This window comes from Kribbella sp. NPDC026596 (assembly GCF_040638415.1).
In the GTDB taxonomy this organism is placed as follows: domain Bacteria; phylum Actinomycetota; class Actinomycetes; order Propionibacteriales; family Kribbellaceae; genus Kribbella.
The window spans coordinates 1-55970 of record NZ_JBEZYF010000059.1; the positions used below are offsets into that span (position 1 = coordinate 1).

The following is a 55970-nucleotide window of genomic DNA, read 5'->3' on the forward strand; positions in this document are numbered from 1 at the left end:
CAACACCATGACCGGTCCCGGCACCGACAAGGGCGGTACGTCGCTCGGCCACGGGCTGCTCGAACACCAACGGGCGCTGCTCGACTGGCTCGACGCGGTCCAGGCACGGCACTCCGATCTGCTGATCGAGAACTGCGCGTCCGGGGCGATGCGGATGGACTACGCGATGCTGTCCCGACTGCACCTGCAGTCGACCTCGGACCAGCAGCACCCGTTGCTCTACGCACCGATCACCGCGGCCGCACCGGCCGCCGTCCTGCCCGAGCAGGCCGGCCACTGGGCCTACCCGATCAGCGGCACCACGCAGGAGGAGTTCACGCTCGCCCTGGTGAACGGCATCCTCGGTCGGCTCTACCTCTCAGGCCATCTCAACCAGATGACGGCCGCCGAACTGGACCTGATTCGATCCGCGTTGGCCGCGCACCGCGCCGTACTCAAAGACCTCGAGACTCTGGTCCCGCACTGGCCGCTCGGCCTTCCGGCGTGGGACGACGAGTGGCTAGCCCTCGGCCTCGGCGACTACCTGGCCCTCTGGCACCGCACTCCCGGCCCAGCCGAAATCACCCTTCCCCTCCCCCAGGCACCCATCGCGCCCCTGTTCCCGACGGACGCCGACGGCTGGACCTACACCTGGTCCAGCGACGCACTCACCGTCAGAACCGAGCTGACCGAGCCGTCGGCGCGGATCATCCAACTGGGCTAGCTCGCGACACTGCCGCGTGCCGAGAGAGATGGGCTAGTCGAAGCGCTTCGACTGCTGTAGAAAGGGGACAACCACACGAAGGAGTACGACGATGGTCACGATTGGGGACGTTGCTCGGCACGCCGGGGTGGCGGCCAGCACGGTCTCCTACGTGCTCAGTGGGAAGCGGTCGATCTCGTCGGACACCCGTGAGCGCGTGCAGCGAAGTGTCCAGGCGCTCGGCTACCGGCCGAATGCGAGCGCCCGCGCACTGGCCAGCCAGCGGTCCAACGTGCTCGCGCTGGTGATCCCGCTGCGGACCGGCATGCACGTCCCGGTGATGATGCAGTTCGCCGCCGCGGTCGTGACCACGGCCCGCCGGTACGACCACGACGTACTGCTGCTGACCGCTGACGAAGGTCCGGACGGCCTCGAGCGGGTCGCCCAGAGCTCGCTCGTGGACGCGCTCGTGGTGATGGATGTCGAGCTGCACGACGAGCGCGTCCCGGTGCTGCGGGAACTGCCGATGCCGTCGGTGCTGATCGGGTACCCGGACAGCGCCGACGGGCTGACCTGCATCGACCTCGACTTCGTTGCCGCCGGCGCGCAGTGTGTCGACCACCTCGCGGATCTCGGGCACCGGTCGCTGGCACTGCTCGGTACGCCGTCCGCCGTGTACGAACGGCAGACCGGCTTCGCGCAACGCACGCTGACCGGGTTCGCCGAAGCTGCCGAACGGCGTGGGGTGCTCGGGGTCGAGACTCCGTGCGAGCACACCTTCGACGCGATCCTGCACACCGTCGAGCAGCTCCTCCACGACCACCCGGACATCACCGGACTCGTCGTCCAGAACGAGCCGATCATCGGCCCGCTCCTCGACGTCCTGCGCCGGCTCGGCCGCCGGGTGCCCGAGGACATGTCGCTGGTGGCGATCTGCGCGGACGACGTCGCCGAGCGCCAGGTCCCGCAGCTGTCGTCGGTGACCATCCCGGCCGAACAGATCGGCGATCAGGCCGTCGAGTCGCTGATCGCCAAGCTCGAGGGTGGCGACGTACCCGAGCTGACCCTGCTCCCGCCGACGCTTACGGCGCGGGCGAGCACCAGCCAGGCGCGTCACGGCGACCTGAGCACCGCATAACCGCCAGGTGCCAACGGCAGCTCGCCGACGACCAGGTTGGTCCCCTCGGCTGGTACGTCGACCTCCGCATCACCGTGGTTGAAGAGGAAGGTCCACGTGGTGTCGCCGTCGCGTCGCCGGACGATCTCGACGGGCGACGTCGTCAGCCCTAGCAACGTCGCTGCCGTCTCGTCATCCAGCTCGGTCGACACGTACCAGGCCGTGCCCGCGCCCACCTCGCGTCGGGTGATCGCGGGCTTCCCGTCCAGCACTCCCCCGGCGTACCGGTCCACGACCTCGGCCGAGACAGCCCGCACGTCCTCGCTCCACAGCCGCCCGCGCCCACCGGACGACAACGCGACCCCGCCGTCGGCCGGCAACGGATGGAACTCCTCCACCCGCACCCCGAGCAGCTCCGCGAACGCGCCCGGATACCCGCCGAGCCGGACCCGCACGTCGGGATCCACGATCCCGCTGAAGTACCCGACCACCAACTGCCCGCCACCCTCCACATAGGTGGTCAGAGCGGCCGCGGCCTCATCACTCACCACGTACAAGCTGGGCGCGACAACCATCTTGTACGACGAGAGATCAGCACCAGGAGACGCGAAGTCGACCGTCACGCCGGCCCGCCAGAAATGGCGATGTGCGGACCGCACCGCGGCCAGGTAATCCAGCGAGGACGACGGCAAATGCGTCCCCTGCATCGCCCACCAGGACTCGACATCCCACAGGATCGCGACGTCCGCGACGACCGTACTGCCCGCGGCCTCGGCCAGCCGGGGCAGCACCGACCCGAGCTCCACGACCTCCCGGAACATCCGGCTGTCCGCTCCGGCATGCGGAACCATCGCCGAGTGGTACATCTCCGACCCACCACGCGACGCCCGCCACTGGAAGGACAGTGCACCCTGAGAGCCCCGAGCGATGTGCGACAGGCTGTGCCGCGCCATCCGCCCCGGCTCCTTCGCGTGCAGCCGATGCTCGTCGTTGAGCGTCCCCGCCGCCTGCTCCATCAGCAGCCACGGCTTCCCGCCGGCCCACGAGCGCGCGAGATCAGCACCGAAGGCGGTCTGCTCCTCGGCGCCGATCCCGGTCTCGTCCGGATAGTGGTCGATGGCAACGACATCGACCTCGGCCGCCCACTGTGCATGGTTCACCGGCACCCAGCCGCCGAAGACGAAGTTTGTCGTGATCGGCAAGGCCGAACGCTTTCGGAGCTCGGCCTTCTGTTCCCGGTACGCCGCCAGCAGCTCGTCGGACCAGAATCGTTTGCAGTCCAGGAACTGCGTCGGATTCACCAGGTACTGCGTCCTCCGCGGTGGCTGGATGTCCTCCCACTCGCCGTACCCCTGGCTCCAGAACGCCGTCGTCCACGCCTCGTTCAGCCGGTCGAGCGAGCCGTACCGCTCCCGCAACCACGTCCGGAATCGCTCCGCCGCCAAGTCGCAGTGACACGTGGTCCCGTACTCGTTGTGGACATGCCACATCGCTAGCGCCGGGTGATCGTGATACCGCTCGGCCAACGCCCGCGCGATCCCACGGGCGGCCTCCCGGTACGCCGGTGCGCAGGCGCAGTACGTGTCCCGGCTGCCGTGCGTCAGTCGTACGCCGTCAGCCGTGACCGGCAACGCCTCCGGGTGCAACCGGCTGAACCACGGCGGCGGTGAGGCGGTCGGCGTGGCCAGATCGACGCTGACACCGCCTTCATGCAGCCCGTCGAGCACCTGATCGAGCCAGCCGAACTCGTACCGCCCCGGGGACGGCTCCAGACTCGACCACGAGAACACTCCGACGGTCACCAGGTTGACGCCGGCCTGACGCATCAGGTCGACGTCCTCCTTCCACACCGCCGGGTCGCACTGCTCCGGGTTGTAGTCGCCGCCGTACCAAAGTCGCGTCATGCCCCTAGCCTTTCACCGCGCCGATGATGACGCCCTTGGTGAAGTGCCGCTGGATGAACGGGTAGACGAGCAGGACCGGCACGATCGCAATCACCACGATCGCCATCTTGATCGCCAGACCAGGCGCCGGCGCCATCCCGAGACCGACGCCGCTCGCCACCCCGCCGGCTCCGGTCGGCAGCGGTTGCTGCTGGACGATGTAGGTCCGGAGCACCATCTGCAGCGGCCACTTGTTGTTGTCGTTGATGTAGAGGAGCGCGTTGAAGAACGCGTTCCAGTAGCCGACCGCGTAGAACAACCCGACCACCGCGACCACGGCCTTCGACAACGGCAGCACGACCCTCCGCAGGATCGCGAACTCCCCGGCCCCGTCGATCCGCGCACTGTCGATCAGTTCCCCGGGGATCCCCATGAAGAACGACCGCATCACGATCAGGTTGAAGGCCGACACCGCGGTCGGCAGCACCAGGGACGCATAGTTGTCGATCAGTCCGAGCGCGTTGACCACGAGATAGCTCGGGATGATGCCCGGCCCGAACAGGAACGTCAGCAGTACGACGAACAGCAGCGGCCGATGGAACAACGACCCCGGCCGCGACAGCCCGTACGCCGCAAGCACGGTGATCCCGAGGCTGAACGCCGTACCGATCGCAGTGATCACCACGCTGATCATCAAGGCACGAGTCACCACGCCCCCGGACAGCAACTGCACGTACGCCGCCGCCGTCAGCTCCCGCGGTACGACGACCAGCCCGCCGGCCCGGGTCACGGCTTCGGTGGTGGACAGGCTCGTCACGACCACGACGTACAGCGGGAACGCCACCGCAAGCGCGATCAGCGTCAGCACGACCGGCTTGCTCAGCCGACCGACCGCGGTCGGCTCTTCTTCCCAGACAGCCCTTGTCGTCATGAGCGCGAATACACCCCCTGCTCGCCCACCATGTGCGCGAATCGGTTGGCTACCAGGACGAGGATGAGGCCGATGACGCCCTTGAACAGGCCGGCGGCAGCGCCGTACCCGAAGTCGCCGACGAGCAGGCCCTGGTAGTAGACGTACGTGTCCAGCACCTCCGCGGCACCGCCGCCGACGGCGCTGCGCTGGAGGATGAACTGCTCGAAGCCGACCGTCAGCGCGTCACCGAGCCGCAGGATCAGCAGCAGCACGATCACCGGCCGCAGCCCGGGCAGCGTGATATGCCACAGCCGTCGCCAGCGGTTCGCGCCGTCGGCCGCGGCGGCCTCGTAGAGCGCCGGGTTGATGGTCGACAGCGCGGCGAGGAACACGATCATCCCCCAGCCGGCGTCCTTCCAGACCGACTGCGCGGTGACGAGCAGGATGAACGTGTCCGGCTTCGTCATCAGGTCGATCGCCTGGTGACCGTTGTCGCGCAGGGTCTGCGCGAGCAGGCCGGCACCGCCGATCATCTGCTGGAACAGCGACACGACCAGCACCCAGGAGAAGAAGTGCGGCAGGTACACGACGCCCTGGATGAGGTTGCGCAGCTTGCTCGACAGCACACTGTTGAGCAGCAGGGCCAAAGCGATCGGGATCGGGAAGAAGAACACCAGCTGGACGGCGGTGATCGACAGGGTGTTCGCGACCGCCTTCCAGAAGGCCGGCTCGGAGAACATCCGGCTGAAGTTGGCGAACCCGATGAAGTTACTCCCCCGGATCCCGGCGTACGGCGAGTAGTCCTGGAAGGCGATCACGTTCCCGAGCGTCGGGAAGTAATGGAACACCCCCAGCAACACCACCACCGGCAAAACCATCACCAGCAACGGCCAGTCCCGCACGAACCGATGCCGAAAACCCGCCCCGCCACGTTTCGGACGTTTTCTGGATCGGTTGGGCTCTGGGGAACGCTCCGCCTTCAGCGGAGGCTTAACGACCGTTGTCACTGAGCACCTTGGCGTAGAAGTCGCGGCCTTCGTTACCGCCGTTGGTCTGCCACTGCTTGACGGCCGTCTTCAGCTCGCTGACCGGCCGGCGCCCGCGGAAGATGTCCTGCAGCGCGTCGTCGAACGGCTGGTTCAGAGCCGCCATCTTGGCCGGCTGCTCGACCCGGATGCCGTCGAACAGACTCTTCTGCCGGACCTTGGCCGCCGCGTTCTGCCATTCGCTCATCGCCTGCACATACCCCGGATACTCGCTCTCGGTGATCGCAACCGGCCGTCCGCCAAGGAAGATGTAGGTCTGCGACACCTCCTTCTGTCCCAGCGCCGTCAGCTTCGGCGCACCGTTGCTCTGCCGGGTGTAGTGCTTGCCCTCGACCCCGTAGTTGTAGAGCTGGTACTCCTCGGTGCCGAACGGCGCGGCCGTGTAGTTCAGAACCCCGAGCAACTCCTTGATCCGGGCCTCGCCGAGCCCCTTCTTCATGAACGTGAAGATGCCCGCCGGGTCGCCACCCCAGACGATCGGCGCGCCTCCGTCGTGCGCGAACGGCATCACCGGCTGCGGGTTGAATTTCGGGTTGATCGTCAACTGCCGCTGCAAAGCCTCGTGCCAGCCACCCAGACCGTTCTGCCGGATGACAAGTTTGCCGCCCTCGAACAGCGCGTTCTGATCCGCGGACGCGTTCCCGACCACCTCGGGATGCACGTAGCCCGCCTGGAACACCTTGCGGACGAACGCGACCGCCTCCTCGAACTCGGGAGTCTCGATCTTGTTGACCAGCTTGCCGTCCGAGCCCTTGCGCCAGTCGGCCGGCGCCCGGAACGCCCGGACCACCTCGTCGGCGATCGCGCCGAAGGCCCAGCGGTTCGCCTTCGCGTCGGTGAGTTGCTTGCCCAGGGCCAGCAGGTCGTCGGCCGTCTTCGGCGGTTCGGCACCGACCTGGTCGAAGATGTCCTTGCGGTAGAACAGCGCCCACGGGAACCCGTCGCCGGGGAACGGAACCGCCTTCAGCTGCGAGTTCCAAACGCCGTACGCCCAGGCCCGGGTCGGCAGGTTCGCCAGCATCGGGTACGCCGACGCCTTGTCGCCGGCCAGGTACGGCGTGAGGTCCTCGAACAGCTTGTCCGCGGCCTGGCTGAACCGGGTCAGGCTGGAGATGTTCCAGCCCGGGATGCAGAGCAGCTCCGGAACGTTGCCAGCCGCAAGGATCGGGCCGAGCTTGTCGCCGTAGTCGTTGCCGTTCAGGATGTTGAACCGGACCGGCGCCCCGATTCGCTCGTTGTTGGCGTCGTAGTAGGAGTTGTTGCCGAGCCCGGGCGGCAGCGGGCTCCACAGCGGCGTCATCGCCGACACTTCCTTGCCGCTGGGCACCGCCTTGTCCGGCACCGCCCGCTGCAGCTGGCTCGGATACTTCGAGAAGCCCGGTGACGCGCCGTTCTCGCCCGGAAGGTCCGGCTTGACCGACTCGTACGGGATGTACTTCGGCAGCAGACCGGTCAGCTTGTCCTCGGTCTCGGCCCGGCCGGCCGTCGTCGCGGCCTTGCCGTCCGAGCAGCCGGTCAGCGTGACACCGCCGACCGCCGTCGCCGCGGCGCCCGCGCCGAGCAAGGAGATGAACGTCCGGCGGCTGGTGGCGCCGCCCACTGGTCCGGTCATAGTTGATCCCTTAGAATTACTTGGGCTGGTAGCCAAACAAATTAGCTCAGAGCCGACAGCGCGACAAGGTGTAGAACTGACCCAGGACTCAATCGAGGGACGGACCTTGACCACACAGACCGCGGACCACACCGACATCCGCGCCACCAATCTGGCCGCGGTGCTCGGCTACCTGCGCCGCGAGGCTCCCTGCTCGCGGGCCGCGATCGCGTCGGGGACCGGGCTGAACAAGGCGACGGTGACGAGCATCGTGTCCGACCTGCTCGACCGGCGCCTGGTCCGCGAGACCCAGCAGACCCAGAACCACGTCGGCCGTCCGGCGACGCTGCTCGTGCTCGACGGTTCGGCGTACGCCACGATCGGGCTGGAGGTGAGTTCGCGGGGGCTGACCGCGCTCGGCTGCGACACGGCCGGCGAGCAGGTGCTGCGCTGGCACCGCGCCGGACCGGGAGTCGATGCCGGACCGGCGAAGACGATCGCGGCTCTGGCTGCGCTGGCTCGACGGGCGATCACCACGGTCCAGTCGTCGGGCCGGCGGGTCCTCGGGATCACCATCGGCGTACCGGGACTCGTGAATCGCGAGGGCGCCGTCGTACTCGCGGCTGGGCTGGGCTGGCGGGATGTCCCGCTGCGGGCCGAGCTGGCCGCGGCGCTCGGGCGGCCGGACATCCCGGTGACGGTCGAGAACGATGCGTCGCTGGGGGTCCTGGCCGAGCATCTCTACGGCCCACTGGCCGGTACGGCGAACCTGATCCAGCTCACCGGGGACACGGGCGTCGGGGCCGGGATCATCGCCGACGGCCGGCCGCTGGAGGGGCACCTCGGCTATGTCGGCGAGATCGGTCACCTGCGGCTGGTGCCGGACGGGCCGGTGTGCGGTTGTGGGCGGCGCGGTTGCCTGGAGGCACTCGCGAGCCTGCCGGCGATTCTGTCCCGGATCGACGGTCCGGCCGACGCGGATCCACAACTCCAGCTCGAGCAGCTGATCCGACGGGCGGACGCCGAGGACGCGACCGTCACGAAGGTCCTGACCGAGGCCGGCACCCATCTGGGCCACGGGATCGCCGCGCTGGTCAACATCCTCAACCCCGAGGTGGTCCTCCTCGGCGGCGCCTACGCGTTGCTGGCCACCCACCTCATCCCGGCCATCGACAAGGCCCTCCGCGAAGCCACCATCGCCCCCAATGCCGGCGGCTGCACCCTCGCCCCCTCCACCTTCCCCCACACCGCCACCCCCTTAGGCGCCACCGCCCAAGCCCTGACGCCGCTCACCAAAGGCCAACTCCCCACCCGCTAACCCACCTCCCCCGCCCCAACTCCCCACCCGGTGGGGAAAGCGTGTGCCGAGGGAGCTGGTGAGGTCTTGACCTGGGTGGCTGGGAATGCCACGCTCTGTTCACGCCCATCGTCGAAGCGCTTCGATCACCATCTTCGTCCAGTGCTCGAAGCGCTTCGACATAGCCCGTGGAGTCGATCGCCGATGAGCACTCCAGCTCCGCCTCCCCCGTTCCGCGACCCGGCCCGGCCGGTCGGCGAGCGGATCGACGACCTGCTTGCCCGGCTCAGCCCGGACGAGAAGACCGCGCTCCTGCATCAGCACCAGCCGCCGATCGACCGACTCGGTCTGGACGCGTTCCGCACCGGGACCGAGGCCCTGCACGGGGTCGCCTGGCTCGGCCCCGCGACGGTGTTCCCGCAGGCGATCGGCCTCGCGACCAGCTGGAACACCGACCTCGTCCGCGCGGTTGGCGCCGCGGTCGGCGACGAGGTCCGGGTCTTCCATTCCAAGGACCCCGTCGGCGTCGGTCTGAACGTCTGGGCGCCGGTGGTCAACCCGCTCCGCGACCCGCGCTGGGGACGCAACGAGGAGGGGTACGCCGAGGATCCCTGGCTGACCGGCGTCATCGCCACCGCCTTCGGACACGGTCTGGCCGGCGACCACCCGGCGTACCTGAAGACCGCACCGACCCTCAAGCACTTCCTTGCCTACAACAACGAAACCGACCGCTGCACGACCTCGAGCAACCTGCCGCCCCGGGTGCTGCACGACTACGAGCTCCCGGCGTTCCAGGCCCCGATCGAGTCCGGCGCGGCCGTGGCGGTGATGCCGTCGTACAACCTGGTGAACGGACGGCCCGCCCACCTCAGTCCGCTCATCAACGACGCGCTCCGCACCTGGACCACCGACGATCTGCTGGTGGTCAGCGACGCGTACGCGCCCGCCAATCTCTTCGGCCTGCAGCAGTACTACCCCGACGGCCCGACCGCGTACGCCGCCGCACTCAGAGCCGGCGTGGACAGCTTCACGCAGGACGACTCCGACTCCGCTTCGACGATCGAGCACCTGACCAACGCGCTCGAGAGCGGTCTGATCACTGCCAAGGACATCGACGCCGCGGTCCGGCGAGTGCTGGCGATCCGCTTCCGGCTCGGCGAGTTCGATCCACCCGAGCTCGACCCGTACCGCTCGCTCGAGCCGGATCTGGTCAACTGCCCGGCACACCGCCAACTCGCCCAGGACGCCGCCCGGCAGGCCATCGTCCTGCTCAAGCACGAGTGCCAGGTTCTCCCGCTCTCGGCCTCGGAGATCAAGCGGATCGCCATCGTCGGCCCGCTCGCCGGCACCCTGTCGGAGGACTGGTACGCCGGGACCCTGCCGTACCAGATCACCGCGCTGGACGGAATCATCGAGCGACTGGGATCGGACCGCGTCGAGTACTGCGAGGGCGTCGACCGGATCACGCTCCGCGTAGCCGGCTCATCGTCGTACCTGGCTATCGGTGCGGACGCCGTACTGCGGGCCGAGGCCGAGCCTGGTGAGTTCGATCTCTTCGACTGGGGTGGTGATGCATGGGCGCTGAGGTCGGTGCGGAACGGCCGGCACCTGACCGTCACCGACGACGGTGAGCTAGTCGCGGACCAGCCCGGCCCGAACGGGTGGGAGGTCAAGCAGACCTTCCGGCTCGTGCACACGTCTGACCAGTTGACCATCCAGCATCTGCACAGCGGGCGCTATCTCCAGGTCGACACGACCGGCGCCGTCACCCTGTCCGACCAGGCCACCGCCTTCGAGCTCGACATTGTGATCGACGGCGCCACCCGGGCCGCCGAAGCCGCTGCCCGGGCCGACGTCGCGATCGTTGTTGTTGGCAACCACCCGCTGGTGAACGGCCGGGAGACCGAGGATCGTGCCAGCCTCGACCTGCCTGCCGCGCAGGACCGGCTGATCCGTCAGGTCCATGCGGCCAACTCGCGCACGGTCCTGGTGATGAGCAGCAGCTACCCGTTCGGGATCGGCTGGGCGCAGCAGCACCTACCGGCGATCCTCTGGTCGGCGCACGGCGGCCAGGAGTACGGTCGCGCGCTGGCCGACGTACTGTTCGGCGACACCGACCCCGCCGGCCGGCTGACGCAGACCTGGTACCACTCCGCCGCGGACCTGCCCGATCTCCTCGACTACGACATCATCGCGACGGACGCGACGTACTTGTACTTCCGAGGCACGCCGCTCTACCCCTTCGGCCACGGGCTCAGCTACACAACCTTCGCGTACGGCGATCTGCAGCTCAGCGCACCCTCCGTCCCGGCGGACGGCCAGGTCCGGGTCACCTTCACGGTCACCAACACCGGCGATCGCCCGGGCTGCGAGATCGCCCAGCTGTACACCCACCAGCAACGCTCACGCGTCAAGCAACCACTCCGGCAACTCCGCGGCTTCCAGCGAGTCTCCCTGCAGCCCGGACAGACAACAGACGTCGAGCTCACCGTCGCTACGGCCGACCTCGGCTTCTGGGACGCGACCCGGGACCGTCACTGCGTCGAGACCGCGCGCCACAGCATCATGGTCGGCCGTTCCAGCACCGATCTCCGCCTGACCGCAACCCTCGATGTCCGCGGCGAACAGATCCCACCACGTTCGCTCGACCACCTCGCGGCCACCAGCTTCGACGAGTACTGCGCCATCACCATGACCACCGCGTCGCCTGAGCGCGGCGACGCGGTCATCTCCCTGGAACCCCAAGCCTGGTTGGCCTTTCACGACGTCCTGCTGGACGACCGCGAGAGCTGTCACGTCTCAGCCGCCAACCGCGGACCGGAGCCGGCCACGATCGAGCTACGCCTGGACGATCCGCTGCACGGCGAACTGCTGGGCACCATCGCACCGACGGACCAGCTGACCTCGATCGCCACGGAGCTGGCACCGGCGAGCGGAGTCCAGACGCTCTACGTGGTCTTTTCGACGGCGTCCGTCGTACTGGAGAGCGTGACGGTGTAGCCGTCGCAGACACCCTCCACCACCCGGGACTCGACCTCGCCGTCGTGGAGGGTGAGCTCGATCGCCGCGGCCACTCCCCCGTTGGCGTCCGGCAGTTCGACGGTAGTTGTGAGGCCCTCGGATGGGGCGAACCAGCGGAGGTCGACGCCGTTGGCCCAGTCGTATTCGGGTCGGTCGTCGACCGCGCCGATCGGGATCACCGCGCCCTCGCGGACGAACACCGGCAGGCTGTCGAAGCCGTAGGTCTGCCGCACCCAGCGCGGGCCGGCGATCACGTCACCGGTCAGCAGGTGGGTCCACCGGCCCTCAGGGAGGTAGAAGGAGACCTCGCCGTCCCAGCTCATCACCGGAGCGACCAGCAGGTCAGGACCGAGCATGTACTGGCGGTCCAGGTGCGCGACAGCCGGATCGTCGGGGAACTCCAGAATCATCGGCCGCATCATCGGCACCCCGTCGTGATGCGCCTCGGCCGCCGCCGTCATCAGGTACGGCATCAACGACAGCTTCAGCTTGGTGAACCTCCGCAGTACGTCGACAGCCTCGTCGTCGAACGCCCACGGGACCCGGTACGACGAGGAGCCGTGCAGCCGCGAGTGCGACGAAAGCAGCCCGAACGGAACCCAGCGCTTGAAGATCGCCGGGTCGGGCGTGCCCTCGAACCCGCCGATGTCATGACTCCAGTAGCCGAAGCCGGACGCGGCCAGCGACAGCCCACCACGCAAGGACTCCGCCATCGCCTCGAACGTCGACTCGCAGTCGCCACCCCAGTGCACCGGGAACTGCTGCCCGCCCGCGGTCGCCGAGCGGGCGAACAGTACGGCCTCGCCCTCGCCGCGGTTCTCCTTCAGCAGATCAAAGACGGCGGCGTTGTAGAGCTGGGCGTAGTAGTTGTGCATCCGCTCCGGGTCGGAACCGTCGTACCAGGCGACGTCGGTCGGGATGCGCTCGCCGAAGTCGGTCTTGAAGCAGTCGACACCCAGATCGATCAGTGCCTGCAGCTTCGAGCGGTACCAGGCGGTCGCGTCCGGATTGGTGAAGTCGACGATCGCCATGCCGGCCTGCCACATGTCCCACTGCCAGACCGACCCGTCCGGGCGCTTGAGCAGGTACCCGAGCCGGCGGCCCTCCTCGAACAGGATCGAGCGCTGGGCGATGTACGGGTTGATCCAGAGGCTGACGCGCAGACCGCGATCCTTCAGCCGGCGGACCATCCCGGCCGGGTCCGGGAACGCGATCGGATCCCAGACGAAGTCGCACCAGTGGAACTGCCGCATCCAGAAGCAGTCGAAGTGGAACACGCTCAACGGCAGGTCGCGCTCGGCCATCCCGTCGACGAAGGCGCTCGTGGTCTCCTCGGTGTAGTCGGTAGTGAACGACGTCGACAACCACAGCCCCATCGACCACGCGGGAACGCGGGCGGGCCGGCCGGTGAGGCCGGTGTAGCGGCGCAGGACGTCCTTCGGGGTCGGGCCGGCGAAGACGTAGTACCTGAGCTCCTGGCCTTCGAGGCTGAACTGGTTGCGCGAGGTGACCTCCGAGCCGACCTCGAACGACACCCGGGCCGGGCTGTTGACGAGGACGCCGTACCCCTTGCTGCTCAGGTAGAACGGGACGTTCTTGTAGGCCTGCTCGCTCGACGTACCGCCGTCGGCGTTCCAGCTGTCGACGATCTGACCGTTCTTCACCAGCGCGCCGAAGCGCTCACCGAGGCCGTAGATCGTCTCGCCGACGCCGAGTGCGAGTTGCTCGTGCAGGTAGTGCTTTCCGCCGGCGTCGGTGATCAGGCCGACGCTGCGGGCACCTGAGTTCGTCAGCGGGCGCCCGTCCTGCTCGAACCGCACGTCCCACGGCCCCTCGAGCTGGACGACCACGCTCAGCTCACCTGAGGTCAACCGTGCCTCCGCGGCGCCGACGTCCACCTTCACCGGGTGATCGTCGTCGGTGTCCAGCTGGTACGTCGGCCGCGCGGGCAACCCGCCGAGGTGGTGCGCGATCCGGACCCCGATCACGCCGCGGGTCGGCGAGGAGAACGTCACCGTGAACATCGGCTGGTTCAGCGTGTCACCGCGCCGCTCGATCCGCTTGGCCGGCGCGAACACGGTCAGCTCCCGCTCGCCTGCCACCACACTCTCGACCTCAGCCGGCCGCAACCGCTCCAACCCCGCCCGCAGCTGCCAATACCCATCGGTGAACTTCATCGCGGAGCCTCTCTCAGCTGGGTATCGAAGCGCTTCGACAACGCTAGGTCGGCAACTTCACGCCGTCAAGTTGGTCCGGCTCGGGTCTCAGGGCAGGTAGAGCCCGGCACCGACCAGAGCGGCCCAGCTGAGACCGGCGACGAGCAGCACGGGATCCTGGAACAGTTCGCGTTCGGGGACTTCACCGTGACCGGTCGAGGCGAGCAGTCCGTAGCGGAGAAGCCCGGTCAGGAACGGTACGAACGAGATGGCCAGCAGTTCGCGGTAGACGTCATCTGACCGCGACCACCGCGAGGCTGAGGGGATGTTCCGCGCAGACATGCTCGAGCATCCCGTCGATCTCGTCGGCCCGCAGGCAGGCGTCGTACTGCGCGGTCGTCACCGAGAAGCCGAGGTCGCGGAGCTTCTCAGCGTTCCACCACAGCTGTCCACTCGGCCGCCCCGGCAGCACGACCCGCCGCGGCGGCGGCCCCAGCAGTTCGGTCAGTACGGCGAAGCCGATCTCCGACGAGCCGCCTACGAGTAAGGCGGTGCCGTCGGTCATCGCAGGAGGCCCAGGCGCTCGGCCAGGGCGGATGTCCAGCGGCGCTCCGGGTCCAGGCGGGCCTGCATGCGTTGCCAGCCGGGCAGTCGTGGATACATGACCGGGATGAGGTCTGGGTCGGTCAGCGCGTCCTTCGCCAGGTACACCCGGCCGCCCGCGGCCGCGACCAGCTTGTCGATCGGACGCAACGCCTCCGGGTCGTGCAACCAGCGCGCCGGCAGGTCGACGGCCAGCGTCCAGCCGGGAATCGGGAACGACAACGGCCCGGCGGTCCCGAAGCCGAGGTTCTTCAGCGTCGCCAGCGCGGGCGCCATCCGGCCGGTCGACAGGTAGCCCAGCACCTCCCGCAGAACGGCCGCCTCCTCCCGCGGTACGGCGAACTGGTACTGAGTCAACCCCCCACGCCCGAACGCCGCCGGCCAGGACTCGGCCCGGTCAAGCGGGCAGAGCGCCGAGTGCAGGGGGACGAGCTGGCTCTTGCGGGATCGACTGAGGTGCCAGCGGGTCGCGGAGGCGGCGAGAATCGTTGCCCTCGACATCAACCCCGGACCGGGCAGGGAGCGGACGGGCCGGGCCGCCGTGCTTCGTCCGCGGCGTTCGGGGAACGGAGGGACGGCGGCGGGGAGGTCCCGTGTTGTTGCCGGATGGAACTCGTCGACGATCGAGCGGCCGAGGGAGGGTCCGGTCGACCGGGCGTCCAGCCAGGCGACGACGTGGTGGTTCGGGTCTGCCTGCTGGTGCGTGGCCAGGGCTTCGAGCAGCGACAGCGTTTCGGCCAGGGACCCGGTCCGATGGCGTTGCCGGACGGCCCAGCCGGTCTCGACACGGTGGAGTTGGATGGCCGCCTGCAGGATCACACCGGTGAGGCCCATGCCGCCGATCGTCGACCAGAACGCGGCGGCGTCCTGCCCGGGCGACAGCTGGGTGGGCACGCCGTCCGAGCGGAGCAAGGCGAGCCACCGGACATGCCGGCCGAACGATCCCGCACCCGGGTGGTTCTTGCCGTGGACGTCGGAGGCGATCGCACCGCCTACGGTGATCCACTCGGTGCCGGGCATCACCGGGAGCAGCCAGCCGAGCGGCAGCGCCTGTTCGGCGATCTCCCTGAGCAGCACACCGGCTTCCGCCACGATCACTCCGTTGCCCTGATCGAACGAGATGATCCGGTCGCGCGCCGTCATGTCGAGCACGACCCCCTCACCGGGCAACGCCGCGTCACCGTAGCTCTTGCCGGCACCGCGGATCGTCACCTTGGGATCGGCCAGTACTGCGTCGACGACGCCGCCGTCGGTGTCCGGACGCCGTACCTGGCAGTGCTTGTGAGTCGTCCGCCCCCAGCCGGACAGTTCGGTCGTGCTGGAGTCGTCGGAGGTCATGATGCCGACGTTAGGGTCAGGGCACTGAGAGACACCTGAGTCTGGTACGTCGTCAGATGTTGAGGGATGACGTGGTCCCAGGTCATGGCTGGATCGGTGTCGTGGTTGTGCCGCTGGATCCGCGTGCGGAGCACCGGATCGCTGAGCAGCGCTGCGGTGGTCTCAGCCATCTGGGTGTCGGAGTCGACCAGGTAGCCCTCGACCCCGTGGCGGATGAACTCGCCGACCCCGCCGGAGGCCATCGCCACCACGGGAAGGCCGGCACAGCGGGCTTCCAGGGCGGCGACTCCGAAGGACTCCAGACCGGCGGGCGCGAGGTAGACGTCCACGGCGGCGTACAACTGCTGGATCTCGAAGCGGGTCAGGCGTCCGGGCAACTCGACCCAACTTGTCAGGCCGCGGCGCCGCACCTCGGCGGCAACTGACGCGGCTTGCGGCCCGCTGCCGACGATGACGGCTCTGACGTCCACGTCGGTGGGCAGGACGATGCGGATCCGCTCGAGGGTCCGCAGCAGGGCGATCGGGCGCTTTCGCCGGGTGAGCCGCATCGTGCTCACGATGGTCAGCGGATGCCCGCCATGCCTCGGGAATCGCCAGTGCGTGGGATCGACGCCGTTGTGCAGTACGTCGACCGGTCGGTTTGGCAACGACCGACGCAGTACGGCGGCCATCACCTCGCTGACCGCGGTCCATCGAGCTGGATCGACGTACCGGTCGAGCCGCGCGAGCGGCCACGGCATCATTGGACTGGGCAACGAGTGCAGCGTGATCACGGCGGCCGGGGCGAGGCGCGCCGCGCGCCAGGCGAGTGGCGACAGCAGGGACGTGTGGGCGTGCACGACGTCGAAGTGGTCCAGCGCACGACGCAGACGGTCGGTCGCTGCAGGCAACGGTACGCCGCCGAGCGCCGGGAGTCGTACGACGGGAACGTCGCCGGCCGCGGATGGACCGTCGGTGCTGGTGAAGACGGTGACCGGATGGCCTGCGCGGATCAGCTGTCCGGCGAGGTCGTGGACCTGGAGTTCGATCCCACCGAGTCGTGGGAGGTAGCAGTCGCTGACCAGAGCGATCCTCATCCGGCGGCCGCTTCCAGTTCGGCCGAGCGTGCCCGGGTCCGGCGCTGGGTGCAGAACCAGATCGCCAGCGTGATACCGCCGACCGGGATCTCCAGGACGTAGGTGAAACCGCGGAACAGCAGGAGCCCGGCCGCGACGCCGGCTGGGTCGCCGCCGAGGGCGACCAGCGCGGCGGCGGTGCCCACCTCGACCACCCCGGCCGCGCCTGGGGTGATCGGGACCAGGGTCAGCAGTCGCTCGACGGCCAGCGCGGTGAAGAGCACCGGAAGGGCGAGGGAGATGCCGAGGACGTGGAAGCACAGCCAGAGCAGGGCCAGTTGCAGCGCGAGGTAGGCGAGCATGCCGGCCGTCATCGGACGCCAGCCGTGACGCAGCACCCGCAGGATCGAGCGCCGCAGCTTCGGGAACTTTGCGGCCAGTTGCCTTCGGCGGATCAGCTTGTCCAGTCCGGCACCGATGCCCGCAGCAACTTTTTCGTCGGCAAGCATCCAGATGACCGCCGCCACGGCGAGCGGCACCGGAACGAAGACCAGACTCGCCGCACCGAACGCCGACGCGCTGTGCAGGATCGGCACCAGCGCGAGTGCGACCGCGATCACTCCGAGCTTGGAAACGATGTTCAGCAGGGTCGTCACGGCGAGGAAGCCGCCGAACGCGGCCGGGCTGAAACCCCAGCGGCGGACCATCGCGAAGTTCAGCCCGGTACCGGCCGCGCCGCCCAGCGGCAGGACATTCGCGACGGCGCTGCCGGTCAGACTCAGCGTCAGACCGCGGCGCTTCGTCAGTCCTGGCAGGGACGCGGCCAGGACGAACGAATGCGCCCACAACCCGGCGATCCAGACGATCGCCAGAACCACGAGTGCACCGGTGGAAACCCGGCCGAGGACGGCACCGACCTCGCTCCAGGTCGCACCCACCGCTCGCGGCAGCAGGACGATCAGGGCGGCGGTCGCCACCCCGCTCACGATCGAGGTCACGACCCGGCGGGGGGCTGTGGACTTCATCGCACCATCGTGGGAGGCGGCCGCTGAGAGAGCCCTGAGAGTCGGTCGAACGACCCTTGGCGGCCGTGCGATGCTCGGGAAATGGCGCATCCGCAGGAGACCGGCGCTGCCCGGTTCACGCTCGTGGCTTTCCACGCGCACCCGGACGACGAAGCGCTGCTGATGGGCGGCACGTTGGCCCGGCTCGCCGCCGAAGGACATCGCGTCGTACTGGCCGTCGCCACGGATGGCGAGGCGGGTGCGGCCGCTTCGTCGTACCGGTCGGCCGGACGGCTGGCGGCGTACCGGCGGGATGAGCTGGAGCGGTCGGCGGCCGCGCTTGGGTGTGCGCGGGTCGTCCGGCTCGGGTTCCGGGACTCGGGGTCGTCGGGTGCGGTAGCCGACGGCGCGTTCAGTCGTCTCGCGGTCGAGCTGGCGGCGGCGCCGTTGATCGAATTGCTGCGGGCCGAGCGCGCCGATGCGCTGACGATCTACGATCCGGCCGGCGGGTACGGACATCCGGACCACAAGCAGGTGTACGCGGCCGGTGTGTACGCGGCCGCACAGGCCGGTACGCCGTTGGTGCTGCAGGCAACGATCGACCGGCGGCTGATCCGTCGGCTGGTGCGCGTGGCCGGGGCAATTCCCGGCGTACTGCCGGCCGTCCGGGCAGCCGACTACGACCGCGCGTACTCCCCCACGTCGACGATCACGCACTGTGTCGACGTCCGTGCGTATGCGGACCAGAAGCGGCAGGCGTTCCGGGCGCACGCCAGCCAGGCGACCTCGGACGGCGGGGCGCGGACGCTCGGGCTGCTGCTCAAGCTACCGCCGTGGCTGTTCCGGCGAGTGCTCGGGCGGGAGTGGTACGTCGAACACGGCCGGACACCTGGTAGCCGGCTCGACGACGTGTTCGCGACGCTCCGATGAGGTCTACTCAGCGGATTCTCAGCGACCGGCAGTGAGACTGAGACCATGCGGGTGCTGATGGTGGAGGACGAGATCCGGCTGGCCGACACGGTCCGCCGGGGTCTCACGGACAGCGGGTTCGTGGTGGAGCTGGTGCACAACGGCGAGGACGCGGTGTGGGCGGCGACCGAACACAGCTACGACGTGATCGTGCTGGACATCATGTTGCCGAAGCTGAACGGGTACAAGGTGCTCGAGCAGTTGCGGGAGCGGGGTGTCTGGACGCCGGTGCTGATGCTGACCGCGAAGGACGGGGAGTACGACCAGACCGATGCGTTCGACCTCGGTGCGGACGACTACCTGACCAAACCGTTCAGCTTCCTCGTCCTGATCGCCCGGCTGCGGGCGCTGATCCGGCGGGGCGGTCCGGAGCGCCCGGTGGTGCTGACCGCCGGTGACCTGATGCTCGATCCGGCCCGGCGACGGGTCGAACGGGCCGGGCAGGAGATCGCGCTCACACCGCGCGAGTACGGCTTGCTCGAGTTCCTGATGCGTCACCGCGGCGACACTGTCAGCAAGCTCGAGATCCTCGCCGGCGTCTGGGACCCCGCCTTCGACGGCGATCCCAACGTGGTCGAGGTCTACATCCGCTACCTCCGCCTCAAGCTCGACGCCCCCTTCGCCCGCCACTCCATCGAAACCATCCGCGGCATGGGCTACCGCCTCGACCCCGAAGGCGGCTGAGCGGTGACCCTTCGACGGTTGCTACCAGTGGCGCCCGGTCTGCTGATCGCAGCCGGAGGCGCTGTGGCGGTCGCCGGGCTGGCCGATTCGGCGAGTGAGTCCGACGGACTGGCCGCGCACGACCTCGATTTCACCCAGGACGTGGTCGGGCTTCGCACTGTGCGGCTGACCGACGTGGCTCGGACGCTGACCTTCCTGGGCGACGTACCAGTCTTGGTGGTGCTCACGCTGATCGCCGCCGTGCTGCTTTGGCGCGTGACCAGGAGTCTCCGGCCGGCCGTGCTCCTGTCCGTCGCGATGGCCGGCTCGGGGGCTCTCACCTACGGGGTGAAACTACTGGTCGGGCGACCGCGGCCGGGGGCCGTCTATACGCTGGGCAGCGCGGACACCACCTACTCGTTCCCGTCCGGGCACACGTTGAACTCGGCCGTGTTTCTGCTGATGTTGGCTGCGCTGCTGTGGCGGGCCGGGATCGGCTGGCGAATTGCCGGTACGGCGGTCGCCGTACTGCTCAGCGTGGGGATCGGGGCCAGCCGGATCTACCTCGGCTACCACTGGGCCACCGACGTACTCGCCGGGTGGCTGCTGGCGGCGACGTGGTTGAGCTTGGTGGCGACCGGTGCCTACCTCACCCGGGACCTGGGAAGATGGTCGCTGAGAGGACCGGTGGCGGGTGAGCCTCGTGCGCCGGAAAGGAGCGCGTCCGGTGGCGGCGTGGAGCAGGGTGAGCGGTGAGCTGCGGCGGGCGAGTGTGCGGAGCAGGTCTACCGCGGCGGCGGTGGTCGTCGTGGCCGCGGCGCTGGCGCTCGGGGCCGCGGTCCTGTTGCTGCTCCTGCAGCGCGCGCTGATCACTGGGGTCTCGGACGCGGCCGACGGGCGGGCGGGCGACCTGGCGGGGCAGGTGACCGAGGAGGGTACGTCGGGACTGGCGCGGGACCTGACCGAGTCGACGCGGCCGAGCCAGCTGATCCAGGTGCTGGACGCGTCCGGGCGGGTGGTCGCGGCGTCGTCGGCGAGGGTCGACGACAAGGCGCTGACGGACCTGCGTCCCGCGCCGGGGGTGCTCGAGCGAGCCGACGTCGGCGAGATGCCGCTGATCGACGACGACCACGAGTACCTCATCGTCGCGCAGGGTGCCGCGTACGGCGGGCAGACGTACACCGTGGTCGTCGCGTCGTCGGTGGAGACGCAGCGGGAGACGGTCGCCACGGTCACGAAGTACCTGCTGGTCGGGTTCCCGGTGCTGCTGGTCGTGGTCGGGGTCGCGGGTTGGTTGCTGGTCGGGCAGGCGCTGGGACCTGTCGAGCGGATCCGCGCGCGGGTGCAGGGAATCGGGTCGGGAGAGCTGAGTGAGCGGGTCCCGGTTCCTCCGACGCGGGACGAGATCGCGCGACTCGCGACGACGATGAACGAGATGCTCGATCGGCTGCAGACCGGGCAGGCCATGCAGCGGCGGTTCGTGTCGGACGCCAGTCATGAGCTGCGGTCACCGTTGGCCACGTTGACCGCGGCGTTGGAGGTTGTGGAGGCGGACACCACCGGCCGGGCCTGGCAGGAACTGCATCAGGTGATGGAGGCCGAGACCGACCGGATGCGACAGCTCGTCGAGGATCTGCTCCTGCTGGCGAAAGCGGACGACGCCGGGTTGCGGATGCGGCGTACGGACGTCGACCTCGACGACCTGGTCGCGGCGGAGATCCAGCGTCTGCGGAGCTCTGCACCCGATCTCGCCGTGACGGGCGAGGTCCACCCCGTCCGCGTGGTCGGGGATCCGGCCCGGCTCAGTCAGGTGCTCCGGAACCTGGTCGACAACGCCGCCCGCGCCGCCCACAGCACCGTCCACGTCACCACGGCCGAGCAGAACGGGTCAGCCGTGATCACCGTGGCCGACGACGGCGACGGGATCCCCGAGGCCGACCGCCTCCGCGTCTTCGAGCGCTTCGTCCGCCTGGACACCAGCCGCGCCCGCGCCAGCGGCGGTTCCGGACTGGGCCTGTCCATAGCCCTCGAAATCACCCGAGCCCACCAAGGCACCATCACCCTCACCCCCTCCCCCACCGGCGGAACAACCGCCACCATCACCCTCCCCCGCTGAGCCACCGACATTCACTGAGGGGTGGTGCGGGCCGGGGTTCCGGGGTAAAGCTGGGGGTGATCCCGGGTGGCGGGCAGGCGTCACCCTCTCGGTGGTGATGGGGCGATGTGATGAACGGCGTGAGCGGGTGGGAGCGATGAAGGCGGCGGCGGGTGACCAGGTTGTTGTTGAGGGCAACCATGTGAGCGCGCACCGGCGGCAGGGCGAGATCGTCGAGGTGCACGACCCGAACGGTGCACCGCCCTACCTGGTGCACTGGAGCGACACCGACAGCGAGTCACTGTTCTTCCCCGGGCCGGACGCCCACATCATCCACGCAGAGTGACCGGGTCGAAACGGCGGAGCGTTCGGTGCCACGGGTTGGCGCGCAGCTCAGGATGGAGCAGAGCCGCGGCGACGCAGTACTTGCTGACCGCCTGCGCGATCGAGCGTACGACCGCCAAACCCGAGGCCCGCGCCGTCGGTCCGCCGCTGATCGTTGCCGCGGGCCGCGAGTACCTGCCAGGTGAGGCCCGGAATCCAGTTGCCCGATGACGGCCTGGGCCAGCAGGATCGGGGGATGACTTTCCCCACCTCAGATCGTCCCGTCGCCCTCGTCACCGGTGTCGGCCGCACCGTCGGTATCGGTGCCGGCCTGGCCCGCCGGCTCGCGGCGTCCGGGTGGGACATCGCGTTCACCTACTGGACGGCGTACGACGACCGGATGGACTGGGGCGTCGAGTCCGGAGCGACCGCCGAGATCACCAAGGAGCTCACCGCGCTCGGCGCGACCGCGGTCCCGATCGAGGCGGACCTGGTCGACCCGGCGGCGCCGGAGCGGATCTTCGCCACGGCCGAGGAGCAGCTGGGCAACGTCACGGCGTTGGTGATGTGCCACTGCGAATCGGTCGACTCCAGCATTCTCGACACGACCGTCGAGAGCTTCGACCGCCATTTCGCGGTGAACGCCAGGGCGACCTGGCTGCTGATCCGCGAGTTCGGGCGCCGCTTCACCGGACCGCGGGGCACCGGCCGGATCATCGCGCTGACCAGCGATCACACAGTCAACAACCTTCCGTACGGCGCGAGCAAGGGCGCCCTGGACAGGATCACCCTGGCCGCCGCGCACGAACTGTCACACCTCGGAGTCAGCGCCAACGTAGTCAACCCCGGCCCGATCGACACCGGCTGGATGAACGACGAGATCCGGGCCAGCGGCATCAAGCAGACCCCGCTCGGCCGGCTCGGTACGCCGGAGGACACCGCCAACCTGGTCGAGTTCCTCTGCTCACCGCGCGGCGAATGGATCAACGGCCAACTCCTGCTCAGCAACGGCGGCTTCGCCTGATCCACTCGGCCGGTAGAGCTCCGCGGCCCCGGCCGCCAGGGTCAGCGAGAGGACCAGAAAGCCGCCGTGGAGCACCCACGGATTGACCGGGTCGTCTCGGGTGGTGACCCACAGTCCGGCCTGGGAGAGCGCGATCCCGGCGACGCCGGCCAGCCGCGCCCAGAGGTGCGGCAGGTAGAGCAGACCACCGAGCAGGAACGCGGGGAGAAAGATCATCCCCGGGCTGGCGAACGTCGGCAGACACAAGATCGCCAGCACCCGCCACCACCGTGACCGGCCGGTACGGCGGAGGCCGTTGAGCAGACCGAGGACCAGGCCGGAGACACCGGTCAGCGCGAGGATCATCGCGGTCCCGGTCCAGCTGAACTCGGGCTCGGTGGAGATCAGCCGCATCCAGCCCCGGGCTGCGATCCCCCAGCCCACTCCGAGCCCGAGTCCGGCCGCCGTCGTGGTCAGCACTCGTACTGTCATCTCTCCCCCTTGACGTCCATGCTGGGAGCACGGATCACTACGACAGACGAGCCACCGCCGCGGCGCGGGTGACAGCGAAAACACTTCCGTCCGCCTGTCACCCGGTTCGGCGGGTCACTCGTCCGTAGGGGTGATGGGGGCTATGGATGCGGCTGCGGAGCTGTCCGCCGACGGGGTGCGACCGGATGCGGACGCGCTGGTGATCGCCTTGTTCCGGACCGAGGCCGCGCGCCTGGTCCAGCTCGCCCGCTGGTTCGTCGACGACCGGACCGCGGCCGAGGATCTCGTCCAGGAGGCGTTCCTGCGCCTGGCCCGCAACCACCACCGGATCCACGACCAGGACCGGGCGGCTGCATACCTGCGCTCGATCGTGATCAACCTGGCCCGCGACCACAACCGCCGCGGCCTGGTCTCGCTGCGGCACCGCCTGCCGGCCGAGCCCGACGACCGCTCGGCCGAGGACCACGCGACCGAGAGCGAAAGCCGGCAAGCGGTCATCGCGGCCCTGCGCGCACTCCCCCGGCGCCAGCGGGACTGTGTCGTCCTGCGCTACTACCTCGAACTGTCGATCGCCGATATCGCCGACACCCTCGGCCTGTCGCCGAACTCGGTCAAGACCCACCTGCAACGCGGCCTGCGCGCGCTGAAAACCGATCTGGAGGTCCAGGGATGACCCAGCGACCCAGCACTCCCGGCGACGAGCCGTCCGAGGTCGAGCGCCGCCTGTACGACGCTCTGGACCCGGCGGCGACCCGGCCACCTGCACCCGACCTGTTCGAGCGCGTCCTCGGCAGCATCGCCGACGACCGGATCCGGCGCCGCCGGATCACCCGGGCAGCGCTCGGACTGGTGGTCAGCATCTTGTTGCTGACGGCAATCGTTCTGCTCGTCACGCCGCGGGCGGCGAACGGTCACCTGGTGATCGACTGGTGGATCCTCGAGCTGTTCACCGACGTCCTGCTGATCGGGCTGGCGCTCTGGCTCGGGCCGTTCATCAAACGGTTCGGCCGCGCGTACGCGGCGGATGTCTTCCACGACAATCCGCAGACCGGCAAGAGCTACATCGTGCTGACCGACATCGTGTACTACCTGATCTTCGCCGCCTACATCTTGTTCACCGTCAGCTTCGAACCACGGGAGAACTGGGGTCTCGGCGTACTGCCCGCCCAGGTCGCCTTCGAGGCCGGCCGGATCGGCGGCATCCTGCTCGTCATCGGCGTACTGCATGGGCTGAACATCGTGCTGATGCCGGTGCTCGGCCGCCTGTTCTCGCTGAACCGCAGGATCTCCGGGCGGTGACTCTCAGGCTCTGATGGTTGCGGCGGCGGATCGGAGGTTCGTGAGCGTGGTGCGGACGGCTTGGCGGGCGGTTCGTTCGGGGCGGTGGAGTACGTCGATGTGCCGGCGGGCGTGAACTCCGCGGAGCGGACGGAGTACGACGGCTGGGTGGCGGCGGGCGGTCCAGCGCGGGATCAGGGCGATGCCCGCGCCGGCAGCGACGAGTTCGGTGACGACGGTGAACTCGTTGACCCGGTGGACCAAGTCCAAGCGCTGGTTGGCGGCAGCGCCGATCGCCTCGATCGTCGCCATCAGCGGGAACCCGTCATGCACGGTGATCCACGGTTCGCGGGCGACGTCGCGCGGGGTCAGCGATCGCTTGGCCGCCAGCGGATGGCCGGCGGGTACGGCGACGTCCAGCGGCTCATGCAGCAGCGGGGTGACTGCGACCGTGCGCGGCCAGGCGGCACCGTGATCGAGGCGATGCGCCAGCACGAGGTCGTACTCGCGGGTCAGCGGTGGAAACTCGTCCTGCGGCACATCCTCGTCGTGCAGGCTGAGTTGCGGCGCGGCCTCGGCCTTCAACAGCAACGGAAAGAACGTCGCGGCGGCGCTGTGGAAGGCGGCGACGGAGACTGAACCATCGGGCTGCTCGACGAACTCGTCGACGGTGTGCCGAGCGCGGGCGAGCGCCGACTCCACGTCGGCCGCCGCGCCGGCGAGCGCCCGCCCGGCCGCGGTGAGAACCACCCGCCGGCCGTCGCGTTCGGTCAGCGGGACCGGGATCGATCGCTGCAACAACCGCAACTGCTGCGAGATCGCCGACGGCGTGACCAGCAACGCGTCCGCGGCCGCGGTCACACTCCCCAGCTCACCGACTTCCCTCAGTACCCGTAGCTGCCGTTCGTCCATCTTCACACTGTAGGCGCTCTACAAGGTTGGTTTAGAAAGTGGTCCTTGGCTACAACGTCGGGAACCGTCACCGTTGAGCCGTGCCCGGATCCCGCCGTACCGACCTCGTCCTGTTGCTGGTCGCCCTGGTCTGGGGTTCGAGCTACCTCGCGGCCAAGACCGCGACCGGCAGCGTGCCCGTGCTGGCCGTACTCTTCGTCCGTTACGGCATCTCCGCGATCGCCCTGCTCCTCTTCGTCCGGCGGTTCAGCCGCGACGAACTGAAGATCGGCGGCCTGCTCGGCCTCACCCAGGCGGCCGTTCTGGTGCTCGAGACGTACGGCGTCACGCACACCACCGCGGCCAACGCGGGACTGATCATCAGCCTCACGCTCGTCCTCACACCACTTCTGGATCGCCACCGGGTTCCGCCGCGGTTCTTCCTGGCGGCCGGGGTCTGCATCGTCGCAGTCGGCCTGTTGATGTCGGGCAACGGTCTGCACACCCCAGGCATCGGCGACCTGCTCATGCTCGCGGCCGCCGTCGTCCGCGCCGGCCACGTCGCTCTCGTCGGCCGCCTCACCACCGGCCTGCGCCCGCTGCAGGTGACCACGGTCCAGACTCTCGTCGGTACGGCGCTCTTCGCGGCACCCGCCGTACCGCAGCTACCGGCGATCACCGGCACCACGACCTGGCTGCAGCTGATCTATCTCGCCTTGTTCTGCAGCGTGTTCGCCTTCCTGGCGCAGACCTGGGCCGTGCAACGAACGTCTGCCAGCAGAGCCAGCCTCCTGCTCGGCACCGAACCGATCTGGGCCGTTGCCATCGGCATCCTTCTCGGCGGCGAACACCTCACCGCCCTGGCCGCACTCGGCGCCGTCCTCATGCTGGCCGGCACCACCTGGGGCCAATCCATCGAACGCACCCACCGCGAGGGCCCCGCCGTGCAGGCGAGGTCCTCGGCGGTTGGGTCCGTCCGAGGAAGGCAGTTAGGAGCGGGTCCACTTCTGGTCGTTGGAGCCGTTGCAAGGGGCGGTGGTGACGGCGGCGCCGTTGCCCGTGCCCGTGGCGGTGAGGCAGAGGGCGGGAGTGGCGACGCTGGTGACGGTCTGGTCGGCGTTGAGCTCCCACGCCTGGTTGGCGGCGCCGGTGCAGGACTCGATGGTGGTGGCTGAGGTGCCGGCGGTCATGCACTTGTCGGCGTACACAGTGAGCTGCTTGGTCGCCGTGTAGTTCCACGACTGGTTCCCGCCGTTGTTGCAGTCCCACAGGTCGAGCGCCGTACCAGGGCTGGTCGAGAAGCCGGGTACGTCGACGCACCGGCCGCTGGCCACACCGCGCAAGGGCTCACCCGGCGGCGCGGGCGGCAGCGTGTTCGTCGGCTCCGTCTTCAGCAGACCCCAGCCCCACCACAGCTGCGCGCGGCCGCTCTCGCTGTTGACCTGAAGATCCCTAGGGCCGACCTGCGTGGTCATCGAGTACGAGTCGCCGGTCCGCAGGCCCGGCCAGTAGACGATGCCCATCTTCTGCTCGTTCGCCACCTGGGTGAGCGCACCGAGGTACGCCGTGTAGACGTTGCCCTCGTGGTTGCCGTAGTTCAGGCCGATCGTCATCGGCGAACCGGCCTCGTCGATGATCGTGCGCCAGCCGTACGAACCGATCCGCGGCCGCAGGTTCGCGAGCCAGGCGGCCTCGTTCGTGTCGGAGGCCCAGAAGCCGTAGAAGTGCAGCGACAGCAGCGTGCCCTGCAGCTCGGGCGCCGCGCCGACACCGGTGACGTTGTCGTTGTAGCCGGTGCCGGAGATGACGATCCGGCTGCGCGGGACCGTGGGGTGGTCGGCGATCCAGGTCGAGGTCAGCGACACCCACTCGGTCAGCGAGTAGCCGAAGGGCTCGTTCATCGGCTCGAAGTACACGTGCGGGTTCTTGCCGTAGGCCTGCACCACGGTGTCCCACATCGCGGCGTACTCGGCCGGGTCGTCGACCCGCCCGTCCTTGGCGTTGTCGGCCTCCCAGTAGCTGAGGATCACCTTGAAACCACTCGCGACCGACGCGTCGATCGCCCCGCGGTAGGAACTCCACCAGGTGGTCCCTACGCTCGACGGGTTGATCGGCAGCCGGATCGTGTTGGCCTTCAGCTCCTTGCGGAACTCCCCGACGATCCCGGTGGCCTTCTGGTACGTCGTGCGGTAGTCGTCGGTCGTGCTCAGTCCGGACGGGACCACTTCGTCGTCCGCGTAGTTGTCCCGCGGGTCGGCCCAGTTCACCCCCCGGAAGTCGTTGGTCCCGGCCGGTCCGCCCGCCTGCACGGCGGCGGCGGGTGCGGGTGCGGGTGCGGTCGGCGTCGCGGTGGGCGACGCCTCGGCCTGGACGGTGATGGCAGCTGCGATGGCGGTGGCAGCGAGGGCTGCGGCGGCGATACGGCGAACTGTTGATCTCACGCCGCGATGTTCACGTAAACATCAGGACACGTCAATGCCTCATGTTTGCGTCAACATCGATGTGACCGGGGTCACATCATGAGGATTAGCTCCAGCTGCAGCCAGTGGGCGAGGTCGCGCAGCTCACGGTGGACGGCGGCGGTGAGCGACTTCGAGAACGGCACGTCCTCGTGGATCGCGTCGACCCGGAACACACCGGCCTTGCGGTCCGAGGTGGCGTCGACCTTCCCGACCAACCGGTCGCCGTGCAGGATCGGGAGCGCGAAGTACCCCCATTTGCGCTTCGCGACCGGCTTGTACATCTCCAGCTGGTAGTCGAACTCGAACAGGTCCGCGATCCGTTTGCGGTCGTACACCAAGCGGTCGAGTGGTGAGAGCAGCGCCGTACGTCCGGAGAAGGGTTGGCCGAGCAGCTCCGGGTGGACGCGCCATTCGCCTCGGACACCGTCGACGACGGCCCATTCCCCCGCCACTCCGGCGTCGAGAGGCTCCACCAAGTACTCCAGACCACGGGGTCGGGCGATGCCGAGCGCGTGCAGCCGCTGCTCGTCGCGAATCCGCTCCGCCTCGGCGACCGGGATCATCGGCTCGTCGGGGTAGACGCGCGTGGCCAGATCCCACAGGCGATCGCGGCCCTGGCGACCGGCGACCGCGACCTCACCGCGTTGCAGCATGAACTCGAGCAGCTGCGACACGTTCCGATTGTTGGTCCAGCCGGAAGACTTCCATGGCACCACGCAGGTGTCCGGCAGCTCGCGCATCATCAGCGGGCCGTCCTGTCTGAGCCGCTCGAGGAGGTCCAGGCGGCACCCCTCGTTGGCCATCACCCAGTCGCGCCGGTACTCCTGCCAGTCGAGCAGCGGCCCACTCCCGGGCCACTCCGCCATCTCGGCCCGGAACAGCGCCACACTCTCGGGCGGCCGGACGAACCCCTGCAACTCCACCAGCGCTTGCGTCTCCAGCGCCTCGGTCAGCTCTTTCGGCGAGTACGACGATCCGAGCCGGCTCCACGCAACCAGATCAGCGTTCGGCGCCACCGCGGCCGTCTGATCGAACTGCACCGCCGCCAACCGCCGGACGACGTCGAACAGATCGCCCGGCCGCTCGCTCGTCAGCACCTGCGCCCGCACGGCGATCCGCCGAGCATCCCGTCGCGAAAGCTGGTGCACAGTCACACCGCGAGGCTAAGCCACCCCATAGACAATTCCCCCCCGCGATCAGGACGCCCTGCGGCTGCCGCGCAGCGTAACGGGGCCGGGACGGTCTGGGGCGTCGGTGGGTCCGCGAATGCCGGAATCCTGGGCGGTGGGAGTTGCGGAGACGGCCGAAACGTTGTCCAGCTACTCCGCGTGATGCAAGACTGGGAGAGAACTGGAAGGTGGGGACCGAAAAGTTCGGTGGTGTTGGGGGTCATCGTGACGATATGTAGTCGGGCACTTATGCCCTTTGGTGTATTGATGGTGGTGGTCACCGCGGTGGCCTGTTCGAGTGCGGAAGGCGCGGGCGACGGAGACGGCGGCACGACCGTCGTACCGACTCCCTCGATCGTCATCCCGAAGACGCAGCCGGCGCTGAAGCCCGCGACGGATTGCTCGAAGTCCACGGAGCCGTTGCAGCCGGAGTCCGATGTGGACGGCGTCCAGTTGGACATCAGTACCGACCCGAGCCTGACGTCGTTGCTGGTCAAGAACACCGGCAGCCTTTCGGTACTCGTCACTCCCGATTCGGGCTTCACCACCCGGCTGGTCGCGGCGCCGTACGCGAGCCCCAAGGACGAGGCGTCGAAGGCGGCGCTGGCCGCAACCGCCGGCACCGGAAGCACGGACGTCGATCGCGGGCTTCCGGCGTACCTGCCGAAGTCGCAGGTGTTCGTCGTACCGCCGCAGTGGGCGGTCTGCGGGCTCACCGACGACGTGCGCAGGACCGCGGCCGTGCGGTATCTGCGGGACAAGAGGTCGAGCGCGGAGTACTTCGTGGCGAAGGGACTGGCCGACCAACTGCTGCCCCAGTTCGACGCGAAGACGGTCAGTCCGACACTACAGCGGTGCACGAAGGCCACTCTGGAGATGCTGAAGGTCCGTAAGGACCTACTGGGCGTCGAGCTGTACGCCGAGATCCTCGATGCGAAGTCCACCTGCCGCGCGGGATACAAGGCCCTGCTCGGCAACGACGAGCGGGCCGCCCAGCGCACCGGCACCGCGGTCCTGAACCTGCTGGAACGGACCGCGCGGCTGCTGGAGACCAGCAAACTCTATGAGGCACTGGCCCAATAGCCGACCAGGGTCGACTCCGGGTGCGATCAGGGTGAACTCCACTGCCGCCGGCCTCAGCCGGGCCGGACACTGGACAACAGACACCCTTGGCTCTCGGAGGACACAGAACATGATCGGCTTCATCGTCGCCGGACTCATCATCGGAGCGCTGGCACGGCTCTTCACGCCCGGCAAGCAGAAGCTCGGCCTGCTCGCCACGCTGCTGCTCGGCCTGGCCGGCTCGGTGATCGGTGGCACGATCGCGAGCGTGCTCGGCACCGGCGGCATCTTCGAGCTGAACGTGCTCGGCTTCGTCGTCGCCGTGATCTCCTCGGTGCTGCTGGTCGGCACCGCGGAATCCCTGTCGGCCCGCAAACACCAGGCCATCAAGAACTAGCAACCACGCACAACAACCAGGCACTGACGACGCAGGGTCAGCTGCCCCGGTCGTTGCTGGCCATCGCCGCTCGCGGTTCGCGGCCGGGTGGCTGCGGCGGCCGGGGCAGCAGCGGTCGGCGCTTCTCGAGGGTCCGGATCACCGGCTGGTCCGTGGTGACCGTGATCTCCTCCCCCGCGTGCTGGAGCGTCACGCTGGCATCTTCGCCGTTGTGCACCGAGTACTTCACCGACAGCGGATCGATCTCGACCTTCAACCGGGCACCTCGCCAGCGGATCGCGAAGCTCAGCCCGGACAGGCCCTGCGGAAGCGCGGGATCGAAGCACAGGCAGCCATCCCGTTCCCGCAGACCGCCGAAGCCGGCGACGAGAGCACTCCAGGCACCACCCAGCGACGCCATGTGCAGGCCGTCACCGGTGTTGTGATGCAGGTTCCGCATGTCGATCAGCGCAGCCTCGTAGGCGTAGTCGTAGGCCAGGTCCAGGTGACCCACCTCCGCCGCCATCACGGCCTGCACGCACGCCGACAATGACGAGTCCCGGACGGTCAGCCGCTCGTAGTAGTCGAAGTTCCGCGCCTTCTCCTCCGGCGTGAACGCGTCGCCACACCAGTACGTCGCCAGCATCAGATCCGCCTGCTTGACCACCTGCATCCGGTACAGCTGGAAGTACGGCGCGTGCAGCAGCAGCGGGTACCTGTCCTTGTACGCCTCGAAGTCCCAGACGGCGTACCCGGTGAAGCCCTCCGACTGCGGGTGTACGCCGAGCTCCTCGTCGTACGGCACGTACACCGCGGCGGCCGCATCCCGCCAGGTGGCTTCCTCCTCCGAGTCGACACCGAGCTCCCGGGCCATGGTCGGGAGCCGCGCCGCGGTCTCCGCCGCCGAGCGCAGGTTGCGCGCCGCCATCAGGTTGGTGAAGACGTTGTCATCGGCAACGGCGCTGTACTCGTCCGGTCCGGTCACGCCCGGCAGATGCCAGCGGCCGTTGCGGTCATGGTGGCCCAGTGACATCCACAGCCGGGCCGTCTCGATCAGCAGTTCCAGCCCGACCTCCTCGAGGAACTGGTCGTCGCCGGTGGCCCGGTGGTACCTCATCACCGCTTCGGCGATATCCGCGTTGACGTGGAAGGCCGCCGTACCGGCAGGCCAGTAGCCGGAGCACTCCTGTCCCCGGATCGTTCGCCATGGGAAGGCCGCGCCGCGCAAGCCCAGTACTTCGGCGCGCTCGCGGGCCATACCGAGGGTCGAATGTCGCCAGCGCAGGGCATCGCCGGCCGCACCGGGCATCGTGTAGGTCAGCACCGGCAGGACGAACCCCTCGGTGTCCCAGAAGGTGTGTCCGTCGTACCCGGCGCCCGTCAGTCCCTTCGACGGGATGGCCCGCCGCTCCGCCCGCGCACCGGCCTGCAGGACATGGAAGAGCGCGAAGCGCACCGCCTGCTGCAACTCTGGATGTCCCTGCACCTCTACGTCGGCGCCGTCCCAGAAGTCGTCCAGGAAGTCGACCTGCTGCTTGATCAGCCCGTCCCAACCGGAGAACCGGGCACTTGCCAGCGCGGCCGTGACCTGGTCCCGGATAGCTGTCTCCGACCGCAGGCTGGACCAGCCGTAGGACAGGTACTTCACCACGCGCAGGCTCTCTCCCGGCTGAAGCTGGCAGATCACTGTGGAGCGAGCCCAGTCGTCGCGGACGTCCAGGTCCATCGCGTAGCGGACCGTCGTGTCCACCTCGTGGCCCATCGCGGCGGCCATCAGCTGACGGCTGCGCGTGGTCCGGTGAATCAGGACGACACCGTTCTCACCGCCGTCGTGACTGACCGGCTTCAACGGGTTGTCCAGTACGGCGGCCACCCGCGGATCGTCGGACAGCTTCGGCTGCGCCTCGTTCGCGACCAGCTCGGACTGGACGACGAAACGCGCGGGCTGGTCCACCGGCTCGACGATGTACTCGATCGCCGCGACGGCCCGCTGGGTCAGCGACACCAGCCGGCGGCTGCGGACCCGGATCCGCTTGCCACCTGGCGAGGTCCAGTCGACGTCCCGCTCCAGGATCCCGGTGCGGAAGTCCAGGGACCGCTCGTGCTTGCTGAGGTAGCCGTACCGGATGTCGAACGGCGAATCGTCCACGAGCAAGCGGATCAGCTTGCCGTTGGTGACGTCGACGAGCGTCTGACCGGACTCGGGGTAGCCGTAGCCGGCTTCGGCGTACGGGAGTGGGCGCTGCTCGTAGAACGAGTTCAGGTAGGTGCCGGGGATCGCGTACGGCTCGCCCTCGTCGAGGTTGCCGCGCAATCCGATGTGCCCGTTCGACAACGCGAACAGCGACTCCGACTGCGCCAGCTTGTCGAGCGCGAGCCGCGTCTCCCGCAACCGCCACGGCTCGATCGGATGATGCCCGCGGTCGATCATTCGTCCTCCAGCAGTTCGGCCAGGTCCCGAACCACGACGTCGGCGCCGTGGTTCTTCAGCTCATCCGCCTGTCCGACGCGGTCCACACCGATGACATGCCCGAAATGCCCAGCCCGGCCGGCCGCCACACCTGCCAGTGCGTCCTCGTACACCGCCGCCTCGGCCGGATCGACCCCGAAACCCTTGGCCGCGGCCAGGAACGTGTCGGGCGCCGGTTTCCCCTGCAGGCCCTTGGTCCGAATCGTGACGCCGTCCACGACCTGCTCGACGTACTGCGCGAGTCCGGTCACCTTCAGCACTTCGTGGGTGTTGGCGCTCGACGACACCACGGCCCGCCGGAGTCCGGCCTGTACGGCGGCCTGCAGATAGCGCCGCGATCCCTCGAAGACGTGCACGCCCTCGGTCCGGATCCGCCGCTGAACGGCCTCGTTCTTGCGGTTCCCGAGACCGTTCACCGTCATCGCGGCCGGCCGGTCGTCCGGCGTACCCTCGGGCAGGTCGATCCCGCGCGCGGTGAGGAAGTCCCGCACCCCGCTGGCCCGTGGCTTGCCGTCGACGTACGCGTCGTACTCCTTGCGCGCGTCGAACGGGACGAACGCGATCCCGTGCTGCTCCGCATAGTCCCGGAGGAACTCGTCGAACATCTCTTTCCACGCGGCGGCGTGGACGGCAGCGGTATCGGTGAGCACACCATCCAGGTCGAACAAGCAGACCCGGATCCCCGCAGGAAGTCCCAGCATGTCCCCAGACTAGGTCGTCAACTGGTTCGGTAGACCGAAGGCCGGGAAACGGGAGTAGCCGAAGGTCATGATCTCGACGATCTTGCCGTCGTGGACCCGCAGCACGTCGAGCTTGAACGCTCGCCACACCGTGTCGCCCGGACGGAGCAGGTACGACGCTGCCGCGGGCAACCGGTTCGCCGAGGTCGGGACGAGGCGCCACTCGCCGTCGCGGTCCGGCCCGAAGGCCCGCTCGAAGAGCGGAAGGCACGCGGCGAGCCCGTCGAACGAGAGGTGGTCCGGCGGCATCGACACCCGCAGTTCCTCGGCCGCGATCGCAATCGCCGCCGCCGCGTCACACCGCTGGTGCGCGTCGATGAACCGATCCAGAACGTCACGCTCTTCCGCGGTCGGCCGAGGTGCGCTCCAGTCCGCACGACGGGCCGGCAGTCGCTGCTGCATCGTCGTCCGGGCCCGCTGCAACGCACTGTTCGCCGCGGCCACGCTGGTCTCGAGCAGTACGGCGGTGTCCGCCGCCGACCACCCGAGCACGTCCCGGGCGATCAGGGCGGCCCGCTGCCGCGCCGGCAACGCCTGCAGTGCGACCAGGAACGCCAGCTCGATCGTCTCCCGATCCACCGCGACCGCATCCGGCTGGTCAGCCGGTGGGGCGATCTCGTCGAGCAGCTGGTCCGGGTACGGCTGCAGCCAGACCAGGTCCCCGGGTGACGCCGTACGACGGGTGTGCCGCCGTACGACGTCCAGACACACGTTGGTCGCGATCCGGTACAACCACGCCCGGAAGTACGTCCGCCCGTCGAAGGAGTCCCGGCCGCGCCAGGCGCGCAACAGGGTCTCCTGGACGGCGTCCTCCGCGTCGTCGAAGGACGCCAGCATGCGGTAGCAGTGCACGTGCAGCTCACGCCGGTACTGCCCGGCGAGGTCGGCGAACGCGGTCTCATCACCCGCGAACGCCGCCTCCTCCAGCGTGGTCACTTTTACGCCCTTCCCACCTCTTGGACCGTCCAGCCGTTGCCGTCCGGGTCCGCGAAGGTGAGGAAGGTTTCGTAGTCGGCCCGCTTCGGGCTCACGCCGGTCTGCTGACCCTCGGCGGTGAAGTGGAACGGCTCGCTGACCTCCACACCCCGCTCGACCAGCTGGGCCCGGGCGGCCTCGATGTCGTTCACCACCAGATGCGTGCCCTGGTACGTGCCCGGCTCCGCCTTGGTCAGCCCGGTGCCGATCGTGATCGAGCAGGCTGACCCCGGCGGGGTCAGCTGCACGACCCGGAACGCGTCCCCGGCGCTGTGGTCGACGTCCTCGTGGAACCCGAGCTGCTCGGTGTAGAACTTCTTCGCCCGGTCAACGTCCGACACCGGGACGATGACGAGTTGGAGCTTCCAGTCCATCTGCGGCCTCCTGCGATCGGGTCGGTCACAGTCTGACCGACGCTGTTGATCGTGTAACGCCGCCCGGACCAGAAACTCATCGGTCCGCCGATGACTCCTTCGCAGCGAAGATCTTCGCGAACCAGTCGAGCTGGGCGAGCTGCTGGTACGTCTGGCCGCCCTCGTGCTCGTTGTAGCTGTAGACCTCGATGTCCTTCGCCGCGCTGCCGTAGTGGTTGAAGGCGGCGAACACCGTCGACGGCGGGCAGGTCGCGTCCATCAGGGCTACCGAGAACAGCGCCGGTGCCGTGGCCAGGCGGCCCAGGTTCACGCCGTCGAAGTAGCTCAGCGTCCGCAGCGCCGCGTCCACGTCCTGGCGGAAACCCTTCAGGTACCGCGTGATCTCGGCGTACGGCTCCTTGTTGGTGATCTCCAGCGCGCGCTGGAAGTGACACAGGAACGGTACGTCGGGCGCACAGCCGAGCAACTCGATCCCGGCCAGGCCGGCCAGCCCGGCGGCCGCGATCGCGATGCCGCCACCCTGGCTGCCGCCGGTGACGATGATCTTGTCCGGGTCGACCAGCGGTGACGCCTTGGCCGCGTCGATCGCGCGGACCGCGTCGATGAAGACACGGCGGTAGTAGTAGGTCTCCGGGTCGGTGATGCCTGCGGTCATGAAGCCCGGGGTGTGGTTGAGACCGGCGTACGCGCTGTCGTCCGGCGTGCCGGCGGTGCCGCCGCCGCTGTAGCCCTGACCGCGGGTGTCCATCACGAAGTGGGCGTAGCCGGCCTGCGCCCACAGGGTGGTGGCGTGCGGGAAGCCGCGGCCGCCGGAGTAGCCGTGGTACTGCACGACCGTCGGGAGCGGACCGCCGGCTCCGGCCGGCACGTGCAGCCAGCCCTTGACCGGCGCACCGCCGAAACCGGCGTACGTGACGTCGTAGGTGTCGATGACGGCGAGCTTGTTGTCGATCGCCGTGAACGAGGCAGACAGGTCGTCGGTGCGCGCCTTCTCGATGGAACGGCGCCAGAACTCGACCAGGTCGGCGGGTGCGGCCACATCGGGCCGGTACTCACGGAGCTTGTCGAGGGAAAGGTCGAACATGGCCATGAGCAGCAAACCTACGCCTGGTGACGCTCGGGCGGTAAGCGGTCTCCAATACCGGACAACTTGCGGCTAGGGTGAAGTGATGCCTGGACCGAACATCGTCTTCGTGATGTCCGACGACCACGCCGCCCACGCGATCTCGGCGTACGGGAGCAAGGTCAACAGCACCCCGCACCTGGACGGGCTGGCCCGGGACGGGGTCCGGATGGATGCGACGTACTGCACGAACTCGATCTGCTCGCCGTCGCGGGCGTCGATCCTGACCGGCACCTACAGCCACGTCAACGGGGTGGCGTCGATCTACACCGAGATCGACTACCGGGTACCGACGTCACAGGGCCGGAGCTTCTTGCCGTTGCTGCGCGGCACGGAGGTCCCGGACTGGCCGTCCGCGATCTACTACCGGTACTGGGAGCACGACGACCCCAGTCACCACGCTCCGGCGCACTACGGCGTACGGACGAAGGAGTTCAAGCTCATCCACTACTACGGCGCCGGCCTCGGCGTACCGGGGTCGTCGGAGCGGATCTTCGACTCGGAGTGGGAGCTGTACGACCTGCGGGCCGACCCGGAAGAGCTGGTCAACGTTGCGAACGATCCGGCGTACGCCGAGACCCGTGCGGCATTGACCGAGCAGCTTGCCGAACTGCAGCGGCACTACGCGGACACGCCGTACGCCGGCCCGTCGACGCCGCACCCGGTGTGGCCGTGGAGCTAGCGCGGTAGGACTTGGTCCAGCTGGCTGCGAGAGGTGATTCCTAGCTTGGGGAAGACCTTGCGCAGGTGGTACTGGACTGTGCGGGCGCTGATGAAGAGGCGCGTCGCGATCTCGGGGTTGGACAGGCCGTCGCGGGCCATGCGGGCGATCTGGGCTTCTTGGGCGGTGAGTTCGCTCTGGGCCGGGACGACGCGTTTGCGGGCGGTGCCGCCGGCGGCCTGGAGTTCGCGGCGGGCGCGTTCGGCGAAGCCGGTCATCCCCATCGCTTCGAAGCTCGAGTACGCCGTACGGAGGTACTCGCGGCCGTCCGTACGGCGTCGCTCCCGGCGCAGCCATTCGCCGTAGAGGAGGTGGGTACGGGCGAGCTCGACCTGGAGCCGGGTCTTCTCCAAGTGGGCGATCGCCTCCCGGTAGAGGCGCTCGGCGGTGTCGCCGGCACTGAGCAACGCCTGGGATCGGGCGTGCACCCCGAGAGCCCAGTCGGTGCCGGTCGCCGTGGCCATCTCGCGGAGCGCTTGACCGGCGCGGTGCGCGGTGTCGATCGCCCCGGTCCGCACCGCAGCCTCGACCAGCTCACTCGGCACCAGCATCATCGACAGCGCGTCACGCGGATCCGCGAACGCGCGCGCGGCCGCGTCAGCCGCGTCCTGGTAGCGGCCGAGGCCGTTGTCGAGTACGGCGCTCGCCCATTCGGCGAACGCGATCCCGATCCCCTCACCCCGCAGGGTGCCGTCCTGTTTGGTGGCTTCGACGAGCGCGAGGGTCTCGGCCCGATCACCGCTGAAGGCCGCCAGCGCCAGCCGTCCGTACGGAGCGAGCTTGCCACCGGTCACCTCGTTGGCCGCCTGCACTTCGTCGGTCAACGTCGCCGCGGCGGCAAGATCTCCCGAGAACACAGAGACATACGCGAGTGAGGTGAGCGCGAGGGCGACATTGCTGAGCACTCCGGTCTCACGGGCGAGCTGAAGGTGCCGTCGGGACAGCTCCTCCCAGCGATCCGCGTCCCAGAGTCGCAGCGACGTGGTGGTCGCCATCCACAGCAGCTGTAGCTCCTCCTCGACGGACACACCGGTCCCGAACTCGGCCAGCGCCTTGTGCAGCAGCGGTGCGCCGGCGGCGTACCCGTCCCGGTAGTACAGCGCACTCCCGTCCAGCAGCAGATCCGCGGAGCGCAGTACCGCCGGCCGCGGAGCTGCCGCAGCCTCCCGCGCCACCGCGACCACATCGCCACCTGGCGTGGCCAGGCCGCTGGCGAAGATGGCCGCCGACAACGCATCCAGGTACGTCGCCCGCGACAACTCCACGTCGACGGACTCAAGTCGCTTGGCCGCCTTGAGCATCAACTGTGGAGCGTCGTTGCCACGGTTGGTGACGAACGCGAGTTGTGCGCGGACAAGCTCGGCGCGGGCACGCTCCAGCTCGGTGAGCTGACCCGCCTCGGCCATGGCCAGCAGCTCGGCCGCCGAGTCGAACGCACCGGCCTGCATCTCGGCCTGTGCTGCCGCGAGGGCCCGGGCGGCTCGCTTCGCCGGGTCGACGGTCAGCTCGGCCGCGCGCTGGAAGAAGGCCGCCGTCGCGGCGTAGCCACTGCGGGCGCGCGCCCTCCCGGCCGACTGCTCGAGCTCCGCGGCGACCTCCTCGTCCGGCCCGGCCGCGGCCTTGGCCCGGTGCCACGCTCGCCGATCTGGATCGGCCTCGGCGTCGGTCACCTCGGCCAGGGCCTGGTGCACCTGACGCCGTTCCGCGGCCGACGCCGAGCGGTACGCCGCCGACCGCACCAGCGGATGCCGGAACCGGATCCGGGTCGCGAACTCCGCCAGTCCCGCGTCGGTCGCCGGTGCCGCCGCCTCTGGACCGATCCCGAGTCGCGCGGCCGCACGGCGTACGAGGGCGTCGTCGCCGGACGGGTCGGCTGCGGCGAGCACCAGGAGCCGCCGGGTCTCGTCCGGCATGGCGTTGACCCGGCGTACGAAGCTCTCCTCGATGTCGCCCGCACCGGGCAGTCCGAATCCGCCGGCCAGCTGTGCCGGAGTCAACCCGCGCGGCAGCTCCAGCAAGGCGAGCGGATTGCCATGTGCCTCGGCCACCAGCTGATCCCGCACCTGCGAGTCGATCGGTCCAGTGAGTACGGCGTCCAGCAGCAGACGTGCATCGGCGTCACGCAGACCGGCGACCGGAAGCTCAGGGACTCCAGCGAGGACGTCACCGACCTCTCGGGTCGCGAAGATCAGCCCGACTGACTCCGCTCCCAACCGGCGCGCCACGAAGGCGAGGATCTGCGCCGAGCACTTATCGAGCCACTGCTGATCGTCGACCAAGCACACCAGTGGCTGCTGCTCCGCGGCCTCGGACAGCAGACTCAACACCGCTAGACCGATCAGGAACATGTCCGGCGGCGGTCCGGCGCTGATGCCGAACACGGTCCGCAGTGCCGCGCACTGTGGTGCGGGCAGCTGATCGAGGCGATCGAGTGCCGGCGCACACAATTGGTGCAGACCGGCGAAGGCCAACTCCATCTCGGACTGGACAGCGGAGACCCGCGTCACCTGGAATCCACTGGCTCGTGCTGCCAGCTGGTCCAGCAGTGCGGTCTTGCCGACCCCGGCCTCCCCGTGCAGCACCAGCGTCCGGCTCTCCCCCGACCGCACCGCCCCGATCACCTGGTCGAGGACGGCGCACTCCACGTGGCGGCCCGTCAGTTCCGCCGCGCGCCGCCATCCCAGCAGATCCGCAGGCCCATGCACGCACTCACGCTAACGCCTGCCGGCGCCTGGCGGTGGCGGCCAGCCACTGGCGGATGCGAACCCGACCGGCCACGGCGCACGCTCGTTCAGTGCTCGCCGGCCGCGGTTCGCCCGCCCGGAGCCCGGGTGCAGCCGTGAACCGCTGAGTTGAGAGGAACTGAGTTATGGGTCTGTCCTGGCAGCAAGGGCCGCTCGCTACCGGTGGGATCGGCAAGTTCCTGGTTCCGGAGCAGTTGCCCGAGCGGCTGCTGTTCGCCGAGCCACTGCGCCGGCGGATGCGGGTCCGATTCGGGGACACCTGGATCGCCGACAGTGAGGACGTCGTACTGCTCCATGAGCCCGCCCGGTATCCGGTGGCGTACTTCCCGCTGGGTGACGTGGTGGCCGACGTACTCGAGGCCGCGGAGCACACCACGCAGCACCGCGATCTCGGTGAGACGACGTGGTACACGGTCTCCGCGGGCGAGAGCAGCAAGGCTCGCGCGGCCTGGCAGCACACCGCGCTGCCGGACCATGCGGGTGAGCTGAAGGGACGCGTCGCGTTCGCGTGGCGGGCGATGGACGCGTTCTACGAGGAGGACGAGCGGATCGTCGGTCATGCTGCCGACGCCTACCACCGGATCGACATCCGGCAGACCAGCCGCCATCTGGTCGTGCGCGACGGCGACCGGGTCATTGCGGACTCCTCACGCCCGCTGGTGCTCTACGAATCGGGGTTCGCACCCCGCTGGTACGTTCCGCGCGAGGACGTGGACGACACCGCGTTGACTCCGGTCGAAGGCCAGACGTTCTGTCCCTACAAGGGCCTGTGCAGCTACTGGGACATCGGCGAGGCTCGCGGCGCCGCGTGGGGGTACGAAGACGCCTGGACCGAGGTACGGCGGATCTCCGGCATGGTCTCGTTCGAGCCGGACAAGATCGAGGTGGAACTCGACGGACGGCGACTGCGGTTGGAACCTGGTCAGAGTGTGATCTCACACGGCATCGACCGGGATCTGACTGTGGAGGAGCTTTCCGGATGACAAGTGCCACTTTGTTGTCGGTGAACGTCGGACTGCCGAAGAACGTCTCGTGGAACGGCAAGACCGTCTACACCGGCGTCTGGAAGGAGCAGGTCGACGGACCGGTGATGGCCCGGCGGCTGAACCTCGACGGAGACGGCCAGGGCGACACCGCCGGACACGGCGGCGAGCAGCGGGCCGTGTTCGTCTACCAGATCGAGTCCTACCGCTACTGGGAGAAGCACTTCGGCCGGGACGACTTCGTGTACGGGCAGTTCGGGGAGAACCTGACGGTCGATGGGCTGGCGGATGACGAGGTGTGCATCGGCGACCGGTACCGGATCGGCGCGGCCGAGTTCGAGGTCACGCAGCCGCGGGTCACGTGCTACCGGGTCGGCCTGCGGATGGGCGAGCCGGAGCTGCCGGCGCTGCTGGTCGCCCACCACCGGCCGGGGTTCTACTTCCGGGTGATCACCGAAGGGCAGGTCGAAGCCGGTGACGCGATCGTCAAGACCCGGACCGGTCCGGGAGCACTAAGCGTCGCCGACATCGACGCGCTGCTCTACCTGCCGCACCGTGACCTCGAGGCGGTACGCCGGGCTCTGGAGATCCCGGCGCTGAGTCCCGGCTGGCAGGGCTCGTTCCGCGAATTGCTGGAGGCCGATGCGACCGGCGCCGGCACGTTCACGGCCGCGGGGACGACAGCTGCGACGCCGCCTGCCTGGGAGGGCTTCCGCCAGTTGCAGGTCACCGAGGTCGTAGCGGAGACCGCGACCGTCTCGTCGATCCGACTGGCAGCACTCGACGGCGTGGATCTGCCTGCGGCGCGGCCCGGTCAGTACCTGACTTTCCGGTTGCCGGACGCGGGTCTGCCGGTTCCGGTGCGCAGTTACTCGCTGTCCTCCACACCCGGGAGCAGCAGCTACCGGATCAGCGTCAAGCACGAGCCGCACGGGATCGCGAGCAGCTACCTGACCAGCCGGCTGGCGGTTGGCGCCGTGATGGAGGTCGCCGCGCCGCGTGGTGAGTTCCTCCTCGAAGACGGCACCGAGCCGGTCGTGTTGGTGTCGGCCGGTATCGGGGTCACTCCTGTGATGGCGATGCTGCGTTCGCTGGCGGCACAGCGCAGTACTCGCGACGTGTGGTGGATCCACACCGCTCGCCGACCGGCGGAACACGCGTTGGCCGCTGAGGCGCACGAAGTGCTGGGGACGCTGCCGCACGCGCATGAACACATCTACTACAGCTCTGGTAGGCGGCTCACCAAGGACATGCTGGTGGACCTGGACCTCCCTGCCGATGCGACGGCGTACATCTGCGGTCCGGCGTCCTTCATGACCGACATGCGCGAGGCACTGACGGCTGTGGGGATCCAGCGGGTGCACACCGAGCTGTTCAGTGCGCTGCCGTCGACCAACCCGGGCCTCGTCGACCAGACCGTGCGTCCGCCCCACCAACCTGCCGAACTCGGCACCGGCCCGCTGGTGACCTTCTCGCGGAGTGGGATCTCGACACCGTTCGGTGCAGGCAGTCTGCTCGACCTGGCCGAGGCCTGCGATGTCCCGACGCGCTTCAGCTGCCGGACCGGCGTCTGCCAGACCTGCGTCACGCCGCTGCTGTCCGGAGAGGTCAGCTACTCCCCCAGCCCGCTCGAGACGCCTCCGGACGGCCAGATCCTCATCTGCTGTTCTCGCCCGACCACCGATCTAGTCCTGGACATGTGATGGATTACAAGCTCGAAGTCGTCACTCTCGCCGTCAGCGATGTGGATACCGCGCTGGCCTTCTACACCTCACTCGGCTTCCACCTCGACGTGGACTATCACCCGCGCGACGGTTTCCGGGTCGTCCAGCTGACCCCGCCCGGGTCGGCCTGCTCGATCCAGTTCGGTGCGGGGTTGACCGACGCGGCCCCGGGATCGGCGCGCGCCAGCTACCTCGTCGTCGAGGATCTCGAGGCTGCCCGCGAGGAATTGGTTGCTCGCGGCATCAAGGTTGGCGACATCCGGCACAAGTCGCCGGTCGCCGAGTGGGCCGGTGAGTTCGCCCCCGGATCCGATCCCGGGCGGCGCGCGTACGCGAGCCTGGCCGACTTCGCCGACCCGGACGGGAACACCTGGACCCTGCAGGAGATCCGTCGCTGATGACCGAGCACACGGCCCTGGACCCGCGCGGGATGTCGATGACCGGGCCAGGGGGCTCGCGGTCGGGCTCGCGACGTCGGCATACGTACCTCGACGGGACGCCCTGGAGCAGGCGACGACGGTGGTCCGGCTGTTCCGCGAGCAGCCGCAGCTCTGGCAGATGCACGACCTGCTGCTGCTCAACCAGGACAACCTCGAACTCGACGACATCCTGTCCTACGCCGCGACGCTGGGTCTCGACCTGGAGCGCTTCCGGACGGATCTCACCGCGCACGACTTCGCCGCCCGGATCGCCCAGGACGTCGACTCCGCCGAGCGCAGCGGGGTCGCCGGTACGCCGACCTTCTTCATCAACAGTCACCGCCACGACGGCCCGCAGGACCTCCCGACGCTGACCGACGCCATCCGGCAAACGTTGGCTACGGCAACTTGATACCGAAACCCGGCTGATCCGACAGGCTGACGTACCCGTCGGCCAGGGTGTAGCCGTCGCCGTCGGTGCCTTCGGTGTGACCGGGGACGCCTTCGATGATCGGGATGTTGCCGAGTCCGGCGGCCAGGTGAGCGGCGTACAAGGTCTTGATCGGCAGGCCCCAGGCGTGCGGGGACGCTTCGGTGGAGGCCTCGACAAGGCGCGGCATCGTCCGCCGCCAGGCAGTCAGGCCGTGACCGGTGACGTCCATCAGCGCGACGTCCAGCAGCCCTTCCTGCGCGAGCCTCACGATGTACTCCTCGTCGGGGTCGAACTCGCCGTCCGCGATCTTCGTCCCGGCCGTGCCGAGACGCTTGCGCAGGAACCGGAAGTCCTCCCAGCGTTCGGCGAACGGCTCCTCGAGCCAGTAGAGCCGGCAGTCCTCGACCGCCTCGAGATAGGCGAGCAGCGTGTTCACGGTGAAGCCGTCGTTCACGTCCACCAGGATGTCGGCGTCCGGGTACAGCTCGCGGGCCAGCCTGGTCACCTCGATGTCCCGCGCGAGCCCGGCCTCGGAGTCCATCCACCGGAAGCCCCGTCCGACCTTCAACTTGAAGTCGCGGAACCCGGCCTCGTGATCCTGCTGGAGATTTGCCCGGATCGCCTCGATCCCGCCCTCGAGATCGTCGAAGTAGATGCCGCCGCTGTAGCACCGCACGTCCGGAGTCCCCGCGGACCCGAGCATCGCGTAGACCGGGACCTCCAGGATCCGCGCCGCCAGGTCATGCAGCGGATAGTCGAGGAACTCGGCCGCCGGCTCGACCACGCCGCGATCCGGATCGATCAACTCGGCGAGGTTCCGCCCCACGAGCGGACCGGGGTCGCCTTGCCGCAAGGGGAGCCCCCACCCGATGGCCCCACGATCGGTCTCGACGACGTACACCGTCGTCGTGCCGCCACTCCCGTGCTCGCCCCGGAACGAGTTCCGGCCCACCGGGCGAAGGTACCGATACCCGATCTCAGCTGTCGTGACAGACCTGATCACATGCCGCGAGAGAGTCATCGCTCAACGATATCCGGCATCGGTACGTCGGACCGTCCGTCTAGAGTGGCGCGCGTGATGAGCGCTTCGCATGTGGTGTGGGACTGGAACGGGACGTTGCTGAATGACAACCAGGTCGTGTTGGCGGCAGTCAACGAGGTGTGCGCCGGGTTCGGCCGGCCGGATCTGACGTGGGTCGAGTGGCAGACGGCGTACGCACGGCCGATGCGGGTCTCGTACGAGACGATCCTGTCCCGGGTGCTCGACGACGAGGAGTGGGCGCGCGTGGACAAGCTCTACCACGAGCGGTACGACGCTCTCCTGCACAGCTGTGGTCTCGCGGCCGGAGTGCCGGATGTCCTACGGCAGTGGACCGAGAGCGGGCGTACCCAGTCGCTCTTGTCGATGTGGTTCCACACGCGGCTCACCCCGACGATCGATCAGTTCGGACTCACGCAGTACTTCACGCGCATCGACGGCCTGGCCGCCGAGGTGGGCGGCGGCTCCAAGGCCGACAGCCTGATCCAGCACCTGGAGGCCCAGAACCTCAACCCCGCCGAGGTTGTGCTGATCGGCGACGTCGTCGACGACGCTCAGGCAGCCCGGGCAGCCGGCGCCCAATGCATCCTCGTGACAACCGGTGCCATGACCCGCCACGCCCTGGAAACCACCGGCGCCCCGGTCACCAACTCCATCACCGAGGCCCTCGACCTGCTCGCCGACGGTCCGACCGGGTAGGGCTGGACTTTCGGGGGGTTCGGCAGTTCCCTGGAGAGGTGGATTCTGTCGACCGGTGGCTTCACCGCCGACACGAGGAGTTCCTCGAAGGTGGGGGCCGGAACGTGCGAGGCCTTGTCGCGGCCTCCTGGGGGCGATCGATCGCGGCCGGGCTCCAGTCCGACGCGGCGGCACCCTTCGCGTTCGAGGCCGACGAACTGGCGGCGTACCGGGCCGAGCATCCACTCTCCGCGGTCTTCCCGATGCTGTACGACGTACTCGGCCGGGCCGCCGAGGACAGCGACTTCGTGATGGCGGTCGGCGACAGTGACGGCCGGTTGCTGTGGGTGTGCGGACGGCCGAACGTACTCCGTGCCGCCGACGGCATCCACTTCACCGAAGGCGCCTGGTGGGCGGAGCGACAGGTCGGCACCAACGCCCTCGGCACCTCCCTCGAAGTGGCCGGACCGGTGCAGATCCGGTCTGCGGAGCACTTCACCCTGCTGGTGCAGCCATGGTCGTGTGCCGCCGCACCGATCTACGATCCGGAGACCCAGCGAGTGCTCGGGGTCGTCGACATCACCGGCACCGCCGACGCCAGCTCACCCCTGTCGCTGGCGATGGTGCGAGCCGCGGCCCGGATGGCCGAGGCCGAGCTTGGCCGGCTGATGACCGTTCGCAAGGTCCTCGGCGACTCGACCCGGCGCATGCGGATCTCCGCACTGGGCCGACCGGACGCGGCAGTGCGCATCGACGGCCGGGATCTCCGGCTCAGCCGGCGGCACAGCGACATCGTCGTTCTCCTCGCCGAACACCCCGAGGGTCTCAGTGCCGAAGAACTGTCGGACGCCCTGTACGGCGAGGGCGACGACCACCAGTCCTCACTGCGCGGCGAGGTCACCCGCCTCCGCGCTCTGCTCGGCGCCGACATCGTCGAATCGCGCCCGTACCGACTGCACCCGGACATCGCCGCGGACTGGCTCGAGACCGCCGACGACCTCGACTCGCACCTGTTGTCGTCGGCCCTGCGCCGCTACGCAGGCCCTTTGCTACCTCAGTCCGACGCACCCGGCGTGGTCGCCTCCCGGAACCGGCTCGAGAACCGGATCCGGGCCGCCGTCCTGCAGACGTACGACGTCGACCTGGTCGCGGCGTGGACACGCTCGTACGCCGGAGTGAACGACCTGGCCGCGTGGGAACGCCAACTGACGCTGCTGTCCCCGACGTCCCCACTCCGGCCGGCGGCCCAGTCCGAAGTACGCCGTCTCCGCACCGACTACGGACTGGACCCGGCCGGGACCGAGGGCTGAACCCTCAGAACACCCGGATCGCGATCTCCGCCGGTGCCGAGAGCAGACCGTCGATCTCGTCGTCGAGCTTGACCAGCGTGACCGAGGCGCCGGCCATGTCGAGGGACGTGCAGTACTCCCCGACGTAGTTGCGCCGTACGTTGATCCCGCGGTCGGTGAGCATCTGGTGAGCTCGACCGTAGAGCAGGTAGAGCTCGCTGATCGGCGTACCACCCAGACCGTTGATCATCAGCGCGACGTCGTCACCGGACTCGTAGGGCAGGTCGGATCGGACCGCCTCGAGCATCTGGTCGATGATCTCGTTGGCCGAGGCAAGCTTCTCGCGGCTGCGGCCCGGCTCGCCGTGGATGCCGACACCCATCTCCATCTCATCGTCGCCGAGCTCGAACAGCGGGGATCCCTTGGCCGGCGGCGTACAGGCGGTGAGCGCCATGCCCATCGTGCGGGTGACCGAGTTGACCTTCTCCCCGATCCGGACCAGCTCGTCGAGATCCGCCCCTTGCTCGGAAGCAGCGCCGACCGCCTTCATGACAAAGAAGTTGCCGGCCACGCCGCGCCGGCCGACCGTGTACGTCGAGTCCTTCACCGACACGTCGTCGTCGATGATCAGCGTGCGGACATTCAGACCGTCGGCCTGACTCAGCTCCTGCGACATGTCGAAGGCCATCCGGTCACCGGTGTAGTTGTTGACCAGCAGCAGCACGCCCTTCTCGGAGGCGAGCAGCTTGGTGGTCTCGTACACGTACTCCATCGGCGGTGCCGCGAAGACGTCACCCGGACAGGCCGCGTCGAGCATCCCCTTGCCGACGGCCATCACGTGCGCGGGCTCGTGCCCGGACCCCGAGCCCTGGACGATGGAGACCTTGTCGTCGCGCGGCGCGTCGGTCCGCATGATCAGGTTGTACTCCGGCACGTACTTCAGCGTGTCCGGGTTGGCCAGCGCGATGCCCCGCAGCATCTCGGGCACGTAGTTCTTCGGGTCGTTGACGAACTTCTTCATCGGGACTCCCTTGTCTTCCAGACCTCTGCGATCTGCTCGATGATCACGGCGACGGCGGTGGCTCCGGCGTCGACCGATCCACGGCTCCGCTCGCCGGTGTAGGCGGCTCGGCCTCGCTTCGCGACCAGCTCCGCCGTCGCGTCGGCCGCGGTCCGGGCCGCGACCGCGGCCCGTTCGACGACCTCGTCACTGCTTGCCCCGGAGGCGAGGGACTCCTCGATGGCGTCGGTCATCGGGACGATCGCGTCGAGCAGGGTCTTGTCCCCCAGCTCGGCGCCGCCGCGGGCCTGGATCCCCGTCACGGCCGAGCGCAGCATCGCCACGACCATGGCCCCGTCGAGGGAGGTGGTCGCACCGGCCGTCATGCCGGCCCGCAGGAACCCGGTCCCCCAGATCGGTCCCGACGTACCCCCGATCCGGGACGTCACCAGCATCCCGACCTTCTTCAGGAACGTCCCGATGTCGGTCCGGTCGAGATCGCCGTACTGGTCCTGGAGCTTCTCGAAACCGCGGGCCAGCGAGTAGCCGAAATCGCCGTCGCCGACCACCGAGTCCAGGTCGCCGAAGTACTTCTCGTTGTCGAGGCAGGTGGTGATGATCGTGGTGAGGACGAGGTCGACCTCGCCCCAGCTGTCCGTCATGTCTGGCCTCCTTGCGTGGGTCGTGGTGCGGTCTCGGCCAGCCGGGCGAGATCGGCCAGGGTGAGCGCGTCGACCGGGCCGATGCCGGACGGATCCGCGAGTACCTCGAGCCGTTCGCCGTCGGGGTCGCCCAGACTGGTGAGGACCAGGGCAGCTTCGGTGAAGTCCTCGTCGCGCGTGTAGCCGCTGACGGTCACCACCGTCGCCAGCCCGGCACCGATGGCAGCGAGGAGTCCATTGCGCGAGTCCTCGATGACGAGGGTGCCGGCCGGGTCGAGGGCGAGCTTCTCGAGAGCCAGTTGGTAGACCGCCGGGTCGGGCTTCTTCCGCGGTACGACGTCACCCGCGAACACCGGGATCGTGGCCGCGACCTCATCGCCGACCGCTCCGGCGAGGACCGCACGGACCGACGGTTCCGCCGAGGTCGACGCGACCGCGACCGTCCAGCCCTCCCGCAGTGCGTCGGTGATCACCCGCCGTACGCCGGGACGCGGCGGAACGACCCCGGCTGCGACCAGGTCGGTGAACGCCTTCGTCTTGGCCCGATGCCAGGTCGCCACCACGTCGGCGCGCTCCTCGGGCGTCGCCGGTGAACCAGCCGCTCGCCAGACATCCGGGTCGTCGAGGACGGTCGCCAGCCGTTCCTTCCCACCGCCGATCCGGAGCAAGCGGCCGTAGTCCTCGACCGACCACCGCACCGGGAGCCCGAACTGCTCGAAGGTCGCGTTGAACGCCGGCAGGTGCCCGTCGCGCTCGGTGTCGCCCAGCACACCGTCGCAGTCGAAGAGCAAAGCGGTCATGGGGCCTCCCGGCCTGGACTGAGGAGCGGAAGGAGCGCAGCGACTGGAGCGACGAGGGAAGGCCGGGAGCAACAGCCCCATGACCCGCCGCGCCGGAGGCGTGGCATCAACACGGTCATGCTCGGCCGCCGCTGCCGAAGATCTCTATGTGCTCGGCGGTCATCGTCTTCACGGCTGCATGGATGTGGCGGAACAAGGTCGGCGGATCCCACTTGTTCGTGGCGCGCGCCTGTTCGAGGTGCTCGAGCGATGAGGTCATGTACGCGACCTTGAGGGCCGTGGAGATGTTGACCTTCGCGCAGCCCCGGCCGATCAGGTCCTGGAACTGCTCACGGGTCAGCCCCGAGCCGCCGTGCAACGCCATCGGGATGCCGGTCGCCGCCACCAGGTCGGTGATCCGCTGCGAGTCCAGCTCGGGCGTCGAGTGGTAGATCCCGTGGGCGTTCCCGATCGCCGGCGCGAAGACATCCACACCGGTCGTCTCCACGAAACGAGTAGCGACCTCGAGTGATTGTCGCTCCGCCTCGGTGTCCGAACCCACGCCGTCCTCGACACCGGTGATGCCCTCGATCTCGCCCTCGACGTGAGCGCCATACTTCCTGGCCTCGGCGACCACCTCGACGGTCTGGCGCTGGTTCTCCTCGACCGGGAGCGCGGAGGCGTCGAACAGCACCGAGTTCCAGCCCGCCGCGAGGCACGAGCTGATCACGTCGCGCTCAGGACAGTGGTCGAGGTGCAGCGCGACCGGCACCGGAACCGTCGCGACCGTCGCGTCGAACATCGCCTTGACGACATCGAGGCCGACCGACTTCACCGTCTTGACCGACGTCTGGATGATCAGCGGCGACCCCAGTTCCACCGCCGCGTCGACGACCGCCCGCAGACTCAGCTCGTCCACCACATTGATCGCCGGTACGGCGTAGCCCTTGGCCAGTGCCTCGTCGACAAGCCCCTTCAACGGCGCGACAGGCATGATCTCCCCTCTCCGCGACCCAATCCCCACTCATCCCCACCCTGCCGCCCGGAACGCTGCACGAATGCTGCATCACTCCGCTCGATCCGGGGGTGGGGGCATCATGGAGCTATGGACGACGGTGAGCAGGAGGGCTCGGGTGGCCGGATGGCGGAGACCTTCGCGCAGTTGGCGCTGGACATGCACGAGGCCGAAGGCGTGGAGGAGACGGTCGAGTCGGTCGTCCAGTTCGCTCTGCAGGCGTTGAACTGCAGCTTCGCCGGGGTCGCGCTGCACACCCGGGGCGGGCCCCCGGAGATACCCGCCGTGACCGACCCCGTGGTCGCCGAGATCTACGAGTCCCAGCTGCGCGGCGAGGACGGGCCGCTGATCGCAACGATGCGGGACCGGGCGACCGTCCTGGTCCGCGACACCACGACCGACGACCGCTGGCCCGACTGGGCGGCGAGGGTCAGCGCCCTCGGAGTCCGCAGCGTGCTGGACGTGCCCCTGGCGCTCGGGCAGTCGTCACCGACTGTCGGCGTACTGGGTCTGTACAGCCCCAAACCGGACGCCTTCGACGCCGACGACGAGGCGATCGCCCACATCCTGGCCCGGCACGCCACGGTCGCGCTCGCGACCGCCCGGCACGAGCGGACCATGGAGGCCGCGGTCGACGCCCGCAAGCTCGTCGGCCAGGCGATGGGCATCCTGATGGAGCGGTACGCCGTCGACGCCGACCGCGCCTTCACCATCCTGAAGCGCTACTCCCAAGACACCAACACCAAACTCCGCGACGTCGCCCAAGAACTGATCGACACCCGCAAACTCCCCAGCTGAAAAGTCAGCCTGATTCAGGCCGTACTTTCGAACCCCACTCGGTTGGCTCAGGGACCATCGTGAGGAGCAGTTCGCCGCCGGTGATCACCTCGTCGTGGGTGATCCAGGCACGATCGATCGGCTGATCGTTCGGTCTGCCGCTGCTCAGCCGTACCGCCTTCGATCTCGTCCTTGTCCGGGACACCGGCCCGCTCGGGCGGTGGCGGTCGGCTCGGCGCGGCCCGCTGGGAGTTCGTCATACGCAAATCATGCTGGGTCAGGCAGGTGCGTGCTCCTTGAGGATCGTCATGAAGGCGCGCATCCAGGTCGGGTGGTCGGGCCAAGCGCGGCCGGATACGACGTTGCCGTCGACGACCGCGTCGCCGTCGACCCACTCCGCTCCCCCGGCCTTGATGTCGAGCGCCAGAGCTGGGTAGGCCGAAGTCTTGCGACCGGCCAGGACGCCGGCCGCCGCAGCGACGAGCGGTCCGTGACAGAGCTGGGCCACGGGCTTCGACTCACCGTAGAAGTGCTTCACGATCCGCTGGCAGTCGGCATCGTTGCGGATGTACTCCGGCGCCCGCCCACCCGGAATCACCAGAGCCACGTAGTCCGACGGATCCACATCGGCAAACGCCACATCGGCCTGCCACGTGTGCCCAGGCTTCTCGGTATAGGTATCGAACCCGTCCACGAAGTCATGCACCACGAACTGCAACTTCTTCACTTCCGGCGCGGCCACATCGACGTCGTACCCCTCCTCCAGCAACCGCTGATAGGGGTAGAACACCTCCAGATCCTCCGCCGCGTCCCCGGTAACAATCAGCACCTTAGGCATCGCAATCCCCTTCCCAGCCTCGTAACCACCGCCAGCCTCCTCCGCGCCCCAACCCCGGGTCAAGGGTGTCCGCGGCGCCAGGCGAGGTCCACCGACTAGGACCCCTCGGGACTACGGCTAGGGAGGAATTCCGATGTGTGGGTGCACCTCAGGCGACCAGATTCGGGGGACCACAGACGAGGAGTTCCAGATGGTCACGCGCGACTCGGACCGGTCGGGTGTCGACGAGCCGCGATTCCGCGACGCGCTGCGCAGCCTGCCGCGCCGGGTGTGGATCGTCAGTCTCGGCATCCTGGTCAACCGGGTCGGCAACTTCCTGCCCGTGTTCATCGTGCTCTACCTGACCGGGCGCGGCTATTCCGCCGGTGCCGCGGGACTGGTGCTGGGCGTGTCCGGTCTGTGCAACGTGCTCGGCAACGCCATCGGTGGCTACCTCGCCGACAAGATCGGCAGGCGATGGACCATCGTGCTGTCCGCCGTACCCACCGCCGGGCTGACGGCGATCGTGCCGTTCCTCGGACCGTTCCCGATCATCGTCGCGGTGGTCGGGCTCATCGGCGTGACGTCGCAGATCTACCGACCGGCCGCGGCCGCGGTGCTGCTCGACTCCGTGGCGACCAACCAGCAACGGCTCGCAGCCTTCGCGGTGTTCCGGTTCGCGATGAACATCGGCGCTGCCCTGGGCGGCGTCATCGGCGGTGTGCTGGCCAGCACCTCCTATGTGGAGCTCTTCCTGGGTAATGCCGCCGCGTGCCTGCTGTTCGGCGTGGTCGTGGCAGTGCTGCTGCGGGATGCGCCGCAGCCGCGGTCCGACCAGCACGACGCGGACACGCCGGCGGACCAGGCGGTGGGGTACCGGCAGGCGTTCGCCGACCGCGCCCTGGTGCGATTCCTGCTGATGACCGTGGTAGGCGAGTTCGTCTACATCCAGTCCACCGTCGGCCTGCCCCTGCATGTCAGCGACGTGGGTCTGAGCGCGCGGGACTTCGGTCTCCTCATCGGGCTCAACGGTCTGGTGGTGTTGGTACTGGAGCTGCCCACGACCGGCGCGGTCTCCCGGTACCGGCCGGAGTACGTACTGGCCCTCGGCAACCTGCTCATCGGTGCCGGTCTCGCGCTGACCGGGCTTATGGACGGCATGGTCCTGCTGTCGGCGACGGTACTGATCTGGACACTCGGCGAGATGATGTCCAGCTCCGTCGCCATGGCTTACCTGGGAAGTCTGACTCCGCCTCGGATGGCCGGTCGCTACCAGGGTCTGTACGGCGCCGCGTACACAATCGGTACGGGCGCCGGCCCCCTCATCGGTGGCGCCGTCTACGCGATCGGCCCCTGGGCCTTATGGCCCCTGATCGGCGCAGCAGGCCTACTGGCCGCCCAACTCTGCCTACCGCGCCGCGCGGCGTCCACACGATCAGGGCTCAGGCACCGGTGACGTTGCCAGTTCGATCAGGCGCTCGGCGACCAGGGCACAGCGTTCTTCGGCGCGGGATCGGGCCGGGCCGGCGTACCTCAGCCGGGCCGAGGCAGTGAGCGGATCGGACCTGACCTCGATCAGGCAGCCGCCCGGACGCGGCTGGAGTCTGATCGTCAGTCTGATCCATCCACCCAGGCCGCTCCGCAGGCGGAGGACCAACTCCTGGTCCGGCCGCCAGGTCTCGACTACGGCGACCGTCAGATGGCGGTCGTAGGCGTGCCTGCCATGGGGCTCCCGGTCAGTGTCCTTTCGCACCACACTGCCGGCCTGTGGCCAGCGCGCATCGGCGCGAACGTCGGGCGGTACGGCGACCACCCAGTCCGCGATCCGCTCCGCGTCCTGGACGACCGCCATCACGGCGTCGACGCCAATCGCGCCGAACCGCCAGGCCATCACCATCCGAGCCGCGCTCCGTCCCCAGATTCAAACAGCCTGTCTATCACCTGCCCGTCGCATCCGACCGGAAGAACCGCGGCCGTCCCACCAGCTGACTCGAATGCTCAGGGATCCCGGGCTAGTGGTGAATCGGGGTGCTCAGCTGTCGCAGCGGCCGGACGATGTCGAGGCCGGCGCGTTCGGCGATGATCTCCGCGCAGATCGAGATCGCGGTCTCCTCGGGTGTGAGCGCGCCGATGTCGAGCCCGACCGGCGCGTGCAGGCGCTCGAGTGACTCCGGCGAAACCCCTTCGGCACGGAGTCGCTCCAACCGATCGCGGTGGGTGTTGCGACTCCCCATGACACCGAGGTAGCCGACCTCGGTTCCCAGCGCCGCGACGATCGCCGGTACGTCGAACTTCGCATCATGGGTGAGCACACACACGGCGTCTCGGGTGGTCAGGCTGGGTCCGATCCGGGCGAGCAACCGATGGGGCCAGTCCACGACGACCTCGTCGGCCTGCGGGAACCGCGCCCGGGTGGCGAAGATGGGCCGCGCGTCGCACACCGTCACGGAGTACTTGAGCAGTGTGGCGGCCTGGGACAGCGCGGCGGCGAAGTCGACCGCACCGAAGATGATCATCCGGCGGGGTGCCGTGAACGACTCGACGAAGACCGTCAGCTCGGTCTGCGCCGGCTCGCCGTGGCGTCCGTAGTGCCGCACTCCGGTCAGGCCCGCCGCGAGCGCTCCGAGTGCGTCCCGGCCAACCCGCTCGTCGAGCGTCTCGTCGCCGAGGCTCCCGAATCGTTCGCCCTCGGCCATGATCAGCAGCTTCGCTCCGGTCCCGGGCCCGTCGATCACGGTCACGAGGACGACGGGCCGCCGGGTGCGCAGTGCCTCGGCGAGTTCGGCGTACACGTTCCTCACCAGTCGAGCGGCTCGACGTACACGTGGATCGTGCCGCCGCAGGTGAGACCGACGGCGAACGCCTCGCTATCGGAGTAGCCGAACGTGTGGACCGAACGCTCCCCCGTCGTGAAGACCTCCTCGGCCGCGGTGACCAGAGCACCCTCGATACAGCCGCCCGAGACCGACCCGGTGACCTCCAAGCGGTCGTTGACCGCCATCGCGGCGCCGGGTCCGCGCGGACCGGAGCCTTCCAAGTCCACCACCCGGGCGAGTACGACGGCCCGGCCGTCGGCTCGCCACCGGTCGATGTCGTCGAGCAGATCGCGCATCCTGCCTCCTTCTCCGGTACGTCGAAACTAGCCCGGACGAGCGCTGCGCGAGGCCGCGAGCGATTGTCCGGAGCAAGTCCCGCCTGAGCACCTAAGCGATGTCTTAGGTGGCCGTTGACAGCGCGCTCCCGGAGCGGTGACATCGAGGTGTCAGCGTCGACGAAGGGACCCGGCATGCAGGTTCCAGCACCATTCGAGTACGAGCGCGCCACCAGTGTTGACAACGCCGTCGAGCTGCTCGACCGGCTGGGAAGCACCGCCCGGCTGGTCGCCGGCGGGCACAGCCTGCTGCCGATGATGAAGCTGCGGCTGGCCAACTTCGAGTACCTGATCGACATCAACGACCTGCACGATGAGCTCGGCAGGATCACGGTCACGCCGGACGAGGTACGGGTCGGCGCGATGACCCGGCACCGCGAACTGCTGGAGTCGGCCGAGCTCGCGGACCTGTTCCCGATCTTCGCCGACGCGGAGCGGGTGATCGCCGATCCCGTGGTCCGCAACCGCGGGACGATCGGCGGCTCGCTGTGCCAGGCTGATCCGTCCGAGGACCTATCCGCGGTGTGTACGACGCTGGACGCGAGCTGTGTGATCCGGGGACTGTCCGGCACCCGCGTGGTGACCATGGACGAGTTCTACCGCGGCCCCTACGAGACGGCGGTCGGCGACGACGAGATCCTGACCGAGGTGCGGTTCCCGATCCGGCCCGGTGGTTCCAGCGCGTACTACAAGGTCGAGCGCCGAGCCGGTGACTGGGCGGTCGTCTCCGCCGGTGCCGCGGTCTGGATCCGCGACGGCGTGATCGTCGACGCCCGGGCCGGGCTGGCCGCGGTGGGACCGAACACGACCGGTATTCCGGCGATCTCCGAGGCGTTGCGCGGCAACCCGCCCTCCGAGGAGCTGTTCCGGCAGGCCGGAGAGCTCGCCGCGGCGGCGAGCGAACCCGTCACCGACATGCGTGGAAGTGCCGAGTACAAGCGGCATCTGGCCGCGGAGCTGACCACCCGCGCGCTCCGAACAGCCGTCCAGCGGTACGCCGAACGCTCCGGGGAAGAGAGGTCCTGACCATGCAGGTGACGATGACCGTCAACGACCAAGAGGTCTCGGCCGAGATCGAGGGTCGCACTCTGCTCGTGCACTTCCTCCGGGACAACCTCGGAATGACCGGAACACACTGGGGCTGCGACACCAGCAACTGCGGGACCTGCGTGGTGTGGATGGACGGCGAACCGGTGAAGTCCTGCACTGTGCTCGCCGCGATGGCCGGCGGACACGAGGTGCGGACCGTCGAGGGACTGGAGACCGAGGACGGGCTGGATCCGGTCCAGCAGGGCTTCATGCAGTGCCACGGCCTGCAGTGTGGCTTCTGCACACCGGGAATGATGATGACCGCTCGGGCACTGCTCGACCGTACGCCGGACCCGTCCGAGCAGGAGATCCGCGAGGCGATCTCGGGCCAGATCTGCCGCTGCACCGGCTACTCGACGATCGTCCGGTCGATCCGCTGGGCCGCCACCCATCCCGACGGTGTGCAACCAGAAGCCGTCGGCGCCACCGAGCCCGCCGGGAGCTCAGCATGACCACGACACCGACCCGTCCCACCGAG

55 protein-coding genes and 2 pseudogenes (1 of these 57 running past the window's edge) are annotated in these 55970 nt (G+C 68.8%); 28 read left to right on the forward strand and 29 right to left on the reverse strand.

All coding sequences use genetic code 11. The features are described 5' to 3' along the window. Both AB0E63_RS34955 and AB0E63_RS34960 read left to right on the forward strand, forming a co-directional pair. A pseudogene (locus tag AB0E63_RS34955) lies at positions 1–703 on the forward strand (alpha-galactosidase); the annotation flags it as partial. Between the two features lie 91 nt (positions 704–794). Further along, complete coding sequence (locus tag AB0E63_RS34960; RefSeq protein WP_360375674.1) at positions 795–1820, forward strand: LacI family DNA-binding transcriptional regulator; 1026 nt, start codon at positions 795–797, stop codon at positions 1818–1820. On the opposite strand, the gene AB0E63_RS34965 is transcribed toward AB0E63_RS34960, so the two are convergent. The 4 genes from AB0E63_RS34965 to AB0E63_RS34980 form a co-directional block, all read right to left on the reverse strand. Then, positions 1796–3703: a beta-galactosidase gene (locus AB0E63_RS34965; RefSeq protein WP_360375676.1), complete on the reverse strand. Its 1908-nt coding sequence runs from the start codon at positions 3701–3703 to the stop codon at positions 1796–1798. The genes AB0E63_RS34960 and AB0E63_RS34965 overlap by 25 nt on opposite strands. Before the next feature lie 4 nt (positions 3704–3707). Beyond that, the gene (locus AB0E63_RS34970) at positions 3708–4613 is read right to left on the reverse strand and encodes a carbohydrate ABC transporter permease (RefSeq protein ID WP_360375678.1); all 906 of its coding nucleotides are present in this window, start codon (positions 4611–4613) and stop codon (positions 3708–3710) included. Further along, complete coding sequence (locus AB0E63_RS34975) at positions 4610–5497, reverse strand: ABC transporter permease subunit (protein ID WP_360375680.1); 888 nt, start codon at positions 5495–5497, stop codon at positions 4610–4612. Before AB0E63_RS34975 ends, AB0E63_RS34970 begins: the two co-directional genes overlap by 4 nt. A gap of 88 nt (positions 5498–5585) precedes the next feature. Beyond that, the gene (locus tag AB0E63_RS34980; RefSeq protein ID WP_360375682.1) at positions 5586–7253 is read right to left on the reverse strand and encodes an ABC transporter substrate-binding protein; all 1668 of its coding nucleotides are present in this window, start codon (positions 7251–7253) and stop codon (positions 5586–5588) included. A gap of 106 nt (positions 7254–7359) precedes the next feature. On the opposite strand from AB0E63_RS34980, the gene AB0E63_RS34985 reads away from it, so the two are divergent. Both AB0E63_RS34985 and AB0E63_RS34990 read left to right on the forward strand, forming a co-directional pair. After that, a complete protein-coding gene (locus AB0E63_RS34985; protein WP_360375684.1) occupies positions 7360–8550 on the forward strand; it encodes an ROK family transcriptional regulator in 1191 nt (396 codons plus the stop codon). Positions 8551–8733: 183 nt separating this feature from the next. Next, positions 8734–11529, forward strand: a complete 2796-nt coding sequence (locus tag AB0E63_RS34990; RefSeq protein ID WP_360375686.1) for a glycoside hydrolase family 3 C-terminal domain-containing protein — start codon at positions 8734–8736, stop codon at positions 11527–11529. Here AB0E63_RS34990 and yicI read toward each other — a convergent pair. From yicI to AB0E63_RS35020, 6 genes are all read right to left on the reverse strand, one after another. Then, positions 11478–13727 carry an alpha-xylosidase gene (yicI, locus tag AB0E63_RS34995; RefSeq protein WP_360375688.1) on the reverse strand — a complete coding sequence of 750 codons (2250 nt, stop codon included), beginning with the start codon at positions 13725–13727 and terminating at the stop codon, positions 11478–11480. The genes AB0E63_RS34990 and yicI overlap by 52 nt on opposite strands. An 87-nt stretch (positions 13728–13814) precedes the next feature. Further along, positions 13815–14048 carry a hypothetical protein gene (locus AB0E63_RS35000; protein ID WP_360375690.1) on the reverse strand — a complete coding sequence of 78 codons (234 nt, stop codon included), beginning with the start codon at positions 14046–14048 and terminating at the stop codon, positions 13815–13817. Further along, a complete protein-coding gene (locus tag AB0E63_RS35005) occupies positions 13999–14271 on the reverse strand; it encodes a hypothetical protein (RefSeq protein ID WP_360375692.1) in 273 nt (90 codons plus the stop codon). Before AB0E63_RS35005 ends, AB0E63_RS35000 begins: the two co-directional genes overlap by 50 nt. Then, positions 14268–15647, reverse strand: a complete 1380-nt coding sequence (locus AB0E63_RS35010; RefSeq protein WP_360375694.1) for an FAD-binding oxidoreductase — start codon at positions 15645–15647, stop codon at positions 14268–14270. The genes AB0E63_RS35005 and AB0E63_RS35010 overlap by 4 nt, the downstream gene beginning before the upstream one ends. Next, entirely contained in the window at positions 15644–16723 is a 1080-nt protein-coding gene (locus AB0E63_RS35015; RefSeq protein WP_360375696.1) for a glycosyltransferase family 4 protein, read from the reverse strand. Before AB0E63_RS35015 ends, AB0E63_RS35010 begins: the two co-directional genes overlap by 4 nt. Next, positions 16720–17727 (reverse strand): lysylphosphatidylglycerol synthase domain-containing protein, encoded by a 1008-nt coding sequence (locus AB0E63_RS35020; RefSeq protein WP_360375698.1) that lies wholly within the window; start codon positions 17725–17727, stop codon positions 16720–16722. The genes AB0E63_RS35015 and AB0E63_RS35020 overlap by 4 nt, the downstream gene beginning before the upstream one ends. Before the next feature lie 81 nt (positions 17728–17808). Here AB0E63_RS35020 and AB0E63_RS35025 point away from each other — a divergent pair, with 81 nt between their 5' ends. The 7 genes from AB0E63_RS35025 (at position 17809) to AB0E63_RS35055 (ending at position 22781) form a co-directional block, all read left to right on the forward strand. Continuing rightward, complete coding sequence (locus AB0E63_RS35025; protein ID WP_360375700.1) at positions 17809–18636, forward strand: PIG-L family deacetylase; 828 nt, start codon at positions 17809–17811, stop codon at positions 18634–18636. A gap of 45 nt (positions 18637–18681) precedes the next feature. Further along, positions 18682–19359 carry a response regulator transcription factor gene (locus AB0E63_RS35030; protein ID WP_360375702.1) on the forward strand — a complete coding sequence of 226 codons (678 nt, stop codon included), beginning with the start codon at positions 18682–18684 and terminating at the stop codon, positions 19357–19359. Positions 19360–19362: 3 nt separating this feature from the next. Further along, positions 19363–20094: a phosphatase PAP2 family protein gene (locus AB0E63_RS35035; RefSeq protein ID WP_360375704.1), complete on the forward strand. Its 732-nt coding sequence runs from the start codon at positions 19363–19365 to the stop codon at positions 20092–20094. Next, positions 20066–21454, forward strand: coding sequence for a HAMP domain-containing sensor histidine kinase (locus tag AB0E63_RS35040; RefSeq protein WP_360375706.1), 1389 nt, complete (start codon positions 20066–20068; stop codon positions 21452–21454). Before AB0E63_RS35035 ends, AB0E63_RS35040 begins: the two co-directional genes overlap by 29 nt. Before the next feature lie 136 nt (positions 21455–21590). After that, on the forward strand, positions 21591–21779 hold the full coding sequence (locus tag AB0E63_RS35045) for a DUF1918 domain-containing protein (RefSeq protein WP_360375708.1): 189 nt from the start codon (positions 21591–21593) through the stop codon (positions 21777–21779). 35 nt (positions 21780–21814) lie between these two features. After that, entirely contained in the window at positions 21815–21988 is a 174-nt protein-coding gene (locus AB0E63_RS35050) for a hypothetical protein (protein ID WP_360375710.1), read from the forward strand. A 25-nt stretch (positions 21989–22013) separates the two neighbouring features. After that, positions 22014–22781: an SDR family oxidoreductase gene (locus tag AB0E63_RS35055; protein ID WP_360375712.1), complete on the forward strand. Its 768-nt coding sequence runs from the start codon at positions 22014–22016 to the stop codon at positions 22779–22781. Here AB0E63_RS35055 and AB0E63_RS35060 read toward each other — a convergent pair. After that, positions 22722–23252 carry a hypothetical protein gene (locus tag AB0E63_RS35060; protein ID WP_360375714.1) on the reverse strand — a complete coding sequence of 177 codons (531 nt, stop codon included), beginning with the start codon at positions 23250–23252 and terminating at the stop codon, positions 22722–22724. The genes AB0E63_RS35055 and AB0E63_RS35060 overlap by 60 nt on opposite strands. A gap of 142 nt (positions 23253–23394) precedes the next feature. Between AB0E63_RS35060 and AB0E63_RS35065 the strand changes: the two genes are divergently transcribed. Together AB0E63_RS35065 and AB0E63_RS35070 are read left to right on the forward strand one after the other, a co-directional pair. Then, positions 23395–23925, forward strand: coding sequence for a SigE family RNA polymerase sigma factor (locus AB0E63_RS35065; protein WP_360375716.1), 531 nt, complete (start codon positions 23395–23397; stop codon positions 23923–23925). Beyond that, positions 23922–24551 carry a hypothetical protein gene (locus AB0E63_RS35070; protein ID WP_360375718.1) on the forward strand — a complete coding sequence of 210 codons (630 nt, stop codon included), beginning with the start codon at positions 23922–23924 and terminating at the stop codon, positions 24549–24551. Before AB0E63_RS35065 ends, AB0E63_RS35070 begins: the two co-directional genes overlap by 4 nt. 3 nt (positions 24552–24554) lie before the next feature. Here AB0E63_RS35070 and AB0E63_RS35075 read toward each other — a convergent pair whose 3' ends face one another. Then, a complete protein-coding gene (locus tag AB0E63_RS35075; RefSeq protein WP_360375720.1) occupies positions 24555–25442 on the reverse strand; it encodes a LysR family transcriptional regulator in 888 nt (295 codons plus the stop codon). Between the two features lie 80 nt (positions 25443–25522). On the opposite strand from AB0E63_RS35075, the pseudogene AB0E63_RS35080 reads away from it, so the two are divergent. Next, a pseudogene (locus tag AB0E63_RS35080) lies at positions 25523–26308 on the forward strand (DMT family transporter); the annotation flags it as partial. 102 nt (positions 26309–26410) lie between these two features. On the opposite strand, the gene AB0E63_RS35085 reads toward AB0E63_RS35080, so the two are convergent. Further along, positions 26411–27862: a ricin-type beta-trefoil lectin domain protein gene (locus AB0E63_RS35085; RefSeq protein WP_360375722.1), complete on the reverse strand. Its 1452-nt coding sequence runs from the start codon at positions 27860–27862 to the stop codon at positions 26411–26413. 71 nt (positions 27863–27933) lie between these two features. Further along, the gene (locus AB0E63_RS35090) at positions 27934–29037 is read right to left on the reverse strand and encodes a crosslink repair DNA glycosylase YcaQ family protein (RefSeq protein WP_360375724.1); all 1104 of its coding nucleotides are present in this window, start codon (positions 29035–29037) and stop codon (positions 27934–27936) included. Between the two features lie 282 nt (positions 29038–29319). On the opposite strand from AB0E63_RS35090, the gene AB0E63_RS35095 reads away from it, so the two are divergent. Together AB0E63_RS35095 and AB0E63_RS35100 are read left to right on the forward strand one after the other, a co-directional pair. Beyond that, positions 29320–30135 carry a hypothetical protein gene (locus AB0E63_RS35095; protein WP_360375726.1) on the forward strand — a complete coding sequence of 272 codons (816 nt, stop codon included), beginning with the start codon at positions 29320–29322 and terminating at the stop codon, positions 30133–30135. 109 nt (positions 30136–30244) lie between these two features. Then, positions 30245–30511, forward strand: a complete 267-nt coding sequence (locus tag AB0E63_RS35100; protein ID WP_360375728.1) for a hypothetical protein — start codon at positions 30245–30247, stop codon at positions 30509–30511. A gap of 37 nt (positions 30512–30548) precedes the next feature. Here AB0E63_RS35100 and AB0E63_RS35105 read toward each other — a convergent pair whose 3' ends face one another. From AB0E63_RS35105 to AB0E63_RS35125, 5 genes are all read right to left on the reverse strand, one after another. Beyond that, positions 30549–32921 carry a glycoside hydrolase family 65 protein gene (locus AB0E63_RS35105; protein ID WP_360375730.1) on the reverse strand — a complete coding sequence of 791 codons (2373 nt, stop codon included), beginning with the start codon at positions 32919–32921 and terminating at the stop codon, positions 30549–30551. Further along, positions 32918–33661 carry a beta-phosphoglucomutase family hydrolase gene (locus tag AB0E63_RS35110; RefSeq protein WP_360375732.1) on the reverse strand — a complete coding sequence of 248 codons (744 nt, stop codon included), beginning with the start codon at positions 33659–33661 and terminating at the stop codon, positions 32918–32920. Before AB0E63_RS35110 ends, AB0E63_RS35105 begins: the two co-directional genes overlap by 4 nt. A 9-nt stretch (positions 33662–33670) precedes the next feature. Then, complete coding sequence (locus tag AB0E63_RS35115) at positions 33671–34636, reverse strand: RNA polymerase subunit sigma-70 (RefSeq protein WP_360375734.1); 966 nt, start codon at positions 34634–34636, stop codon at positions 33671–33673. A 2-nt stretch (positions 34637–34638) separates the two neighbouring features. Then, positions 34639–35049 (reverse strand): VOC family protein, encoded by a 411-nt coding sequence (locus AB0E63_RS35120; RefSeq protein ID WP_360375736.1) that lies wholly within the window; start codon positions 35047–35049, stop codon positions 34639–34641. A gap of 76 nt (positions 35050–35125) precedes the next feature. Further along, entirely contained in the window at positions 35126–36139 is a 1014-nt protein-coding gene (locus AB0E63_RS35125; RefSeq protein ID WP_360375738.1) for an acetylxylan esterase, read from the reverse strand. A 79-nt stretch (positions 36140–36218) separates the two neighbouring features. Between AB0E63_RS35125 and AB0E63_RS35130 the strand changes: the two genes are divergently transcribed. Continuing rightward, entirely contained in the window at positions 36219–36854 is a 636-nt protein-coding gene (locus AB0E63_RS35130; RefSeq protein WP_360375740.1) for a sulfatase/phosphatase domain-containing protein, read from the forward strand. Here the strand turns inward: AB0E63_RS35130 and AB0E63_RS35135 are convergent. Beyond that, a complete protein-coding gene (locus tag AB0E63_RS35135; protein WP_360375742.1) occupies positions 36851–39598 on the reverse strand; it encodes an AAA family ATPase in 2748 nt (915 codons plus the stop codon). The genes AB0E63_RS35130 and AB0E63_RS35135 overlap by 4 nt on opposite strands. A 164-nt stretch (positions 39599–39762) precedes the next feature. Here AB0E63_RS35135 and AB0E63_RS35140 point away from each other — a divergent pair, with 164 nt between their 5' ends. From AB0E63_RS35140 to AB0E63_RS35155, 4 genes are read left to right on the forward strand one after another with little or no spacing between them, the layout of a single operon-like run. Beyond that, positions 39763–40620: a DUF427 domain-containing protein gene (locus AB0E63_RS35140; RefSeq protein WP_360375744.1), complete on the forward strand. Its 858-nt coding sequence runs from the start codon at positions 39763–39765 to the stop codon at positions 40618–40620. Further along, positions 40617–42323, forward strand: a complete 1707-nt coding sequence (locus AB0E63_RS35145) for an MOSC and FAD-binding oxidoreductase domain-containing protein (protein WP_360375746.1) — start codon at positions 40617–40619, stop codon at positions 42321–42323. Before AB0E63_RS35140 ends, AB0E63_RS35145 begins: the two co-directional genes overlap by 4 nt. Then, positions 42323–42742, forward strand: a complete 420-nt coding sequence (locus AB0E63_RS35150) for a VOC family protein (RefSeq protein ID WP_360375748.1) — start codon at positions 42323–42325, stop codon at positions 42740–42742. Before AB0E63_RS35145 ends, AB0E63_RS35150 begins: the two co-directional genes overlap by 1 nt. Then, positions 42636–43175: a thioredoxin domain-containing protein gene (locus AB0E63_RS35155; protein WP_360375750.1), complete on the forward strand. Its 540-nt coding sequence runs from the start codon at positions 42636–42638 to the stop codon at positions 43173–43175. Before AB0E63_RS35150 ends, AB0E63_RS35155 begins: the two co-directional genes overlap by 107 nt. Here AB0E63_RS35155 and AB0E63_RS35160 read toward each other — a convergent pair. Continuing rightward, positions 43162–44217 (reverse strand): enolase C-terminal domain-like protein, encoded by a 1056-nt coding sequence (locus AB0E63_RS35160; protein ID WP_360375752.1) that lies wholly within the window; start codon positions 44215–44217, stop codon positions 43162–43164. The genes AB0E63_RS35155 and AB0E63_RS35160 overlap by 14 nt on opposite strands. A gap of 57 nt (positions 44218–44274) precedes the next feature. Between AB0E63_RS35160 and AB0E63_RS35165 the strand changes: the two genes are divergently transcribed. Both AB0E63_RS35165 and AB0E63_RS35170 read left to right on the forward strand, forming a co-directional pair. Beyond that, complete coding sequence (locus tag AB0E63_RS35165) at positions 44275–44934, forward strand: HAD hydrolase-like protein (protein ID WP_360375754.1); 660 nt, start codon at positions 44275–44277, stop codon at positions 44932–44934. 104 nt (positions 44935–45038) lie between these two features. Continuing rightward, positions 45039–46223 carry a GAF domain-containing protein gene (locus AB0E63_RS35170; RefSeq protein WP_360375756.1) on the forward strand — a complete coding sequence of 395 codons (1185 nt, stop codon included), beginning with the start codon at positions 45039–45041 and terminating at the stop codon, positions 46221–46223. Between the two features lie 4 nt (positions 46224–46227). On the opposite strand, the gene dhaK is transcribed toward AB0E63_RS35170, so the two are convergent. The 4 genes from dhaK to AB0E63_RS35190 form a co-directional block, all read right to left on the reverse strand. Then, positions 46228–47223 (reverse strand): dihydroxyacetone kinase subunit DhaK, encoded by a 996-nt coding sequence (dhaK, locus tag AB0E63_RS35175; RefSeq protein ID WP_360375758.1) that lies wholly within the window; start codon positions 47221–47223, stop codon positions 46228–46230. Continuing rightward, entirely contained in the window at positions 47220–47864 is a 645-nt protein-coding gene (dhaL, locus tag AB0E63_RS35180; RefSeq protein ID WP_360375760.1) for a dihydroxyacetone kinase subunit DhaL, read from the reverse strand. The genes dhaK and dhaL overlap by 4 nt, the downstream gene beginning before the upstream one ends. After that, positions 47861–48664 carry an HAD-IA family hydrolase gene (locus AB0E63_RS35185; RefSeq protein WP_360375762.1) on the reverse strand — a complete coding sequence of 268 codons (804 nt, stop codon included), beginning with the start codon at positions 48662–48664 and terminating at the stop codon, positions 47861–47863. The genes dhaL and AB0E63_RS35185 overlap by 4 nt, the downstream gene beginning before the upstream one ends. A 115-nt stretch (positions 48665–48779) precedes the next feature. Beyond that, positions 48780–49637 (reverse strand): class II fructose-bisphosphate aldolase, encoded by an 858-nt coding sequence (locus tag AB0E63_RS35190; protein WP_360375764.1) that lies wholly within the window; start codon positions 49635–49637, stop codon positions 48780–48782. Positions 49638–49748: 111 nt separating this feature from the next. On the opposite strand from AB0E63_RS35190, the gene AB0E63_RS35195 reads away from it, so the two are divergent. Next, positions 49749–50456, forward strand: a complete 708-nt coding sequence (locus tag AB0E63_RS35195) for a GAF and ANTAR domain-containing protein (protein ID WP_360375766.1) — start codon at positions 49749–49751, stop codon at positions 50454–50456. 256 nt (positions 50457–50712) lie between these two features. Here the strand turns inward: AB0E63_RS35195 and AB0E63_RS35200 are convergent, their stop codons facing one another. Continuing rightward, a complete protein-coding gene (locus tag AB0E63_RS35200; protein WP_360375768.1) occupies positions 50713–51273 on the reverse strand; it encodes a DJ-1/PfpI family protein in 561 nt (186 codons plus the stop codon). A 190-nt stretch (positions 51274–51463) separates the two neighbouring features. Here AB0E63_RS35200 and AB0E63_RS35205 point away from each other — a divergent pair, with 190 nt between their 5' ends. Next, complete coding sequence (locus tag AB0E63_RS35205) at positions 51464–52708, forward strand: MFS transporter (RefSeq protein ID WP_360375770.1); 1245 nt, start codon at positions 51464–51466, stop codon at positions 52706–52708. Here the strand turns inward: AB0E63_RS35205 and AB0E63_RS35210 are convergent. The 3 genes from AB0E63_RS35210 to AB0E63_RS35220 all read right to left on the reverse strand — a co-directional run bounded on the left by AB0E63_RS35210 (position 52688) and on the right by AB0E63_RS35220 (position 54364). Further along, positions 52688–53149, reverse strand: a complete 462-nt coding sequence (locus AB0E63_RS35210) for a hypothetical protein (protein WP_360375772.1) — start codon at positions 53147–53149, stop codon at positions 52688–52690. The genes AB0E63_RS35205 and AB0E63_RS35210 overlap by 21 nt on opposite strands. Before the next feature lie 115 nt (positions 53150–53264). Continuing rightward, complete coding sequence (locus tag AB0E63_RS35215) at positions 53265–54053, reverse strand: XdhC/CoxI family protein (RefSeq protein WP_360375774.1); 789 nt, start codon at positions 54051–54053, stop codon at positions 53265–53267. Continuing rightward, on the reverse strand, positions 54050–54364 hold the full coding sequence (locus tag AB0E63_RS35220) for an XdhC family protein (RefSeq protein WP_360375776.1): 315 nt from the start codon (positions 54362–54364) through the stop codon (positions 54050–54052). The genes AB0E63_RS35215 and AB0E63_RS35220 overlap by 4 nt, the downstream gene beginning before the upstream one ends. Before the next feature lie 174 nt (positions 54365–54538). Here AB0E63_RS35220 and AB0E63_RS35225 point away from each other — a divergent pair, with 174 nt between their 5' ends. The 3 genes from AB0E63_RS35225 to AB0E63_RS35235 form a co-directional block, all read left to right on the forward strand. Beyond that, on the forward strand, positions 54539–55429 hold the full coding sequence (locus AB0E63_RS35225) for a xanthine dehydrogenase family protein subunit M (RefSeq protein ID WP_360375778.1): 891 nt from the start codon (positions 54539–54541) through the stop codon (positions 55427–55429). 2 nt (positions 55430–55431) lie between these two features. After that, positions 55432–55944 carry a (2Fe-2S)-binding protein gene (locus AB0E63_RS35230; RefSeq protein WP_360375780.1) on the forward strand — a complete coding sequence of 171 codons (513 nt, stop codon included), beginning with the start codon at positions 55432–55434 and terminating at the stop codon, positions 55942–55944. Then, positions 55941–55970 carry part of the coding region annotated (locus AB0E63_RS35235) for an aerobic carbon-monoxide dehydrogenase large subunit (protein WP_360375782.1) on the forward strand (this coding region is incomplete at its 3' end). 2320 nt of the annotated region lie beyond the right edge of the window, so 30 of the 2350 annotated nt are shown. The genes AB0E63_RS35230 and AB0E63_RS35235, both read left to right, overlap by 4 nt.

Coding starts and splice junctions, on each gene's coding strand:
- AB0E63_RS35160 (WP_360375752.1), bottom strand. CDS start 44,217: ATGACTCTCTCGCGGCATGTGATCAGGTCTGTCACGACAGCTGAGATC.
- AB0E63_RS35200 (WP_360375768.1), bottom strand. CDS start 51,273: ATGCCTAAGGTGCTGATTGTTACCGGGGACGCGGCGGAGGATCTGGAG.
- dhaK (WP_360375758.1), bottom strand. CDS start 47,223: ATGAAGAAGTTCGTCAACGACCCGAAGAACTACGTGCCCGAGATGCTG.
- AB0E63_RS35105 (WP_360375730.1), bottom strand. CDS start 32,921: ATGATCGACCGCGGGCATCATCCGATCGAGCCGTGGCGGTTGCGGGAG.
- AB0E63_RS35210 (WP_360375772.1), bottom strand. CDS start 53,149: ATGGTGATGGCCTGGCGGTTCGGCGCGATTGGCGTCGACGCCGTGATG.
- AB0E63_RS35150 (WP_360375748.1), top strand. CDS start 42,323: ATGGATTACAAGCTCGAAGTCGTCACTCTCGCCGTCAGCGATGTGGAT.
- AB0E63_RS35055 (WP_360375712.1), top strand. CDS start 22,014: ATGACTTTCCCCACCTCAGATCGTCCCGTCGCCCTCGTCACCGGTGTC.
- dhaL (WP_360375760.1), bottom strand. CDS start 47,864: ATGACGGACAGCTGGGGCGAGGTCGACCTCGTCCTCACCACGATCATC.
- AB0E63_RS35195 (WP_360375766.1), top strand. CDS start 49,749: ATGGACGACGGTGAGCAGGAGGGCTCGGGTGGCCGGATGGCGGAGACC.
- AB0E63_RS35130 (WP_360375740.1), top strand. CDS start 36,219: ATGCCTGGACCGAACATCGTCTTCGTGATGTCCGACGACCACGCCGCC.
- AB0E63_RS35070 (WP_360375718.1), top strand. CDS start 23,922: ATGACCCAGCGACCCAGCACTCCCGGCGACGAGCCGTCCGAGGTCGAG.
- AB0E63_RS35205 (WP_360375770.1), top strand. CDS start 51,464: ATGGTCACGCGCGACTCGGACCGGTCGGGTGTCGACGAGCCGCGATTC.
- AB0E63_RS35185 (WP_360375762.1), bottom strand. CDS start 48,664: ATGACCGCTTTGCTCTTCGACTGCGACGGTGTGCTGGGCGACACCGAG.
- AB0E63_RS35005 (WP_360375692.1), bottom strand. CDS start 14,271: ATGACCGACGGCACCGCCTTACTCGTAGGCGGCTCGTCGGAGATCGGC.
- AB0E63_RS35015 (WP_360375696.1), bottom strand. CDS start 16,723: ATGAGGATCGCTCTGGTCAGCGACTGCTACCTCCCACGACTCGGTGGG.
- AB0E63_RS35190 (WP_360375764.1), bottom strand. CDS start 49,637: ATGCCTGTCGCGCCGTTGAAGGGGCTTGTCGACGAGGCACTGGCCAAG.
- AB0E63_RS35110 (WP_360375732.1), bottom strand. CDS start 33,661: ATGCTGGGACTTCCTGCGGGGATCCGGGTCTGCTTGTTCGACCTGGAT.
- AB0E63_RS35120 (WP_360375736.1), bottom strand. CDS start 35,049: ATGGACTGGAAGCTCCAACTCGTCATCGTCCCGGTGTCGGACGTTGAC.
- AB0E63_RS35100 (WP_360375728.1), top strand. CDS start 30,245: ATGATCGGCTTCATCGTCGCCGGACTCATCATCGGAGCGCTGGCACGG.
- AB0E63_RS35060 (WP_360375714.1), bottom strand. CDS start 23,252: ATGACAGTACGAGTGCTGACCACGACGGCGGCCGGACTCGGGCTCGGA.
- AB0E63_RS35010 (WP_360375694.1), bottom strand. CDS start 15,647: ATGACCTCCGACGACTCCAGCACGACCGAACTGTCCGGCTGGGGGCGG.
- AB0E63_RS35025 (WP_360375700.1), top strand. CDS start 17,809: ATGGCGCATCCGCAGGAGACCGGCGCTGCCCGGTTCACGCTCGTGGCT.
- AB0E63_RS34990 (WP_360375686.1), top strand. CDS start 8,734: ATGAGCACTCCAGCTCCGCCTCCCCCGTTCCGCGACCCGGCCCGGCCG.
- AB0E63_RS35225 (WP_360375778.1), top strand. CDS start 54,539: ATGCAGGTTCCAGCACCATTCGAGTACGAGCGCGCCACCAGTGTTGAC.
- AB0E63_RS35000 (WP_360375690.1), bottom strand. CDS start 14,048: ATGTCTGCGCGGAACATCCCCTCAGCCTCGCGGTGGTCGCGGTCAGAT.
- AB0E63_RS35230 (WP_360375780.1), top strand. CDS start 55,432: ATGCAGGTGACGATGACCGTCAACGACCAAGAGGTCTCGGCCGAGATC.
- AB0E63_RS35065 (WP_360375716.1), top strand. CDS start 23,395: ATGGATGCGGCTGCGGAGCTGTCCGCCGACGGGGTGCGACCGGATGCG.
- AB0E63_RS35145 (WP_360375746.1), top strand. CDS start 40,617: ATGACAAGTGCCACTTTGTTGTCGGTGAACGTCGGACTGCCGAAGAAC.
- AB0E63_RS35125 (WP_360375738.1), bottom strand. CDS start 36,139: ATGGCCATGTTCGACCTTTCCCTCGACAAGCTCCGTGAGTACCGGCCC.
- AB0E63_RS35030 (WP_360375702.1), top strand. CDS start 18,682: ATGCGGGTGCTGATGGTGGAGGACGAGATCCGGCTGGCCGACACGGTC.
- AB0E63_RS34970 (WP_360375678.1), bottom strand. CDS start 4,613: ATGACGACAAGGGCTGTCTGGGAAGAAGAGCCGACCGCGGTCGGTCGG.
- AB0E63_RS35075 (WP_360375720.1), bottom strand. CDS start 25,442: ATGGACGAACGGCAGCTACGGGTACTGAGGGAAGTCGGTGAGCTGGGG.
- AB0E63_RS35020 (WP_360375698.1), bottom strand. CDS start 17,727: ATGAAGTCCACAGCCCCCCGCCGGGTCGTGACCTCGATCGTGAGCGGG.
- AB0E63_RS34965 (WP_360375676.1), bottom strand. CDS start 3,703: ATGACGCGACTTTGGTACGGCGGCGACTACAACCCGGAGCAGTGCGAC.
- AB0E63_RS35220 (WP_360375776.1), bottom strand. CDS start 54,364: ATGCGCGATCTGCTCGACGACATCGACCGGTGGCGAGCCGACGGCCGG.
- AB0E63_RS35095 (WP_360375726.1), top strand. CDS start 29,320: ATGGTGGTGGTCACCGCGGTGGCCTGTTCGAGTGCGGAAGGCGCGGGC.
- yicI (WP_360375688.1), bottom strand. CDS start 13,727: ATGAAGTTCACCGATGGGTATTGGCAGCTGCGGGCGGGGTTGGAGCGG.
- AB0E63_RS35045 (WP_360375708.1), top strand. CDS start 21,591: ATGAAGGCGGCGGCGGGTGACCAGGTTGTTGTTGAGGGCAACCATGTG.
- AB0E63_RS35165 (WP_360375754.1), top strand. CDS start 44,275: ATGAGCGCTTCGCATGTGGTGTGGGACTGGAACGGGACGTTGCTGAAT.
- AB0E63_RS34960 (WP_360375674.1), top strand. CDS start 795: ATGGTCACGATTGGGGACGTTGCTCGGCACGCCGGGGTGGCGGCCAGC.
- AB0E63_RS34980 (WP_360375682.1), bottom strand. CDS start 7,253: ATGACCGGACCAGTGGGCGGCGCCACCAGCCGCCGGACGTTCATCTCC.
- AB0E63_RS35140 (WP_360375744.1), top strand. CDS start 39,763: ATGGGTCTGTCCTGGCAGCAAGGGCCGCTCGCTACCGGTGGGATCGGC.